Here is a 51,191-nt window from a genome sequence, read left to right on the forward strand (position 1 = left end):
TTTAATATTGCAATTTAAGGCCTATAATCACATAATATCTGGTATATTTTAATGTTGCCATTCTAATACTATGGTATAGAGAAAATTGCTTAAAGAGGTGATTTAAGTGTTTAATATAGGTACATCTGAGCTGTTAATAATTTTAGCTTTGTCTTTAATAATACTGGGTCCTGGCAAGCTGCCTGAGGTGGGACAAGCTTTAGGCAAGGCATTAGGAGAATTTAAACGGGCAGTTCGAGAAGTAAGAGATGATGAAGGGAAAAAATGAAGGATAAGAAACTCCCCCTTTCAATGCATTTGAAAGAACTAAGACTTAGACTGTTAATGTCTTTAATATCCGTATTAATATTTGCATTTATCAGTTTTATATATTGGCAAAAGATTATCAGCATTATTTGGTCAAAAGATATAAACTTAATCTATATCAGTCCTCAAGAAGCTTTTTTAACGAGAATAAAAGTTTCTTTTATATGTGGAATATTGCTTTCCGTGCCTGTTACTTTGTATCAAGCCTGGGAATTTATAAAACCTGCTTTGACCGAAAGTGAGCAAAAAATTACCCTGGTTTTAGGGACTGTGTCTACAATTTTATTTTTTCTGGCAGTATACTTTAACGTATTTATAGTTACACCTAAAATTACAAATTTCTTCTTAAAATCTGCTCAGCCCGTTTTGACACCTCTCATTTCTATCTCAAGTTACACCTCGTTTTTGCTGAACATGACTATAGCATTTGCGTTTATATCACAATTTCCGCTCTTGATGGTGCTTGGCTCAACCCTTGGCATAGTAGACAGTAAAGTTTTTATAAGGAATCGAAGGTTAATAATTATTTTTATCTTTACTTTAGCTGCAATTATAACACCACCGGATGCTTTATCCCAATTGGTATTGGCCGTGCCCATGTGGGGGTTATACGAATTTGGTTTGGTGCTGATAAAGCTCCTAGGCAAAATAGATAAAAAAAAACAGGTTAAACCTGTTGAGGGGGGGCTTTAGATAAATTGTAAAGGGGGATTAAAGATACTTTCTATATATAAAACTAACATACAAATTTGGCAAAAGTTTGTGCAAAATGTGATGTTTTTGTGATGGGGCAAGCAATGGAAACATTTTGGTTAATTTGATATAATTTTAATGTGATAGGAGGGAGGAGAAGATGGAGGGTAAATTACATGAAGAAAAGGATATATGCGATGTTTTCTGTATTGAAAAAGACAAAGTAGAAAAGCTAAAAAGTGCCATTCCCAACATGTCAGCCCTAGCGGAGCTTTTTAAGGTTTTAGCTGATGAAACCAGAGTCAAAGTCGTGTATCTTTTATCAAAGGAAGAGCTTTGTGTATGTGATATAGCGGCTCTTTTAAACACTACTGTTTCCAATATATCTCACCATTTGAGAGTTCTCAGGACAGCCCACCTCGTAAAATTTCGCCGAGAAGGCAAACAGGTGTACTATTCTCTTGATGATGATCACGTCGTGCATATAATAAAAGAAGGTTTTGAACATGTAAACCATATACATGAAAACCTTTGATATCCCTCCTGCTGTGATATAATAAAAGGCAGGAGGGAATTTTTATGTTTAATCCTGATAGGCTAGCAGATATTCCGGAAAAACCCGGTGTATATATAATGAAAGACAAGCGAAACAAAATTATCTATGTAGGTAAGGCCACATCTCTTAAAAATAGGGTAAAGTCCTACTTTCAGTCTCCCAAAAACCTTCCGGTAAAAGTTGCTTCAATGGTTTCAAAGATAGAAGATATCGAGTATATAGTTACGGATTCTGAAGTTGAAGCACTGATTTTAGAATGTAACCTGATTAAGTTTCACAGACCAAAATACAATATTTTACTTCGGGATGATAAGCAGTACCCATATATTAGGATTACTTTAAATCAGCCCTTTCCACGAATAGAAGTGGTTCGCAGGGTAAAAAAGGACGGAGCACGTTACTTTGGCCCTTATGCAAATGCAGGAGCCATGAGAGAGGCTATTGACGTAATCAACAAGATTTTTCCCATTAGGAGTTGCAAAAAGGACTTAAGCAATATTCCACTTGATGAGAGGCCATGCCTGAACTATCATATAAACCGCTGCCTTGCCCCCTGTCAGGGATATATCAAAGAAGAAGAATATAATGAAATTATAAAGAACGTAATAATGTTTCTTGAGGGAAAGCAATCCACACTAGTGAAACAGCTAAAGACAAAAATGCAAGAAGCGGCAGAAAACTTGGATTTTGAGAGAGCAGCTGCCCTAAGGGATCAGATCATGGCATTAGAAAAGATATTAGAAAAGCAGAAAATAGTATCAACTGACATGATAGATCAAGATATTATTGCTTTGGCGAGAGGCAGCGGTAGCGTATGTATTCAAGTGTTCTTTGTTAGAGAGGGAAAGCTCATAAGCCGTGAACCCTTTATTTTGCATAACACTGATGATGTTGAACGGAAAGAAATTCTCACTTCCTTTGTGAAACAGTTTTATAACAATGCACATTTTATACCAAAAGAAATCATTTTAGATGAAGATATTGATGATAAAGGCACCATTGAAGAATGGTTAACCGGCAAAAAAGGCTCTAAGGTTTCTATAATCATACCAAAGCGAGGTAAAAAGAAGGAACTTGCCCAAATGGTTGCGGAAAATGCGCTAGCTTATTTGGAACAGGTAGAAAGCAAAGAAGAGCAGGAAAAATTAAGAAATCGACAAGCTTTAGAAGAATTAAGGGAACACCTGGGCTTGGAAACCATTCCTTATCGCATTGAGGGCTTTGATATTTCAAATACGCAAGGTACAGAATCAGTGGCGTCTATGGTGGTTTTTGAAGGTGCGCAGCCTAAAAAAGACGATTACCGCAAGTTCAAAATAAAGACCGTTGAAGGGCCCAATGATTTTGAAAGCATGAAAGAAGTTATTTTGAGACGCTTTAAGCGGACTCTTTCCGGAGATGGTAAATTTCAAAAGCTGCCTGACCTTCTTTTAATTGATGGAGGAAAAGGCCAGCTGAAATATGCCAGAGAGGCTTTAAAGGAATTGGGTCTTTCCCACATACCGACAATTGCCCTGGCTGAAGAGTTTGAGCATATATTTGTAGAAGGAAAAGATGATCCGATTATCCTTCCGGAAAATTCAGAGGCCCTTTACCTGGTTCAGAGAGTAAGGGATGAAGCCCATCGATTTGCACTGACTTTTCATAGAAGCCTCAGAAGCAAGAAAAATTTTCGCTCTGTCCTTGATGACATTCCGGGCATAGGAAAGACCCGCCGATTGGCATTGCTTAAGACCTTAGGCGGTCTTGAAGGTATCAAGAGAGCTTCTATTGAAGAACTGGCAGCTGTGCCGGGTATGAATAGGAAAGCTGCCCAGACAGTGTATGAACACTTTCACAAAAACGATTAACTCTAAGTGTGAAGATCTTTAATAGTAAATAAAAAATATAGGCGTTTAAATAAAGCTGGTTTGCATTTTCCAAATACAGATAATAAAGCCAGCAACCTACTATAGCCCTTTTATCACAACCCCTTTATAATTATGTAGGCCAATCTTTCATAAGGGAGGGTTAAGGATGAAAGGGCTATTACGTATCTAAAATTTTATATAATATCACTGTTAACATTGCTTTTAGTTTTTTCGGCAATATGTGTCTGGGCTAACTCTTCAGCGGATGTTTCAGTTTCAGATAGCAAATCACCGTCTAATGAAAATAGTAAAAACGATTTGCCAAACTATGATGTTTTGAGAGCTCAATTAGAGGATTATATAAGAAATAGGCCGGGAAAGGTCAGTGTCTATGTTAAAGATTTGGCTACTGGCCAAACTTTAAATATCAAATCTGATCAGGTTTATGTGGCGGCAAGCACCATAAAGTTGCCGTTAGTTTTGTACGTATACGAATTGGCAGCCCAAGGCGAAATTGATCTTGATACAAAACTAACTTATACGCAGGAATATTATGCGCAAGGCACCGGTATCCTTCAGGCGGAGCCAATTGGAGGGCAGTATACAATAAGGGAACTTTCGCGGCTCGCTATAGAGTACAGTGACAATGTAGCCTGGAAAATGCTGCTTGGGTTTATAGGTCAGGATAAACTTACGGCTTATGAGAAGTCTTTAGGTGCAGAGGCCACCGGCGGCCATAACGGACTTTATATAACAACACCTGAAGACATGGGCATATACCTTGAAAGGCTGCTTGCTTTTAGTAAAGAAAAGCCCCAATACGGCAATGAAGTTCTTCATTATATGGCAAATTCCATTTTCAGTGAAGGAATTCCTCAAAATCTACCTGATGATATAATAGTTGCTCACAAGATGGGTGCATTGAATGATAAATTCCATGATGTGGGGATCGTCTTTGGCAAGCGGCCTTATATAATTGCCATTTTTACCGATGAGGCATGGGAAGCGGTATCCTTACAGACCCTTGCCGATGTATCGCGCATGGTTTACGATTTTCAGGAATCAATATAAAAGAAGCAGGAAAAGCAATAGAGCCCTTTATCTTAAATTAATAAGATAAGGGCTCTATTTTATTCATGACATAATTTCCCCTTCAAGGCTGACTTCGATTGTTTTTAAGGGAATATTTTTTCCTGAGCGGCGCAGAGCTTCTTCTGCTATTTTGACCATGCCGTAACAGCAGGGAACTTCCATGTGGGCTACAGTGATGCTCTTTATATTGTTATTTTTTAATATGGCAGAGAGCTTCTCTACATAGTAATTTCCGTCATCCAGTTTTGGGCATCCAATTACTACAGTTTTGCCTTTTAGCATTACCAAGTGGTAATTGGGGTAGGCAACAGATATACAGTCCGCAGAAATTAACAGATCAGCATTTTCAAAATATGGGGCCTGCACAGGAACCAGCATCAACTGAACCGGCCACTGTCTCAGCTGAGATTTGATGGAAATTGAGACGTCTCCTGCTTCACAAGCAGAAGTTGATTTTTCAGTTTCCCTTAAGTCAATAGGCCTTGACCCAGGACAGCTAAAAGTATGGCTGTGGCCTGTATAAGGGCTGTCTTCAGCTGAATTTTCACTAGCATGAAGATACTCTTTTACCGCCTCTTCATCAAAATCTTCGGCTTCTCGCTCTATAATGGTAATGGCACCCTGAGGGCATGTGCCTAAACAGGCTCCAAGGCCGTCGCAATACTTATCTGAAATGAGGCGAGCCTTACCATCTATTATCTTAATAGCTCCTTCTGCACAGGATGGCACGCAAAGGCCACAGCCGTTGCATTTATCTTCATCAATATGAACTATGCTCCTTATTGCCATAGTGTCTCTCCTTTCTAATTATATATCTAAAACAATTATAAACAGGAAAGAAAAAATTTAATGTGACAAAGCTCACAGCACTTGATTTATTAAAACAGGAAAGTTCCTGTTTTTTTTTCATAAATATCTATAGGGAGGGAAATTAATGAAGGGCAGAAAGTATATAATTGTATTTTTTCTAGTCGCTATTGGTGCTATGTGGTTTTTGTTTTCACGGGCAAGCAGCGTTACCATAAGACAGTTGGATGATTTAGGCACTGTAAGGGTCACAATAAATTTTTATGTTCCGGTTGAGCAGACGGGTATAGAAGATAAAGTCAAATTAATTTCCGAAAGGCCAGGCACCGAAATCATAAAAAGCCTGAGGTGGATTGATGATAAAACTTTGGAGATATTTGCCATGGAAAAAAACCTACCTAGAGGCTTTAACACAACATTGCAAGTAGGTCCACTAAAGACAGCCATACCTGGGCTTTATAAGGTGGTTAAAACAAATTTTCGAGCAAGCATCTCTCCTTTTCTCTACAGGATTTCTCCAATAGTTTCTAGTACAGGTCCCATTAGACTTTACTTTTCTACGCCAGTAAAAATTGAAGCCTTAAAAAAAGGCCTTATTGTTAATTTTGATTATGTCTTAAGGCATAATTACATGATTAGCGAAAGCGGCAGAGTTTTTAAAGACGAAAGCAGCTTTGAGCTGGTGCCAAAACAGCCTCTTGTTCCGGGGGAGCAGTATGAAGTAAAATTTGACGGTCTTTTATCAAATTACACAAATGATATAAGGAAAACTGGTTTTCATCAGATATTTAAAGTTGCCGATGTGCCTAAAATAGTCAAAACGGAACCGGCAGATGGTGAAAAGGATGTGAAGCTTTACAATCTGATTTCGGTAGATTTTAGTGAAGACATGAAGGAAGTTGATATAAAGGTAGAAGGAATGATGGGCGATATCAAACTTGAAGGAAAGACCGCTACATTTAAACCTTATACTGTATTTAAGCCGAATGCAACTTACGAGGTAAAAGTGACAGGTAAATCAATTTTTGATGAGGAAATGAGTCCCTACGCTTTTGAATTTACAACAGTTGATATGGAGGATAAATGGTGGGTTGAAGTAAACTTAAGGCCAATTCAAAAAGTGACTGTTTATCGAGGAGATAAAGTCATCAAATCCATGGTGGCCTCTGGCGGCATCCCCGATGACGAAAACCGTACGCCACTGGGTTTTTTTACGCTGCAGGACAGGGGAGAATACTTTTGGACTGAAAGGATACAGGAAGGCGGGCTTTACTGGGTGAGGATTACCGGCAACTATTTAATTCATTCAGTGCCGCGAAATAAAGACAATGAGATCATTGAAGAAGAATTGAAAAAGCTGGGTATTCCTGCCAGCCACGGATGTGTTAGGCTCAAAGATGAAGATGCAAAATGGTTTTACGATACAGTTCCAACCGGAGCACTGGTGATTATTCACGATTAAAGGAGGCTCTGGCTATGAATTTTATTTTTTCTTTCTTTATTTTATCAGGGATAATTGTCGCTGCTGCAAATGGAAGAATAGATGTTATAACAAATGCTGCTATGACCGCAGCGGGTAATGCTGTACAAAGGGCTATAACCCTAATCGGCATTGTCAGCTTATGGCTGGGCATAGCAAGAGTAGCGGAGGAATCGGGGCTTATAGATATACTGAGCCGACTAATAGCTCCTCTCTTTCGCTGGCTTTTCCCTTCAATACCAAAAGGGCATCCCGCATTGGGATGTATCTTAATGAACTTGAGTGCCAATATGCTGGGCTTTGGAAATGCTGCTACTCCCTTTGGGTTAAAAGCCATGCAAGAATTACAGCGGCTAAATGACAAACCGGATACTGCCACTGAAGCTATGTGTACTTTTTTAGCAATAAATACATCTAGTGTCACAATAGTTCCTGCTACACTAATAGCATTAAGGGCTTCGGCAGGTTCCAAAAATCCTTCTGAAATCGTGGGTTCAGTTTTGTTTGCTACCACCTGCTCTACTTTAGCAGCAATTGTAGGGGATATAGTCATTAGAAGTTTTTGCCGAAGGAGGCGAAAATTTTGACGGCAGAGACGCTAGGCCAAGGCTTTTCCTGGTTTATACCCGGATTAATTTTCGTAGTGTTTTTATACGGCCATATGAGAGGTGTTAGGATATTTGAGGTCTTTGTTGAGGGCGCCCAGGAAGGATTTATGATGGCCGTAAAACTCATTCCGTATCTTATCGGCATATATGTTGCAATTGGAATTTTCAGAGAGTCAGGGGCTATAGACATACTTGTAGCGCTATTGTCCCCAATCCTCAAGGTTATTAAAGCACCCACTGATGCCTTGCTTCTATTTATTGTGCGGAGCCTTTCCGGACCTGCGGCACTTAGCATGACAATGGAAATATTTGATCAACACGGCCCGGATTCTTTTATAGGAAGGTTGGCGTCTACCATGCTGGGCTCAAGTGACACCACATTTTACATCATAGCAGTGTATTTTAGTTCTGTAGGCATACGGAAAACCCGTTACGCTATCCCCCTTGGAATACTTGCAGACTTTGCAAGCTTTGCAGCTTCGGTATATATAGTGAGAAAAATCTTTTTATAAAAATAGCCCCCTTGCAGGATACAAGGGAGCCATTAAATTATTTAAGGCTTATTCCAGCACTGATTGCACCCAAAAATTCCTTGTCCTTAAAAATAGGCGTTGCCACTGTTACAGTTGGGACTCCGGTTAGGGCGGAAATATACATATTAGATGTAAAATCTTTTCCGTTTTTGGCGGCTTTAAACCAATCTCTAAATGAAAAGTCAGTTACATCAGAAGGATTTGAATTTGCAATGCTCTTACCGCTGTTGTCGACGGTGATAATTCCGGTAAAATTGGGAAACTCATTTTTAAGTTTTCGAAAAACTTCCATGTGTTGCTCTTTGTCCAATGATAGAATCTCTTTGGAATTGGCCCACTTTTTAAGTAGCGTTAAAACCTTTGTTTTTATTTCTGATGAGACATCATATTGGGTATTTTGCAATACTTTTTCCACGTAGCTGTATATTTCTTCTGATACTTTCATGAGACTTTCGGTTGTAGAGTTTATGTTGTGCATTACAGCAGCCTGCTCTTCGGAAACGGCGGCAGTTTCTTGAAAAGCTGTAGATATGTCCTGAGTAAGTGAGGAAAAGTCCTCAATTAGCTCCTTGATATTTCTGGCAGCTTCGGCCTCATCGGTTGTAAGGTTGTTGATCTGATTCATGGATTCAAGGGTGTCTTCAATTACTTGTGAAGTAGTTTCTAAGGATTTTTTTGTAATTTTTGCTTGTTCTGCTTCATTTTGAACTTTGGAAAAACCTGCAGCTATTTCATCGGATAATTTAACAATTTTATTGCTTATATTTTTTATGGTTTCTTTTATTTCACTGGCTGCAATTTGAGCATTCATTGAAAGTTTTCGTATTTCATCGGCTACTACTGCGAATTGTCTTCCCATGTCGCCGGCCCGGGCAGCTTCAATTGCAGCATTTAATGAGAGAAGGTTTGTCTGCTGAGCAATAGTTTCCACTGATGTGATAATTCCGCTCACCTTATCAGCTTCCGTTATCAATGCTTCAACTTCCGTAGCAGTAACGTGGTTTTGACGAGAGGTAAGTTCGATAGAACTTACCAAATTTTCTATCATTTCCAAGGTTTCCTGCAATGCTTTTTGAACTTCTATGTTGCCCGAAACAACCTTTTGGGTTTCAGAGGCAACAAGATTTGATAGCTCCGTCAACTTTACAATCTCCGTAACAGCATTATCACATGCCTTTACTTGATTTTCTGTCCTTTGAGCTATATGGTTTATAGTTTCTGCAATCTCTTGAGAAGACTTAGCTGATGTTTCTGTTTCTGCATAAAATTTTTGACACAAGCCTTTTAGCTGTTCTGAGGCGATTGATAGTTCACCAACCAGATGCCTGGTATTTTGTGTTACTTTATGTATTTCCTGACAAAGGTTGCCCACAGTGCTGCCTTTAATGTCATCGAATTTTTCGCCTAAAAGGCCTTCATTAAACCTTTTAAGGCGTTTGACTATCTCGCGAAGTTTACCCTTTTCTTTTTTTCCTTCAATTAGATAGAGTGCATTGTGAGATATAGTGAGTAATGCAGCAAAAAGAACGTAATATAGGTTTAGCATATTAAGTTGCCAGAGCACCGCTAAAAAAATAGCAAAAAATATAAGGCTGCATGCTATAATAAACATTTACCTCCACAAGATACAAACAGTATTAAAAACACCTGTTTGTATCTTGTGGTGCCTCCTTTCGTTTAAGATTTTTGCAATGCAAGCCCCCACTTCGCGGAAAAACAAATAAGTTTTTACCTAAGAGACTTTACAGCCTCTATAGTAGCCTCTATATCTTCCTTTTTAATCCAATAATGTGTTACAAATCTTACCGTTGTAGAATTGCCGCCATTTACACGAATTCCTTTTTCATAAAGTTTTGCAGCAAATTCTCTTCCGGTCATTTTAAGTCCGCTGATATCGCAAATAACAATGTTAGTTTGGACTGTATCCATATCTATCAAAATACCTGGGATTTCGCTTAACCCCTTAGCTAAAAGTGCGGCATTTTCATGATCTTCATTAAGTCTTGAAGTCATCTGTTCTAATGCCACAATTCCTGCGGCAGCTAAAAATCCTGCCTGTCGCATTCCGCCGCCCAACATTTTTCTAAACTTTCTAGCCTTGGAAATAAATTCTTTGCTTCCTACAACCACCGAGCCAACTGGGGCACATAATCCCTTTGAAAGGCAAAACATAACAGAATCCGCATATTTTGCAATTTCTTTTACAGGTTGTTTTAGGTATGTAGCTGCGTTAAAAATTCGTGCTCCATCCATATGAACGGGAATATTGTGTTTTTTTGCAACCTCATATGTGCTTTTAAGTATATCCATAGGAATAACGGTACCACCGGCGCGATTGTGGGTATTTTCCAGACAGATGAGTTTTGTTTTAGGGAAATGAATATTATCTTCCCGTATAGCAGCTTCAATATCCGATGGATCCATTATGCCATTTTTACCAGAGATAAGCCTTGCCTGTACTCCTGCTAGCCTGCCTATACCTCCAACTTCGTAGGTTATAATATGACATTTTTCTTCTAGGATGATCTCATCACCCGGTTGGGTATGTGTCATTACGCAAATTTGGTTGCCCTGTGTGCCGCTGGTTACAAACATGGCCGCTTCCTTGCCCAGCATTTCAGCCGCCATTTTTTCTAGGCGATTAATGGAGGGATCTTCGCCGTATACGTCATCACCAACCTCTGCATTATAAATGGCGTCACGCATTTGCTTTGTAGGTAAAGTTACCGTGTCGCTTCTGAGATCTATGTATTTCACTGACCATGCATCTCCTTATATTAATATTGATTTATTATTAATTCTCTATATTTACAGAAAATCCTTTTATAAAAGTATACTTGAAATAAAAAATGGAAGGTTATTCCGTTTGGATATAGAATATATAAATATATAATTGAGCAAATATATATTTGAGGAGGGTCTTTAATGAGCGGAAAAACTTTTATTAATGAATCAGTTTTTGTTGATATAGCCAAAGAAGCCATGCGTAAAGTAGAAGAGGTCTATAAGCAGGATCGAAAGGGTGGTCTTGCTGGTTTTACCAGAATGTTCGTAGATAGATTTGCGCCTCAAATATCAGTAAAGAAAACTGACCCTGCAGAATTTGAAGAATCACCTGGAAGCGTGGCCTTTGAGGTGAAAATTGCCGTTGTATATGGCGTAAGAATTCCTGAGGTTGCTGAAAAAGCCAGGGAAAAAATTATCAGCGAAGTAGAGACCCTTACAGGATATACAGTGGAAAAAGTGGACCTAGTTATAGAAAGGGTAATAAAACCTGAAGAGCTACGGGAAGAAAAGGTTGAACAAAGTCCTGAAGCCTAAAAATTAGCGAATTTTATTTTTTAACTAGGGCATTTTATAACTTAGGCTATAATTTTCACCCGAAAAGGAGGCACATCATGTCAACTGGTTGTTGTGAACCCATTTCCTCTAGATCAGATATTGTTTTAAAAGTTTCCGGCATGTCCTGCGGGCACTGTAAAGGTGCTGTGGAAAAAGCAGTCGGAGCTCTGCCGGGTGTGTCGAAAGTTGAAGCAGATGTAGAAAACGGCAAAGTGGAGGTATCCTATAACCCGTCAAAAGTAAAGCTTAATGATATAAAGCAGGCAATTGAAGATGCTGGATATGATGTACAAGAATGAAAACAAAGGAAAAGAAAAATGAAATCCCAAAGCACTAACAAAAAGGCTGAAAATAGGCGTGTATCTAAAAAAACAGTAGCTTTAAAGGGCTTTTTCAAGAGCGGAGAAAATTATGTTCCACATTTGAGTAATAAAGAGAAAATATTGGCAAGAGTATTGGAAGAGGTAAATAAAAACAAAAAAGATTAGCTTTAGGTAAAGGGCCGTTGAATTTTGCACAAAAGCAAAGTTGTAGCACGGCCCTTTACCTATTTTTATAGCCAATTTTTTCACTTGTGTTGTATGGAATAAAATGTTACACTAATTGTGTGGATTCAAGCTAAGTAGGGATTTTTATGATTACAAAGGGTGACAAAATTCTATTTTTTTCAATAATACTTATATCTTTTATAATCTTTGTGAGTTTTCAGGTTTACGGTTTTGCAGATGGCAAAAGCTACGTTTTAATAGAAGTTAATGGGAAGCTATATCAAAAAGTTTCGCTAGGAGAAACAGGGCCGAATCTAAAAATATCCGTACCTGTGGCTAATGGTGAAAACATTGTGGAAATTGAAAGGGATAGGGTTCGGATGTTGTCTGCCCAGTGCCCTGACCAAGACTGCATAAGACAGGGCTGGATTAACCGTCCCGGGCAAATGATTGTGTGCCTTCCTAATAAAATGGTCATCAAAATACAAAGTGATAAATCTATAAAAGAGGATGTGGATATAATAACTTTTTAAGATTTTGGCTAAAGGATGAAAAAACTTGTTGCAAAAGCATCGTAAAAAAATATTTCTTTCACTGCTTGTGTCTTTTGGATCAGTACTGCATTTTATTGAAAATATGATACCGGTACCTTTTCCAGTGCCGGGAGCAAAATTGGGCCTTGCCAATATCATGTCCTTGATTGCTGTTGTCTTCTATGGCTTAAAAGAAGGACTTATGGTAAGTGTTATACGGTGCTTTATAGGAGCGCTGCTATCTGGATCCTTTTCAAGTCTGCTTTACAGTCTCACCGGAGGCATTTTAAGCACGATAGTTATGGCTTTCGCCTATAAGCATTTCAATAACGTTTTTAGCTTAGTAGGAATTAGCCTTTTAGGCGGAGTGACCCATAATTTTGTACAAGTTACCGTAGCAAGTCTCGTCCTTTCTACTTTTGGCCTTTATGTTTACCTGCCTTTTTTAATGGTAATTGGACTTTTTACTGGTCTATTCACTGGTCTTGCTGCCTACTTCGTAAAACAAAATCTGGATACGACCTTTGTGCAAATTGATTTTTTTGAGGAGGAAGAACCCCATGAAACGAAATAATCGTAGTCCTTTATTATTGGTTATACTATTAATAGTAGGTTTAGTAATTGGAGGTGTATTAGGCCAGATTTTAGGTACTTTTGCACCAATTTTAAACCAGGGTAAGAGTATAGGCTTGTCTACAACCAATCTGGATTTAGGAATTGTGAATATAACCTTTGGTTTTAATGTAAGTTTAAATTTGGCAGGAGCCATAGGACTTATTATTGCAATTCTCTTATACCAGCGACTTTAATGAGGTGCTAAAAAATGTGTAAAAGCCTTATTTTGGCCTCAGCTTCTCCGAGAAGACAGCAGCTGTTATCGCAACTGGGTCTAAAATTTTCTGTGGAACCCAGCAATCTTGATGAGGATTTAAATCTTAAGATGGAATTTGGACCATATGCAGCAAGCCTTGCCTTAAAAAAAGCAATGGCAGTTGCCAAAAAACATCAAAAGGGTCTAGTCCTTGGAGCTGACACCATTGTAGTATTAGATGATAAGATTCTAGGTAAACCTCATACTTTTGAAGAAGCCCAAGAGATGTTGACTAGCTTAAGTGGGCGTTGGCATAGGGTTTTTACGGGACTTTCCCTTGTAGATGCCAGCACAAAGCGTTATGTAAGCGATTTTGAAGAGAGCCGGGTTAAATTTAAGGAGCTAAGCAGCTTGGAGATACAAAACTACATAAAAACTGGAGAACCAATGGACAAGGCTGGTGCTTATGGAATCCAAGGAAAAGGTGCTTTATTTGTTGAGAAAATCGAAGGTGATTATTATAATATAGTTGGATTGCCGCTTTTTACATTAAGTAAGATGTTGGCTCAATTTGACATAAAAGTACTTTAATTCCAGGAGGTTACTCTGTTGGGAAATAATATCTTGATGAAAGATATACCGCAGGAGGAACGTCCTCGGGAACGCCTGCTTAGATTTGGAGCTCAAGTTTTAAGTGATGCTGAGCTTTTAGCTGTATTATTGAGAACTGGAACGCGTTCTGAGTCAGCCTTAGTGCTTGCTCAACGGATACTAAAGGGTGACGGAGGCATAAGTGGGCTTGCTTACGTAGTCAATTCTACAGTAGAGGAGCTTTCGAAGATAAAAGGTATTGGCTTAGCAAAAGCTGTTCAAATAAAAGCTGCAGTAGAATTAGGGCGAAGAATTTCACGCTATAGTGGAGGCCAGCAAGTAACCATAACGAGCCCCCTAGATGTAAAGGACCTTCTTATGGAGGAAATGAGATTTTTGGAAAAAGAGCATTTTAAAGCCATATTGTTAAATACAAAGAATCATGTAATATCAATCGAAGACATTTCGGTTGGCAGTCTCAATTCTTCCATAGTCCATCCGCGAGAAGTTTTCAAACCAGCTATCAAAAGAAGCAGCGCATCAATTATATTAGTTCACAATCACCCCAGCGGAGATCCGGTACCCAGCAAAGAGGACATAGAAGTTACTTCTAGATTAGTTGATGCTGGCAATATTCTTGGGATTAATGTACTAGATCATATAATTATCGGCAATAATTCTATTTTGAGTCTAAGGGAACAAGGTCTTATGTAAACAAAGCATTTGATGAAATACCGAGGCAGCAGAAAGGGGAAAAATGATGAGATTTTTAAATATATTTTCAAAGGACATGGGCATTGATTTGGGTTCAGCTAATACATTAGTACATGTAAAAGGGAAGGGCATTGTTCTTAAGGAACCATCCGTTGTTGCTATTTCACGAGACACCGGGGTGATTTTAGCTGTTGGCGATGAAGCCAAGCAAATGATAGGTCGCACCCCGGGCAATATAATTGCTATAAGGCCTATGAGAGATGGAGTAATTGCAGACTTTGATGTTACCGAAAGTATGCTGAAATATTTTATATCAAGATCCCTAAATGGAAAGCCATTTATCAAGCCAAGGGTTGTTGTTGGAGTTCCTTCTGGCGTAACTGAAGTTGAAAAAAGAGCAGTAATCGATGCTACCCTGCAAGCAGGTGCAAGGGAAGCTTACTTAATAGAAGAACCGATGGCAGCAGCCATTGGTGCAGGTCTTGAAGTCCACGAACCTGCAGGAAACATGGTAGTGGATATTGGTGGAGGAACAACCGAAGTTGCCATTATTTCTTTGGGCGGTATTGTCACCAGCAAATCAATCCGAGTTGGCGGAGATGAAATGGACGACGCAATTGTGTACTATATTAAAAAAGAATACAATCTAATGATCGGTGAACGGACGGCAGAACAAATAAAAATAACAATAGGGTCTGCCATACCAGATGCAAATAATCAGTCCATGGACATCAGAGGTCGAGATTTGGTAACAGGTCTGCCCAAAACTGTTACAATTACTTCCAGTGAAATCTATAATGCCTTGGCAGAGCCCGTAAATAGTATTGTAGATGCCATAAAAGTGACTTTAGAAAAGACGCCGCCGGAACTGGCAGCAGACATTATGGACAGAGGTATTGTAATGACCGGAGGAGGTTCTCTGTTAACAGGACTAGATAAAAGGGTAAACAGCGAAACGGGTATGCCGGTCCATATTGCGGAAGAGCCCATGAATTGTGTAGCTATGGGCACAGGAAAGGTATTGGAAGAACTGGACCTTTTAAGGCGCGTTTTGATTTCCCCTAAAAAAGTAGGTTAAGGGCGTGGTGCTTTTGCGGCGTCTTTTAAAAAACCGGAAATGGCTAATTCCAGTGGTGTTTTTGATTATTTCAATAGCTGTCGTTAATATAACTTCTAAACGAGAACATATTTTTAAAAGTTTAGAGATGCCTTTTGTAACTGCACTCAGCCCTATTCAAAAAGCACTGTCTGGTATAGGATTTAGTGTAAAGGAAACCTTAAATGCTATTCCACAATTTTTCTACCTGAAGCAGGAAAATGAAACCTTAAAAAATCAGGTAGCTGAGCTTTTGCAGTATAAACAAAATTTAATTGAATATCAGAAAGAAAACCAGGAATTGCGCAATCTATTGGGATTTAGGGAAAGAAGCTTTCAGTATGATTTAGAGGCGGCAGAGGTTATAGCAAGGGACCCGAGTAACTGGTTCAATGTTATATCCATTGACAAAGGAGAAAGACATGGGATAAAAAAAGATATGGCCGTAATTACCGATAAAGGTTTAGTCGGATATATTTTGAGCACTACTTCTAACACTTCAAAAGTAATGCTTATAACCGATGAGCGCAGCTCAGTCAGTGCTATGATTCAAAGAACCCGAGATAATGGAGTGGTTAAAGGTACTATTGACCCGGCACCCAACGGATATTTAAAAATGGTCTTCTTGCCGCATGATGCCAATCTGGTAAAAGGCGATATAGTTATTTCCTCAGGCCTAGGCGGTTTGATACCCAAAGGGATTATTATCGGGGAAGTTGAAGAATCAACTAAAGAGTCTTATGAGTTGATGCAGTATGCTATAATAAAGCCTTCAGTTGACTTTCTCAAACTAGAGCGTGTCTTTGTAATCAAGGGAGAGAAGGAGGCTAATTGATGAAGTCAGTGTGTTATATTATTGTGTTGGGTGCTTTTTTTTTGCTGCAGACTACATTATCGAATTTTATTTGGATTTTTGGAATAAAACCAGACCTGCCGCTGGTTTTTGCTTTATGTATAGCCGTCGTCAATGGTGAAAAAGCCGGTGCAGCAATAGGTTTATTAAATGGTTTTTTAGAAGATATTTTTTTTGGCAGGTTTATAGGTCCAAATACCATTGCAAAAACTGTTGCAGCCTACCTAATAGGGTACAGTTGCCATAACCTTTATAAAGGGCGGGTTATAACCATGGCCCTCACCTTTATGGGCACATTTATATTTAATCTATTTTTTGTGATAATTGCTTATTTAACCGGTGAATTAGTCTATCCATGGCATCAATTCTTTTCAATTACAATCCCTTCTTCCTTGCTTAATATGTTTATATCTCCGTTAGTTTACCGAGTAGTAATAAAAATGGTGCGATTTCTTGATTATTATTTTGACATTAAGTACTAAGTAAAATACTGACTTCGTTGAGGGGTTTTCCATGGAAGTAAAGAAGCTTCAAAAAAGGCTTAATATTTTTTTGGGAATTATAATTATTGTATTTGTAGTGCTTATCGTAAGTCTATCTGTGCTGCAAATAGTTAAAGGCGATGAATATGAAAAATTAGCCGAGGAAAACAGGATTAGAATTATTCCAATTACCGCACCTCGGGGTGTTTTTAAGGACAGAAACGGTCGCGAATTGGTAAATAGCAGGCCGAGTTTTACCGTATCTTACATGAGTGTAAAGACTGAAGAGTCTACTCAGGAGGAAGTTTTTGCGACCTTGCGAGAAATTCTCGAAATCCCCCTCTACACTGAAGTGTTAAATGAAAAACATACTGTAAACAAATATAATAAGATAACCTTAAGCAAATTGCCAATTGTAGACAAAAACGGCGACGGAAAAGTTGATGATTCTGATATATCAATTGTGGAAGAAACTACAGGAAAGATTGTTTCTCCCATAACGATAGATTTTTCCACAGGAACTGTAACTATCGACAGCGAGCCTGACACAGTAGTCTTGGTATCGTATAATTTCGACACTTTAAAGAATAAATTGCGAGGTCAAGGCTATAGGCCTGTCAGATTAAAAACCGACGTAGATTTTCAGACTGTTGCCGAAATAGAGGAACGGCGGCTTCCAGGAGTTGTTATTGAAGTTGAGCCTATGCGGAATTATCTTTACGGTACTTCAGCTTCCCATATTTTTGGATATGTGGGAGAGATAAACCAAGAGGAACTTGAAGCATCAAAAGACAAAGGCTACCGTCCGGGTGACCTTATTGGTAAAATGGGGCTTGAAAAAGTCCTGGAATCATATTTAAAAGGTGTTGACGGCGGTCAACAGGTGGAGGTCACAGCTTCAGGCAAACCTATTAAAGTATTAGGCCAAAGAGATCCTATTCCTGGCCATTCAGTTAATTTAACCATTGATATTAAGCTTCAGCAAATAGCTGAAAACAAGTTAAAAGAGCAATTGTTAAAACTGCAAAACGATAAATACAAACCTTATCCCAATGCAAAAAGAGGTGCCGTTGTAGTCCTTAATGTAAAGACAGGTGAAGTTTTGGCTTTGGCCAGCATTCCTGACTTTGATCCAAACATGTTTGCCCGTGGAATAACTCAAAAGGAATGGGAAGAGATTTCTAATAATCCTCTCAATCCCATGGTAAATCTTGCAATTGCCGGGACGTATCCGCCGGGGTCTGTTTTTAAGATGGTTACGGCTACAGCAGCCTTAGAGGAAAAGGTAACAAATGAAAAAGAGGTTGTCCGCGATACAGGAGTTTACTGGACCATCCTGCCTAAAAGGTGTTGGAAAGCGGGCGGGCATGGCATGGTTAACATGGTGAGAGCCTTAGCTGAATCTTGCAATATTTACTTTTATGAAATGGGGCGTAGGTTGGGCATAGACAATATTGAAAAATATGCAAAGATGTACGGCCTTGGAAGTTTAACAGGTATAGAATTGCCAGGAGAGAAGACAGGTCAAGTAGCGAGCCGTGAATATAAGAAAAATACTTTTACAAGGCCCGATGATAAAATCTGGTATCCTGCTGAAACATTGGATGCATCCATCGGTCAGGGATACAACAGTTTTACGCCAATTCAGATAGCAAATTATATAGCTGCCATAGCAAATGAAGGTGTTTGGATGAAACCTCATTTAATTAAATCTATAACCGATCCCCACGGCAATGTAGTTCTTGAGAAAAATCCAGAAATCGGTGGTCATGCAGATTTTTCTAAAAACACTTTTAATATTATAAAGCAAGGCATGCGAGCCGTTACGTTACCAGGAGGTACGGCTTATAGCGTGTTTGCAGACTTTCCCATTACTGTAGCGGGCAAAACCGGAACTGCCGAATGGAATGTTTCAAAGGATCCTCACGGATGGTTCGTAGCTTTTGCTCCTTACGAAGACCCTGAAATTGCAGTAGTAGTTTTCATTGAACAGGCCGGGTCCGGAGGTACCACGGGAGGCCCCGTAGCCAGGGCCATATTTGAAGAGTATTTTCACATATCGGAAGATGAAACTACAGAAGATTATCTTATTCAACCTTAACCAGAATCTTACAGATTCTGGTTTTTTTAACACTTAAAGAAGGAATTGGCTGATTTGTGCAGAATAAGATACTGTAGTGGTGCCGTTTGGAGGGAATTAGCATGACAAATGAACCAGTAATCATAAAGGGAACAAAAGAAGGTGTAACTATTGTAGTTGAAGAAAATTCAAATTTTGAGGATGTAAAGAAAATTATTTACGAAAAGCTTCAAAACAGTCGCAACTTTTTTACCGGTGCTAAAGTCAGCTTAAAAGCAAAAAATGGCTTCCTAAAAAAGGAAGATTATACAAAATTACAAGAAATCCTTAGCGATTTTGGAATGAGCTTGCAAGAAGCAAAATCTCCAAAGACTTTAATATTTCCTAAACCAAACCGAAGCCGAGTCTTGCTTTTAAAGAGGACTGTGCGTTCTGGACAAAAAATTTCATACAAAGGTACTGTAGTAATTTTAGGTGATGCTAATCCGGGCAGTGAAATTGTGGCGACTGGGGACATTTTAGTTATGGGAACCCTTAGAGGTATGGCTCACGCAGGCGCAGCAGGAGATACTTCGGCGATTGTTGCGGCATTTAGGTTACAGCCAACACAACTGAGAATTGCTGATGTTATTTCAAGGCCTCCGGAAGACAAGGAACAATCACCACTCTTTCCGGAGATAGCGCGCTTAAAGGATAATATGATAGTGATAGAACCATATAATTCTTTAAAATAATGGAATGAGAAAAAGGAGGGATATCTCATGGGTGAGGCAATAGTTATTACATCCGGAAAAGGCGGAGTGGGAAAGACTACTACTACCGCAAATCTGGGAACTGGTCTTGCCTTGTACGGTCAAAAGAAAGTCGTAATGGTGGATGCAGATATTGGGTTAAGAAACTTAGACGTGGTCATGGGACTTGAAAATCGAATAGTCTATGATTTGGTGGATGTGGCAAACGGCGTATGCCGTTTAAAACAAGCTCTTATAAAGGACAAGCGTTTTGAAAACTTATATCTAATGCCTGCGGCACAAACCAAAGATAAAACTGCAATTACTCCTGAACAAATGAAAAAATTATGTGATGATTTAAAGAAGGATTTCGATTACATATTAATCGATTGTCCTGCCGGGATCGAGAGAGGCTTCAAAAATGCCATAGCCGGTGCTGATATGGCCATTATAGTTACAACACCTGAAGTTTCTGCTGTAAGGGATGCAGATAGAATTGTTGGGCTTTTAGAAGCTTCGGGTTTTGAAGAACCAAAATTGGTCATTAATCGTATAAGACCCGATATGGTAAAGCGCGGAGATATGATGGATATTGATGATATGATAGATATCTTAGCTATAGAGCTATTGGGTGTAGTGCCAGAAGATGAAAAAATAGTCGTATCTACTAACCGCGGTGAGCCGGCAGTGGCTGATGAAACTTCAAAAGCAGGCAAGGCTTACAGAAATATGGTTGCCAGGTTGCAAGGCCAGGATGTGCCTTTGATGCCCATGGAAAATATAGAGCCCAGCTTTATGGATAAATTGCGTATGTTTTTTGGGTTGAAAGCCCGAACCAGATAAGCAAAGGAGGAGAAGCAGGTGGATTTTTTAAAACTTTTCAGCAGAGAAGATGTATCCAGCAAAGATATAGCCAAAGAGCGTTTAAGATTAATTCTTGTCCATGACAGAGCAAATGTCTCCCCCAAATTTTTAGAGATGATAAAAAGCCGTCTCATAGATATAATATCTGACTATATGGAAATCGATGAGGAGGGCCTTGAAGTAAAGCTAACGAGGATGGACAAGGAAAAAGATGTAACAGTTCCAGCCTTAGTAGCAAATATTCCCATCAAAAAGGTAAAGCATTTGGCTAGAATTTAAAGGAGGCAGTATTTTTGAAAGGCGGACAGCAGGTTTTTGCCTTGGACATCGGCACAAGAACAATAGCAGGGCTTATTGTTCAAAAAGAAAATAATATATATAAAATCCTCGCTCATGAAATATTGGAACACGAAAGTCGCGTTATGTATGATGGGCAGATCCATGACGTTGAAGCAGTTGCAAAAAGCGTAAGAATAGTAAAAGAAAAACTGGAAGAAAAACTTGACATAAAACTGGAAAGAGCAGCAGTAGCTGCGGCTGGTAGGGCCCTTTATACCGTAAAGGCCAAGGCTCAAAAAAAAACGTCTCCATTTGTCGAAATAACGAATGAGGATATTCGCAATTTAGAAGCTGATGCACTGTCAAATGCCATAAAAGTTTTATCAGATAAAAGTAGACAAGATGGTTTAAATAATTATTATTGCGTGGGTTTTAGTCCAATAAAATGGTTTTTGCAAGATGAGGTTTTAGATAATCTGGTAGGTCAGAAGGGCGACAGCATTTCAGTTGAGATCGTTGCTACTTTTCTTCCGCGGACTGTTGTAGAAAGCTTATTGACCGTTCTTGCAAGATGCGATTTGGGCCTTGAAAGTTTAACTTTGGAACCTATTGCTGCAGGTGACGTGGTAGTTATCCCCAGTATGCGCAGACTAAATATTGCATTGGTTGATATAGGTGCCGGCACATCAGATATAGCAATTTCGAGGGATGGAAGTATTTTTGCTTACGGCATGGTGCCAATGGCTGGTGATGAAATAACCGAAAAAATCTGCGAAGAACACCTGCTAACTTTTGAGGAAGGTGAACGGGTAAAGCGTGAACTTAGCATCTCAGAAACTGTAAAATTTACAGACATACTGGGAAGTCAAAGGGAACTATCCGCAGCTGAATTATTAAAATCTATCGATTCTGTCATAAAGGAACTTTCGGCAAATATTGCCCGCAAAATTCTTGAACTTAATGGCAAACCGCCAGCTGCAGTACTTTTAATCGGTGGAGGCAGCCTGATGCCTGGCTTACCAGAGTGTATTGCCGGGAATCTAGAACTTCCCAAAGAACGGGTTGGCGTTAAAGGTCGAGAAGGTCTAAAGAATATATGTGGCTGTGAAGAATTTTGCGGCCCCTTTTCAGTGACTCCTATTGGCATAGCGGTAAATTCACTAAATGGCACTCATCTGTCTTCATACAAGGTATATATTAACGAAAAACCCATTAATATTTTAGCCCAGAGCAAGCCAACAGTTTTAGATGCACTGCTTTATGCGGGCAAATCATCAGCAGAAATTTTCGGTCGACCTGGCCTTGCTAAAACTTTTAGCATAAACGGAAGACCCATAATAGTAAAAGGCGAAATGCCAAAGCCATCAATTGTCTTAATGGACGGAAAGAGCGTGGACTTAAATGTACCTGTCCACGATGGTGCAGTTATAAACTTTAGTCCTGCACAGGATGGTAAAGATGCTGTAGCTAGGCTTAAGGATTTTATTGATGACAGTGATAAAATGCGCATAAAAATAAATGGGCGTGAATTTCTCATTGATCCAGTTGTAAAAATATCCGGACAGACAGTTTCTCCCGAAGAAGAAATTCCCGATAATGCTGTTGTAACCATCCAGCCAAGAGAAATGATTTTAAGCGATATCTTTAATTTAATATCCTTTAAACCCGAAAGCATGACAGGAAAATTAACTATGAAAATAAATGGCGTCGAGGCAGGTTTTGCATCACCCGTAACCTATAATGACGAGATAGATATTTTTTGGGAAAACATACCGAAATGATTTTTTTAAAGGCTTAACTGGAGCCTTTAATTTTATGATATAATGTTTTTACGGGTTTAGGGGGTATGGCTATGAATCGGAAATTAATAAAAAATATAGAATATCCTATTTTAATAGCAATTGTTTTACTTACAATTTTTAGTGTAATAATAATTAGCAGCGCTACCCATGCTACAAGCCCTGAAGGCAGTTTTCGAACGGCGCGAATGCAGGCTCTTTGGTTTATTGCGGGGCTGGTAGCAATGCTGGTTATGATATCAATTGATTACCATACCTTCGCCCAATGGTCTAATGTTATCTATGCATTAAATATTATAGCTCTGTTGTTGGTAATGATTACCGGTGAAGAAGGCGGCGGAGCCCAGCGATGGATTAGTTTAGGGCCTTTTAGATTCCAGCCTTCGGAATTTGCAAAGTTGGCTGTTGTTATTACTTTAGCCAAATATTTGGAAAAAAAGAAGTCTTTAGATACTTTGCAGGATTTAATAGCTGTTTTTGCATATATGGCAATTCCCATTTTGCTTATTGCCAAACAGCCCGACCTAGGTACGTCTTTAGTATTGGTAGCAATGACCTTTGGTGTGATGTTTATTGCAGGTTTAAGTTATAAATTACTTGCGAGTGTTATTGCCGCAGGCCTTCTCTCCTTACCACTTTTTTGGCAGCTTTTAAAGCCATATCAAAAGGATAGAATTCTGGTGTTTTTAAACCCTTACCTTGATCCATTAGGGAAGGGTTACCACGTGATTCAATCTAAAATTGCCATTGGTTCAGGAAAAATATTTGGAAAGGGCCTCTACCAGGGCACCCAAAGTCAGCTGGATTTTCTTCCTGTAAAACATACGGATTTTATTTTTGCAGTGTTAGGCGAAGAATTAGGATTTATTGGTGGTATTGTCCTATTAGGCCTTTATTTCATGCTATTGTACTATTGTTTAAGAGTGGCATTTAAGGCCAGAGATTTGTTGGGAACTTATATGGTTATAGGTGTTGTTTCCATGTGGACCTTTCAAATTTTAGTCAACATAGGAATGAATGTGGGGATAATGCCGGTGACGGGCATACCGCTTCCGTTTATGAGTTATGGAGGAAGTTCTCTTATTATGAATATGATGGCAACAGGTCTAGTGCTTAACGTGGGAATGCGCCGCCAAAAAATACTATTTTAATACTATAAAGCATCTTACGGGTTCATTTTTTGAGCCCGTTTTTTTTTGTAATAAACGAGCTTTGGAAAAATATATATATAAAAAAGGGGGTGACGTTAATGTATTATTACGATTATTACGAACAACCTTCAGAGAAGAGCTGGTTTAGGCCTGACAACTTAAAAAAAGTTATAATATGTATTACTATCATAATCATCGTTTTATTGCTAAAAAGAGTAAACATCCCCATATTTAACGAAGCCCTTATAAAAATTGAGTATTTTGTTTGCGACTACTCCTATGAGTTTAACGATATAGTTGAGGCAGTAAAGGGAATTTCAAAAGCCCCAGAAAGTATACCTGTTTTAAGTCAGGGAAATAGAAAGTTATTGCCGATGCCTGCCCATGGAACTATATCATCAGAATACGGCATAAGATATCATCCCATTTTAAAAGAACAGCGTATGCACAATGGCATCGACATAGTCCAGAAAGAGGGGACGCCGGTCAAAACAGTGTTAGATGGTGTTGTGGATTATGTGGGGCAAGATGAGGAGTTCGGAAATGTTGTTAAAATACGCCACCGAAATGGAATAGTAACCATTTATGCCCATTTGCGAGACATCTATGTAAAAGAAGAAGAGGTAGTAAAGCAGGGCTTTATCATCGGCACGATAGGCAAAACAGGTCTCGCTGAAACAGCACATCTTCATTTTGAATTATGGCAAAATGGGAAACCTGAGGATCCGAAAAAATGGCTCAACATATCGGATAATTCCGGGAGGACTTAGATGATTTTAAAAGCCGCTAATTATAAAATAAATATTAGCTTTGTCTTTGCCATAGTGGTGGCATTAGCCTTTGCTGCTGGAATGCATGTAGAAGTAATTGCCGCAATATTTGCTTTAGGAATCCATGAATTTGCCCATGTATTTGTTGGCAATAAACTGGGTATTGCTATTTATGAAATAGAAATACTGCCTTTTGGGGGTCGAATTAAATCCAGCTTAGGCGACGCATCTGATGAGAGTGAAATGCTAATGGTGTTAGCAGGCCCTTTGGCAAACTTTGCAGTAGTAGGTTTAATTCTTTTCCTTTCTGCCATAAAAGTTTTACCGTCAAATATAGCTTCAAAATATACCCACTATCAGCTCATGCTGGGTATTTTTAATATGCTGCCGGCCCTTCCTCTGGACGGGGGAAGGCTTTTTGCATTGTGGCTCAGACAACGGATGAGTTACACTTCATCAGTTCGCATTGCATCATATACCGGCAAAATACTTGCCTATTTCATGCTATGTGCAGCATTGCTGGGTTTAGCTTTTAAAAAGGTATACATAAGCTTGGTAGTTGCAGGCTTTTTTTTATTACATCAGGCATCAAAAGAGGAAAAAGATGCTCATCTCGTCTTTATGAACTATTTGGCTAAGAAAAAGGAGAAACTATTAAAAAATCAGTATTTTCCGGGGGAAATTTTAGTAGTTAACCAAGAAACCGCAGCAAAAAAATTATTGTATTCGTTTTTACCACAAAAGTATTTTATTGTTTGCGTTTTAAATGAAAACATGAAGCTAAAAAAAGTTTTAACCGAAACGGAAATATTTGACAAAATAATAGAAAAAGGATTGGACTTTAAGATAAAGGACTTGATATAATAAAACAAATACAAGTCAAGTATAGGAGGCACAGTATTGACTATAGAAAAACAACTGGAAAAACTTTTACCGTTAGTATCAAAACCTGCTCGATATATGGGCAATGAGTATAATAGTATAAACAAAGATCTAAACGGCATAAAAGTTCACATAGCACTTGCCTTTCCGGATGTCTACGAGGTAGGCATGTCTCATTTAGGCATAAAAATACTATATCATCTTTTAAATGAATATCCTGATATTTACGCTGAGAGAGTTTATGCTCCTTGGATAGATTTCGAAGAACTTATGAGAAAAGATGGCCTACCTCTTTTTAGTTTGGAAAGCAAGACCCCCATTTCCAAATTTGACATGGTAGGATTTACTCTCCAATATGAAATGAGCTATACCAACATAATAAACATGTTAGAGCTTTCCGGAATACCAATTTTGTCAAGTGAGAGAAATGAGAGCCATCCTTTCGTAATAGCCGGTGGCCCTTGTGCATATAATCCGGAGCCTTTGGCTGATATTATAGACTTTTTTATAATAGGCGAAGCTGAAGAGGCCATATTAGATGTCATTGATTTATATAAAAGTTTTAAAGAGAGGGGTGAAAGCCGACAGGAGTTTTTAGAAAATGTGGCTCAAATTCCCGGTGTTTATGTGCCAATGCTGTATAATGTATCATATAATAATGACGGGACAATAAGCGGCATACTGCCTAAAAAAGATCATATTCCCAGCGTTATACAAAAAAGAGTTATAGAAGATTTAGACAGTGTATATTACCCTACGAAATTTATAGTACCATATATTGATATTGTTCACGACCGGGCCGTCCTGGAAATCTTTCGGGGCTGTACACGCGGTTGCCGTTTTTGCCAGGCAGGCATGATTTACAGGCCGGTAAGGGAAAAAACCGTAGACCGCCTGGAAAAATTGGCAAAAGATATTATATCCTCAACAGGCTATGGGGAAATCTCCTTATCTTCCCTCAGCACCAGTGATTATTCAGATTTAAAGCGACTTACTCAGGTTCTGACAGAAGATTTCAGACAGTGCCAGGTGGGGTTGTCACTGCCGTCCCTTAGGATTGATGCTTTTTCACTGGAACTTGCCAAAAAGATTCAAGAAATCAAAAAATCCGGTCTTACCTTTGCGCCGGAAGCCGGAACACAGCGGTTAAGGGACGTTATCAACAAAGGCGTTACTGAAGAAGACCTTTTGTCATCAGTTAGGGATGCCTTTGCTTTAGGTTGGAACAGAGTTAAGCTTTACTTTATGATCGGACTTCCCACCGAAACATATGAAGACCTAAAAGGCATTGCAGACCTTGCTTATGCCGTTGTCGATGTATACAGACAAGTCAACGGCCACACGAAAGGGCTTCAGGTCCATGTTAGCACTTCCACCTTTGTTCCGAAACCCTTTACGCCTTTTCAATGGGAAAGTCAGATAACACTTGCGGAAATCGATGAGCGCCAACAGCATCTGAAAAAATTGCTGAAGAAAAACAAAAACATATACTATAGCTGGCATAACGGCAAAATTAGCTTTTTAGAGGCTGTTTTTTCAAGAGGCGACCGAAAGCTCGGCAGAGTTTTAAAAATCGCCCATGAAAAGGGCTGTAAATTCGATGGCTGGGATGAGTTTCTCGATTTTGACAAGTGGATGTCAGCCTTTAAAGAAGCTAAAGTGGACCCTGAATTTTACGCTTACCGCAAGAGGCCGGAAACCGAAAAGTTTCCCTGGGAAATAATAGATGCGGGCATCGATAAGAGGTTCTTGCTTTTAGAATTAGAAAAGGCAAAAAAAGGACAAACAACACCTGACTGCAGGATAAGATGTCACGGCTGTGGGATAAGAAGACTAGGAGATGGTTTGTGTGAAATTAAGAATGAAGTTTAAAAAAGAGGGGCTCACCAGATTTATTTCTCATCTTGACATGATGAGGACCTTTGAACGGGCTTTCAGAAGAGCTAATTTACCCATAGCTTTCACCCAGGGGTTCAATCCCAGGCCGAAGATAACTTTTACTCCCGCATTGTCTCTTGGTGTTACAAGTAGTAGTGAATATATGGATGTGGAATTTTATGAAGATATTTCAAAACAAGATGTAGTTCTAAAGCTAAACGGTGCTTTGCCTGAAGGCATTCAGGTAACCGATGTAGAGGAAGCAGATGAAAAACTTCCCCTTTCCATGCTAAATTGTGCCAAATATGTGGTCACCGTAATTTTAAGTGAGGTAGGCCCGGAGGAACTTATAAAAAGTATTAAAATCCTTTTGCAACAAAAGGAGATAATCGTAGAAAAAAACACCAAATCCGGCAAAAAGCTTGTGGATATTGCTCCTTTAATCTATAGCATAGATCTTGCTGATCATAATAGTGATACCGCAAATATTGTCATGTCAATTTCAATTGGCCAACAGGGCAGTGTAGCACCCATTACTGTAATTAGAGAACTAGAAAGAATACTTTTAAAAAAGCTTGAAGTAGTCGGCATACACAGGGAGGAAATATTTTATATAAGTGGGGATAAAAAAATTTCACCATTTAATGTGGAGGAAAATATAAGTCCCAAAGAATCTAAATAAAGACTGTTTTAAATTGTGGGACTTGAGGAGCTGAAAATTTCATGTCAAAGGAGATTTTAGCAGATGTTGATCGTGACCAAATACGCATAGGAGTTCTGGAGGATCGGCAATTAGTTGAATATTATGTAGAGAGGACGAATGACCAAAGAGTTGTAGGCAACATTTACAAAGGCAAGGTGACAAATGTACTTCCAGGGATCCAGGCTGCATTTGTTGATATTGGTTTGGGGAAAAATGCTTTTTTGTTTGCAGGTGATTTAAACTCCGGGAATCAGAATCTTGATGACGCAAATGGCTTTGAGGATTTGACAAAGATTTCAATAAAGGATTTTTTGCATGTTGGCCAAGAGGTATTGGTACAAGTTGTGAAAGAGCCCATGGGCACTAAAGGGGCCCGGGTTTCTATGAATATTACCCTGCCTGGAAGGTATTTGGTGCTAATGCCTATGGTTGATTATATAGGCATTTCAAGGAGAATAGAGAGCGAAGTTGAAAGGCAGCGTTTAAAGGCCCTTGCTCAAGAAATATGTCCACCCCATATGGGTGTAATTGTTAGGACCGTAGCAGAGGGAAAAGGTTTTGAGGAATTAAAGGCCGATATGGAGTATTTAAAACGCCTTTGGGATAGTATACTCAAAAAACAAAAAAAATGCAAAGCACCACGTTTAATATATAAAGACATGGATCTCCTGTCGCGGATCGTAAGAGATGTTTTTACACCTGAAGTTAGCAAATTTTATGTAAATACTTCATACGGATATGAAAAGGTCAGAGAACTGGCGTCATGTATATCGCCATCATTGCAAGATAGAGTAAACCTTTATATGGGAGAGGAAGACATTTTTGAGTATTTTAATATTGAATCTGAGGCTCAAAGAGCTCTTGAAAGGAAAGTATGGCTCAAATCCGGTGGGTATATAGTCATAGATAACACAGAAGCTTTGACTGCAATTGATGTCAATACCGGCAAGTTTGTAGGCAGTATAGATCTAGAAGATACAGTAGTAAAGACAAATTTAGAAGCAGCCAGAGAGATTGCAAAGCAGCTTAGGCTGCGAGACATAGGCGGAATCATAATTATTGATTTTATCGATATGAATTCCCAGGAACACCAAAAAATGATAATCGAGACTCTTGAAGCAGAATTAAAGAAAGACCGGACTAAAGCCCATGTCCTGGGAATCACTAATTTAGGTCTTGTAGAAATGACGAGAAAAAAAGTTCGACAGAGCCTATATGAGGTCTTAGAAAAAGTTTGTCCCTACTGCGAAGGAAGGGGCAGGATTTTATCAGAAGATATTATGGCAAAAAGAGTAGAGAGGGAGATTTCACGCATATTTAGAACTCGAAACGGTGAGGCTGTTTTAATAGAAGTAAATCCATCAGTGGCAGCAGTGGTCATAGGCGCCGGTGGAAGTAAGTTAAGCCAGTTAGAACAGCGATACGGCAAATATATTTTTATTAAAGGCAAAGACGATTTGCATCCGGAAGAAATCCGTGTAAAAGCTGTAGGTAGCAAAGCAAAACTGGAACACTTTGCTATGCCGGTTAGGGAAGGTCAAATACTAGATATAATTATTGAAGAAGCACATGTAGCTAATCCCCGAAATGGCATAGCGCGAGTTGACGGCTATGTTATAGATGTTGAGGAAGGAGCAGATTACTTAGGTTTAAAAGTAAAAGTTCAGATAAGCAAGACTTATAGAACTTATGCGAAAGCACGACTCATTTAACATAGGGGCGCTCAAAATTTCGGGCGCTCCTAATTTATTGTAAAAACAAGTTTTCAGGGGCGGGCAGCAATCTTAGATTGATTGCGTTATCGAGTGGCTTTAAATTTGTCTTTGTAACCCTATAAAGTATTTTTTCATATATTGTAACAGGGCAATGAAAAAAGTTACGGTTGTAAAATCACCGTAACCCCAAAGTCTATCATTGCATATACTATATCAGGTCACAAAGAAGGAGGGAAAACGAGATGGCAGATGTACAGGGTGGTGGCTTCTTTGGTAGCCGTTGGGCTTTTGCCCTGTTTCTCATATTGATTCTTCTGTTCTTTGCTGATGATTAAGCTGAAAAGCCGTGCTCAATGCACGGCTCTTTTGCGAAAAAGTATCGAGTAGTAAGCTGTTAAAAAATATAGCAAAGTAGTTCTCAAAAACTTTTGTGTAACCTCAGTATTTCCCATTGCATATATTTATACTAAAACATCAAAGGAGGGTAGTTTTATATGGCAGACCTTCAGAGTGGTGGCTTTGGATTTAGCAGCCGTTGGGCTTTTGCTCTGTTTTTGATACTGATCCTCCTGTTCTTTGCCGATGACTAAGGCTACCTGCAGAGAGGAGGTATATAATGGGTGGAGGACCAACTGGTGGATTCTCTGGAAACAGATGGGCTTTTGCTCTGTTCTTAATATTGATTCTTCTGTTTTTCGCAGATAATTAATTTAAAAGGCCGTGTCTTAATTGGCACGGCCTAGTCTTTTTTCTTCTCATCGGCTTTATTATCGGAGTTTCTTGCAGTGTTCCCACTACTTTCTGCAGCCGATAGAGTTTTCATTAAATTTATCAAAGTTGCTGGATTGATTTTTTTGTCGCCAGCAGCTCCCATGGAACTCAAAAGCGTCGCAGCCATTTCTTTAAGCTCAGATGTGCTGCTTTTTGATTGAGAGTTTCTGGACTCAAATTTAATGTCCTGTGTATTTAAGAAACTGATTATTCCCAATAAATTACTGAGAGCGAGCAAACTTACTAATTCATTGATATTTTGACCTCGTTGGCCGTGTATAACGTCTAACACCGTTTCCAACAAATCAGCCTTGAAACGGGAATTTTCACCTTCTGCCAAAACTACCCCTCCCCTATTGTAGTTGATTTTTGCAATATACAAATGCATGCTATTTTAATATATGCTACATTATAAAAAAAAGAACAGCATTTATTTATAAACAAAGAGGGCGATTGCCCTCAAACCTAATGGTTAGTCATCATTATTTTTGCTCTCCGCTAGAACGTTAAGTAAATTCTCCACATTTTCTGCCTGCTCATTTTGTACATGTTCGTATTCATCGATTTCTATAACATCTTCTTTGCTTTTTTTGGCCTGAATAGAATCATGTACCATAGTAAGCAGTGTATTTAAAGCCTCATAATTTATCTTCTGGTCTGGCTGATTCGGCTGAAATACGTTTATAGTAACTAGCAATAGGTCAAGTAATTCCTGGCTTTTACCACTCATGAAAGGCCGTATGGCTTTTAAAAGCTGAATATCGTTTTCTGATAATAATATTCTCACTTTCTTCCCTCCCCTTCCTTACTAAAGGTGTTCTTTATATTGCTCATTATTCGATTGATACCGCCAAAGGAATTTATAAGTAAAATAAGGATTAGAAAAAGAGTGTATGGATTTGGCAGGGGTCGAGAATGGTTGCTAGGATTATTTGTATCGGCAGTTTGGCTTCGATTCTTCGACTTCATTATTTCCCCTCCTAATGATTTTTCTCTAGACTATTATATGAACAAAAGATACAAAAGGTACTGGAATAAGCTTTATAAAAATAAGCAAACTAAGAATAGTACTACAAAAAAGGGTGATTTAGGGTGAAAAACAAGAAAATAGTTATCTTTTTAATGATTATTTTAATTGCGATTGCAACAGGGGTTACTGCTATACACTTTGAGCCTAAAGCAAAAGCCGAGCGTTATGCGGTTTCGTCTTGGCAAGGCGATCATATGTTGTTGGCACGCCTTGTAGCCGGTGAGGCAGAAGGCGAACCCTATGCTGGTCAGGTTGGCGTGGCAGCTGTGATTCTTAATCGAGCAAAAAATCCTAGATTTCCCTCTACAATTGCTGATGTAGTTTTTCAGCCGGGGGCCTTTGAATCTGTTAGCAATGGTTTAATCTGGTCGAGGTATCCATCTAGAACCCACTTTGAAGCTGCAAGGCAGGCATTAGACGGGTGGGATCCCACTTATGGGTGCATTTTTTTCTGGAATCCGTATAAACCCGTACGTGGCTGGATTTGGACGCGAACTATAGTAACACAAATAGGGAACCATGTATTTGCAAAATAAATGCGGAGGGAAAAATGTTGAAAAGATCATTTGTATGGATAGCAAGTCTTCTAGTTTTAGGTGCCTTAGTGTTCGGATACTGGTCTGTATATGCTAGGGCTTCTTCAGCAGAAAATGCATTGGAAGCAGCTTATCAGCGTGGATTTTACAATTTATTGGAACATGTCAACAACTTAAACTTGCTGATTTCTAAAAGTGAGGTTACTTCCTCAGATGAACAAAGAATTATGTTATTGACTACCATTTGGCATCAGTCAGAAGGTGCGAGAAATAGTATTGCGAGCATGCCTCTAGGAAGTCGAGACATGACAAATATGCAAAAGTTTTTTGCCCAGCTTGGGGACTTTTCGTATCGAATTGCTGAAAAACTGGTAAAAAAACAAGATGTGACAGCTGACGACTGGGCAAAAATGAGAGACTTCAGAAAAAATATTCAGAGCTTAAGTCAAGAGCTCAGGCGCTTGCAGGATGATGTAGCTGCAGGCAAGATAAAATGGCAGGAAAAACCTGACGGCCTATTTAGCACACGAAAAATTAAAGGCATGGCAGATAGTTTGGAAAGCCTTGACCAAAGACTGAAAGAACAAGCACCTACCATTACCTATGACGGGCCTTTTTCTGACCATGTAGAAAGTCCCACCGTAAAAGGTCTTACTGGAAAGCGCGTAAGCGAAAGTGAGGCCCTAGATAGCGCTCGGAGGGTTGCAAATAAGATAGTAAAAGACGACTTAAAGGCAGAAATAGCAGGCAAGACAAAGGGCAATATTACAGCTTATACCGTTGAATTTAAACGAGAAGGAAATGCGGTGCCGGATATCATTATGGATGTAAGTGAGATTGGCGGTCATGTTATATGGTTTTTGAATACCAGAGAAATAGAAAGTTCCAGAGTTGCCATAAAGCAGGCTGTAGACAATGCTAAAGCTTTTTTAGAAGATATGGATTATAAGGGCTTTGAGGCTACAGGGTCTTTAAGAGAAAACAATACAATAACAGTGTCATTTGTTCCAAAGCAGGGAGATGTACTTTTGTATCCGGATTTTATTAAGGTTGAAGTAGCTTTGGATACAGGTGAGATAGTAGGATTTAATGCATCAGCGTACTTGACATTTCACACTGAGCGGAATTTGCCTGAGCCAAAGATAACTGAAGAAGAAGTAAGAGAGAAATTACGCGAAAACTTAAGCGTGGAAAGAATTCGAATGGCCCTTATACCAGATGAAGCGCTAAATGAAAAGTTGTGTTATGAAGTGGATGTGAAACTGGACTCTGATAGATACCTCATTTATATAAATGCAGAAAACGGTAACGAAGAGCGAATCTTAAAAGTCGTGGAAACTGATAAAGGTACAATGACCATGTAGATATACGAAATTGCTATAATATTTGTGACGAATAAAGCCCCACCGGCATAACATATATATAAGTATATAAGGTGAAAATAGCTTTGCTGGGGGGGTTTTTGTATGGCCGATATAAGGGACTTTTTTTCTCGGATGGGGAATGAATCTACGGCGTCAGTGGCATACTTGCTGCTCATGGCAAATATTTTGGGTCTTGTTGTGTGCTTGGAATCCAGAAAGACAGAAAATGTGATTCAAAAAGAATCTTTAACCTCAAATGATAAGGCCACAACTCAAGCTGTTAAGCCGCAAGATTTGTCAAAGGCAGAAACATTTTTAAAGGTTATGGATAAAAACAAACATAAATTAGAAGATACTAATGTTGCTGAAGAGGCGAAAACCGTGAATAAATCTATAGAAACGCCACGAGTTGATACAATTGAGTCAAAAAACAAAACAGAACCAACAAAAAGCACAGATAAAATAATCGATTTTAAAGAAGCAGTGGCAACTCGAATTCAAGAAGCAAAAGAACCCCTTAAGCCTTTAGTTTGGAAATTTCCTAAAAGTTTATTCTAATATTCAAATCTCGTTGACAGTTAAGGCTTTATTGTGCTAAAATAGCCTAGGTGGTTGTATGCGCCGGCCACCGCCCGGGACGGGTTTAAAATTTTTACCTAGATTCCGGCGAGGTAAAGGAGGAGATAAAAATGTATGCAATTATCGAGACCGGCGGTAAACAGTATCGAGTATCCGAAGGTGACGTCATTCGGGAAGAAAAACTACCTGAAGCAGTGGGAGAGTCAGTAGAATTTACCAAAGTGCTGGCTATATCCAAGGACGGTAAACTGAACGTAGGCAAGCCATGGCTTGAAGGCTCAAAAGTTACGGCCAAAGTGCTACAACACGGCAAAGCCGACAAGATTATCGTATTTAAGTACAAGCCCAAGAAAAATTACCGCAGGAAACAAGGTCATCGCCAACCATTTACTGAAGTACAAATTGAGAAAATAGAAGGATAATATGATACATGTTAAAGCGAAACGCCATCCTATAGGCGGCTATATGTCCTTAGAAATATCTGGCCATGCAAAATACGCTGAATATGGCAAAGATATTGTATGTGCAGGGGTTTCCGCGCTGGCCGAAACAGCAATATTGGGCCTTAAACATGTGGCATGTGTAAAACCCCTGGTAATAAAAAGACAGGGCTATTTAGCACTAAAACTTCCGGACAATTTGCCGCAAGAAGAGCTAAAAAAAGCGACGATTATATTAGAGACTATTTTTTTAGGTCTAAAAGATATTTCGAAATCTTATCCTTCTAATGTACGAATAGAGCTGGTAGAGGAGGTGGAGTAATGAATTTACAGCTTTTTGCACAGAAAAAAGGCGGAGGTAGTTCCAAAAACGGTCGCGATAGTCAGGCCAAGCGTTTAGGGGTTAAAAGGTTTGATGGCCAGTTTGTCAGTGCTGGCAGCATAATAGTTCGCCAGAGAGGCACTAAAGTTTATCCCGGAAAAAATGTTGGTATGGGCGTTGACCATACACTCTTTGCTAAGATAGATGGTTATGTAAAATTTGAACAGAAGGGTAAAGATAAAAAACTCGTAAGTGTTGTTGCAAACTAAGCTCCTTTTACAGGAGCTTTTATTTTTATTGGTATATGGTAAATATTACCTAACTATCTCCGCCTGAGAAGGAATTCATTTGAGGATATAGAACTATATACACGACAATAAATAACAAAATTGTTATTATATTGTTATATTTCTCGCATAAAAGGAGAGGTAATGTTGAGGATAAAACTTTTGCCGTATATTATTTTAACTGGTCAGGCAATTTTGACTATAGCTGCTGTTACACTCCTCAATAACAGGAGTGATGTAAAAATACAGGTTATTTTAGCTGGGGTTGTTTTATACATAATAGGTATTGTGACTGTTAACTCAAATTTCAATCAAAATGAAAATCTAAGTTTGGGACACAGATTTTTATATATTCTTCGATTGACGAAACATGAATTTCAAAACCATTTACAGATACTGTTTAGCATGATTCAGTTGAAAAAATACCAAGATGCTTTAAAATATATAGAAGATGTGGTGAATAGTTCAAGAACTATCAATCACATTTATAGCAGTTCTACCGATCCGATGGTGATTTGCGGCTTATTGGAACTAATATATACTTTTAGGCAAAAAGATATAAACGTAAAAGTCGAAGTATTAGATAAAAATCTTCGTTGGCCTTTGTTACCGGATTTTGCCAGAGAAATGGAAAAATACATATCTCAATTTGATAAAATTCCGGGCAATAATAAAGATATAAAAATCATTTTAAGAAATACTAAAATAGAGGTATTATCTGATGCACTAGACAAAAAAGATACATTCAAGATCCGTCAATTTAATGGTTAAGTATTTTTATACAAGATCCATTACTGTTTTAAAATTGCCAAATGGAATCAGTAGGCAGCTGAGAAACTTTAAGATAGGTGATTAAAAATGTTTATAGATAGAGCAAAAATTTATGTAAAAGCCGGAGATGGAGGCAATGGAGTAGTTGCCTTTCGGAGGGAAAAATATGTACCTCGCGGAGGTCCCAGCGGCGGTGACGGCGGCAGGGGAGCTGATGTGGTCCTTAAGGTGGATTCTAACTTATCTACCCTTATGGATTTTAGATATAAAGTTCACTACAAAGGCAAAAGAGGAGAACATGGCCAAGGTTCCAATAAAGCTGGCCGCAGCGCAGAAGACCTGGTTATTAAAGTCCCGCCGGGCACTATAGTAAAGGATGCCGAAACCGGCGAGGTGTTAGCTGATCTTGTAGAAGATGGCCAAAGCTTTGTTGTTGCAAAGGGTGGAAGGGGTGGACGAGGCAATGCTCGATTTGTTTCTTCAGTCCACAGATCCCCGGATTTTGCCGAAAAGGGTGAACCAGGAGAAGAACGCTGGGTTGTTCTTGAATTAAAACTTCTGGCAGATGTGGGGTTAATCGGATTCCCAAACGCTGGTAAATCTACCCTGCTTTCGCGGATGACCGCAGCAAGACCTAAAATTGCTGATTATCCCTTTACTACATTATCGCCGGTGCTTGGCGTCGTAGAAACGGGTCTTGGTGATGGCAGCAGCTTCGTTTTAGCCGACATACCCGGTCTTATTGAAGGTGCCCACAAGGGCCAGGGATTAGGCCATGAATTTTTAAGACATGTGGAGAGGACGCGACTGCTTGTACATGTGCTGGATTTATCGGGCATGGAACGGGATCCTGTAAAAGCCTTTTATGCAATAAATCAGGAGCTTGGGCAGTACAGCGAAAAGCTTTTGGAAAAACCCCAAATAATTGCTGCCAACAAAATGGATTTGCCTGAAGCCAGAGAAAACTTGGACAAAGTTAGACAAATGCTTGAAAAGGAAGGGTATGACATAATCCCAATTTCAGGGGCTACTGGTGAGGGAATAAAACAGCTTATCAAGCTTATCAGTGAAAAGCTTGCCAAAATTCCAAAACCCAAAACAGTAGAACCAGTAAAACAATACAGTTTTGAAGAGGAAGAGCCCTTTAAGATAGAAAAAAGTGGCGATATTTATTATATTTCTGGCAAAGCTGTCGAGCGATTAGTGGCCATGACCGACCTTGATAATGAGTCGGCAGTATACCGCCTCCAGCGAGCCTTTAAGAGAATGGGAATTGATGATGCACTAAGAGAACATGGCATAAAACCTGGTGATACAGTAAAAATAGGAGATTTTGAATTTTATCACGTAGAATAAATAAATTCAAATCCAAAATCTTATATTTGAAAGACTATAGTCAAGTATGATATAATTTTTTGTAATTTAAGGCATGTAGAGGGAGGACTTGTCTTGTCGAAAATTAAAAGGGTGGGTATAATGGGAGGTACTTTTGACCCCATCCACTACGGCCATCTTGTTACTGCCGAAGCGGCTCGAACCGAATTTCAACTAGATAAAGTTATATTTACACCTACTGGAAATCCGCCTCATAAGAGGTATCCCGTTACCCCAGCTGAACAAAGATACCTGATGACTGTACTTGCTATCAATGACAATCCTTATTTCGAAGTGTCGAGAATGGAAATTGACAGACCTGGCTTAACTTATACAGTGGATACATTGGAGAGTTTTTATAAAGAATTAGGAAACGACGTGAGGCTTTTTTTTATCAGCGGAGCTGATGCAGTTTTGGATATATTGACTTGGAAAGATGTAGATAGAGTGCTAAGTTACTGTACATTTATAGCTGCAACCAGACCCGGTTATCCTATGGATAAATTAAACCAAAAAATATCCCAGTTAAAAGAACTTTACGGCAGGGAAGTTTACCCTATGAAGGTTACGGGCCTTGACATATCTTCTACGGATATACGCAGGAGAGTCAAAGAAGGCCTGTCTATCAAATACTTGCTTCCGCCCAGTGTAGAAGTATTTATTCAGAAGAATAATTTATATCGGTGAAAGGGATGTTGGAAGATTTAATTGAGAAACTTAAGCAAAATCTAGATGAAAAGCGATTTAATCATTCTTTGGGTGTTATGGAAACTGCAGCTAAATTGGCTAAGCACTACGGTGCAGATATCAAAAAGGCAGAAATAGCAGGCTTGTTGCATGATTGTGCAAGATGTATGGATACTTTCAGTCAGTTGAAAATGGCAGAAAATTTTGGTATACTTTTAGATGATATTTCAAAGCGTGAAAAGGCTTTGATTCATGGACCTCTAGGTGCTGTACTGGCAAAGCTGGATTATGGTATTACGGATGATGAAATACTCAATGCAATTAAAATCCATACTACCGGTGATACAAACATGAGCCTGCTGGAAAAAATAATTTTTCTCTCTGATTTTATTGAACCCGGGAGATGTTTTCCGGGGGTGGAGAAGTTGAGAGCAAAGGCCTTTAAAGATCTGGATGAAGCGCTTCTTGATGCTTTTGACTCGACAATTAAATATGTTTTAGACAAAGGGAGTTTATTACATCCAAAGACCATTACAGCTAGAAATTTTATTCTCATGCAGAGGGAGAGCGAGGAACATGAAAAGGCCTTTTAAAATAGCTTTATTTATTTTAGTCTTTATTGTGTTTTCACTAGGAAGTGGATTTTATTACGTTTATTGGAGCTTAAAGAATCCTATAGAACCGGGGTTAGATCAAGATACTCCTACCAGTACCGATGAATTTGTAAAGGGTGGCCGACAGAATATATTGCTTTTAGGCATGGATGCAGGTACTATAGGGGCTAAAGAAGAATATAACCGGCACCGGACTGACACTATTATAGTAGTTAGTATAGATCAAAAGAACAAAGATGTAAAAATTTTATCTGTACCTCGGGACACTAGAGTTCGGATAGACGGATATGGCATTCAGAAGATAAATGCTGCAATGGCCTTTGGCGGTGCTGATTTGGCAGTAAAAACTGTGAAAGATTTTTTAGGCGTTCCCATTCACAATTATGTAGCAATTAAACTTTCTAGCTTTAGAAATATTGTAGATGCCTTAGGCGGTATAGAGATGGATGTAAAAGAGGAAATGAAATACACAGATCCTTCCGTCGGTGGCATTAGTATAAATATACAGCCAGGAAAGCAAATTTTAGATGGAGAAAAAGCAGAACAGTTTGTAAGATTTAGGGGATATCCGGAAGGCGATATAGGCCGTATAAAAGCTCAGCAGCAGTTTATGGAAGCACTGGTTAAAACAGTTCTCAGACCTTCTACCATTTTGAAATTGCCTAAGCTGATAGATATTGTTCTGGATAATGTGGAAACTGACCTTCAACCTTTGGAATTGGCTAATCTCGCAAATTTTGCCAGACAAATAAAACAGGAAAACATAAAGATGTACATTATACCGGGTGAAGGTAAGTATATTTCTGGGATAAGTTATTTTATTCCTTATCAAAATCAGATGAATGAAATGATCGACGAGATTTTCTTTGATGATGGCAGCATTAAAGTTGCCGTATTAAACGGCAATGGTGAACAAGGTATTGCCTCTAAAGTAGCCAGTAAGTTACAATCACAGGGCTTTAAAGTGGTTACTGTTGCTAATGCAGATAGTTTCGACTATGAAACCACAACTATAATATATCCGAGTGGCAAAAAGAATGATGCAGAGAAAATTGCACAGGTGATTTCAGAAGCTCGCATAGAGGAAGAAGCTGACGATAGCATTACTCTTCCTACCATAATCATTGGAAAAGATATAAATTAATTCATGGAGGGAAATGAATGACAAAAGACCCTAAAACTTGTGCCCTTAGAGCGGCGAGTATTTTAGAGGATAAAAAGGGTCAGGACGTATTAGTGCTGGATATTAGTTCTGTAGCAGTTTTTTCGGATTACTTCGTGATAGCGACAGGTATATCACCAATTCATGTTCAAGCTCTATCTGACGAAGTGGAAAAAAAGCTTATTGAAGAAGGTTATAGCCTTAGGAGTAAGGAAGGGTACGGAGAAGGTAAATGGGTTTTGCTTGATTTTTATGATGTGATAGTGCATATATTTCACAAGCCCGAAAGGGAATATTATATGCTGGAAAGGCTATGGGCTGATGCAAACCCTATAGAGTTTTCAGAGAGCAGTATTGACGCTCAAAAGAGTTTAGAATATAATTAGAAAACTTTAAAATGCTATGAAGGAGTAGTACGGGTTGGTTTGCTCTTTACAGAGAACCGGGGCAATGGTGAGAACCGGAAGAGTAACTCCCTGAACTCGCCTTCAAATAATGCCGACAGGCGTTAAAATGTCAAAGCTGGGCCTTACATAATCTTTTATGGGCCAATTAGGGTGGTACCGCGAGAAAAGTTTCTCGTCCCTAACAGGGATTAGAAACTTTTTTTTAATATTTGAAACCTGCACATGAAGGAGGAAACAGGAATTGAAATACGATTTTAATCAGATTGAAAGCAAATGGCAGAAAAAATGGGAAGAAGACGGAATTTATAAGACATCAGAAGACTATGGAAAACCTAAATTTTATTGTCTTGAAATGTTTCCATATCCCTCTGGAAATCTCCACATGGGTCATATGCGCAACTATTCAATAGGTGATGTAATTGCGCGTTTTAAGAGAATGAACGGCTACAATGTTCTTTATACCATGGGGTGGGATTCTTTTGGACTTCCTGCAGAAAATGCAGCGATAAAACACAATATTCATCCCCATAAGTGGACCTGGAGCAATATTGAGAACATGAAATCTCAGCTAAAACAACTTGGCTTTAGTTATGATTGGGACCGAGAAGTAGCTACATGCCATCCAGGCTACTATAAATGGACTCAATGGTTTTTCCTGCTGCTATATAAAAGAGGCCTTGCTTATAAAAAGAAAGCTGCTGTCAACTGGTGTCCCTCTTGTGCAACGGTTTTGGCCAATGAGCAGGTAGTCGATGGCAAATGCGAGCGCTGTAAATCTGAGGTCGTTGGAAAAGAACTTGAACAGTGGTTTTTCAAGATTACAGACTACGCTGATGAGCTTTTAAAGGATTTGGAGAAGCTTACAGGGTGGCCGGATAAGGTTAAAATTATGCAGCACAATTGGATCGGGCGGAGCGAAGGCGTGCAGTTTGCCTTTACTGAAGAGAAAACCGGTGAAAAAATAGAGGTTTTTACCACACGGCCAGATACAGTCTACGGGGTTTCATATATAGTTTTAGCCCCCGAGCATCCATTAGTCGACACTTTTTGTGCGGGAACCAAATATGAAATCCCAGTAAAAAGGTTTAAAGAGAAAATGACCCAATACAATGAGGTAGACAGGACTTCCACTGAGACAGAAAAGGAAGGTATGTTTATCGGATCATATGCCGTAAATCCCATGAATGGCGACAAAGTTCCCATTTGGATAGCCAACTATGTATTGATGGGATACGGCACTGGTGCTGTAATGGGTGTTCCGGCCCATGACCAGCGTGATTTTGAGTTTGCCAAAAAATATAATTTGCCCATAAAAGTTGTCATATCTCCCAAAGACAAAGTATTAAAGCCGGAAGAAATGACTGAAGCTTATGCAGATGAGGGGATTTTGGTAAACTCCGACAGATTTAATGGCATGAATAGTCAGGAGGCTATCAAAGCAATAGGCCAATATATGAGTGAAAATGGCATAGGAGATTTTAAAGTAAACTTTAAATTAAGGGACTGGCTTATTTCAAGACAAAGATATTGGGGTGCTCCAATTCCCATAATCTACTGCGATAAATGCGGCATTGTTCCGGTGCCTGAGGAGGATTTGCCGGTACTGCTCCCTGAAGATGTTGAATTTAAACCTCAGGGGACTTCTCCTCTTGAGACCTGTGAAGAGTTTTTACACACCACATGCCCTAACTGTCACGGTCCAGCCCGAAGGGAGACAGATACCATGGATACTTTCATGTGTTCCTCCTGGTATTTCTACAGATATACGGATCCCAAAAATCAGACAGCACCATTTGATAAGAAAAAGGTAAGTTACTGGATGCCTGTAGACCAATATATAGGCGGCGTAGAACATGCAATACTGCATCTGATGTATTCAAGGTTTTTCAACAAAGTCCTAAGGGATGCCGGTTTAGTAGACATCGATGAACCTTTCCAAAATCTGCTTACTCAGGGAATGGTTTTAAAAGACGGCGCAAAGATGTCCAAATCTCTAGGAAACACAGTAAGTCCTGAAGAAATCGTAGCAAAGTATGGGGCAGATACTGCAAGGCTCTTTATACTCTTCGCCGCTCCGCCAGACAGAGATTTGGAATGGAGTGACCAAGGTGTAGAAGGGTGCTTTAGATTTATTCAAAGAGTTATACGATTAGTAGAAGACTTGTCCAACAAATTAGAAACTGCTGAGGACGCAGGTGACAAGGATAGGGAAGTGCGTTTTATAACACATAAAACCATAAAGAAAGTAACGGAAGATATCAGCGAAAGATTTAACTTCAATACCGCCATAAGTGCTATTATGGAAATGGTAAACAGCTTAAATGATTATAAAAACTGCAAAGTTTCCAAAGAAGTGTTAAAAGAAGCATTAGAAAACCTCCTTTTGCTCCTTGCTCCTTTTGCTCCACATATAACCGAGGAATTATGGCACCAAATCGGCCACGAAAACAGTATTCACTTAATGGCTTGGCCTAAATACGATGAGGCAGCCCTTGTAGAAGATGAAATAGAAATAGTTGTTCAAATAAACGGAAAGCTAAGAGATAAAATGACTATTTCTGCCCAAGCTACCGAAGAAGAAATGCGTGAGGCGGCACTGAAGCGGGAAAAACTTGTGCCATTTTTAGAAGGCAAGCAAATTGTAAAAGTCATAGCAGTGCCTAAGAAGTTGGTAAACATAGTGGTAAAATAGTTTTTACTTTAGAGCATGGCTGTAAACTGCAGCTATGCTCTTTTTGCTTCAATTTGATTTTAAGGTTTTCAATTTGTAATTTGTGAAAAATGACAACATATGCAAATTATCAGGTATATTTGATATTATTGTTTTGACTTGTAAAGTAATGTAAAATGTTAATAGATATATGATTTTGATTATGTGCGAAATGAGGTTGATAAATTATGTTAAAAGGGGAACATCTTTTAAAACTGATGATATTTGGCCTCACAGAAAAAGCTGAAGATTTCATATTGGGAGGTTTCCAACCATGACTGCCAGATGTATTATGGTGCAAGGCACTGGATCCTCTGTAGGAAAAAGTCGTCTAGTTACAGGCCTTTGCAGGGTTCTTAAGCAAGATGGTTTTAAAGTGGCCCCCTTTAAAGCCCAAAACATGGCTTTAAATTCGTATATAACACATGAAGGCCTTGAAATGGGCAGAGCCCAAGCCGTTCAAGCTGAGGCATGTGGTATTGAACCTTCCGTATTAATGAATCCTGTTCTACTAAAACCCCACACAGACAAAAACAGTCAGGTGATAGTCAAGGGCAGGCCCTTTGGCAGTCTTTCGGCGATGGATTACCATGAATACAAGATAAAGCTATTGAAAGTAGTAAAAGAGTGCTATGATGAACTAGCTAAAGATAATGATATTATCGTTATAGAAGGTGCCGGAAGTCCAGCCGAGATAAACTTGAGGGAAAGAGATATAGTGAACATGGGTATGGCCCAATTGGTAGATGCACCTGTTGTCCTTGTAGGGGATATTGATAGGGGAGGAGTTTTTGCAGCTTTAGCGGGCACGTTGCTTTTGTTAACTGAGGAAGAAAAAGCACGGGTGAAGGCAGTTATCATCAATAAGTTTAGAGGAGATTTAAAGCTTTTAGAGCCGGGCCTTAAAATGCTTGAAGACATAATAAACCGACCTGTGCTTGGAGTTATTCCTTATACTGATATTTATGTAGATGAGGAAGATTCACCGGAAACTGAAAGACATAGGCTTTTACAAAAGTATAAAATCCACGAAAAGGATATACATCAACAAAGGCCCTTACATATAAAAATACTGTCCCTGCCGCGAATTACCAATTTTACAGATTTTGTACCTTTAGGTGAATTTGACGATATCAAAATTACATATGTATCAGGAGGCCCAATTGAAGATGCTGATGTGGTGATAATTCCCGGTTCTGAAAATCCCATTGAAAGTATAGAGTTTATCAAAGCAAGAGGCTGGGATAAAGAGATCAGTACCCTTTGCCAAAAGGGTGCGGTGATTTTAGGTATAGGAAGCAGCTTCTCGCTACTTGGCAAGACTTTTACAACTAATTTTGCAGATGCTCCTATCAAAGGTTTAGGTCTGTTAGATGTACATATAAAATTACTGCAAAAGGAACCTTCGCGAGTAACGGGAGAGGTTGAATCTGGTTTGCCTTATGAGGCAAATATCTTGAGCGGGACACAGGTGGAAGGTTATAGAATATACTCTGGTGAGATAACCATGAAAGACAATGCAGAAAAAGAGTTTATAAAAATAAATGGCAATACCAATGGCGATTTTGATGGCCTTATTTCTCAAACAGGACAGGTTATAGGAACATTTGTGCATGGTATTTTTGACAATGCCAATTTCGCTCAAAAATTTGTAAATTATTTAAAAAGCTTAAGGTTTAATGAGAGTGTTATGGACAAGACCTATTCTTCTTTTAATTTTAAAGAGTACAGAGAAGGTGAATATGACCGCTGGGCTGATGTGATAAGAAATAGTCTTGATATGGATATGCTGTATAGTATTATAGGGATAACAAATAGGTAACCGGAGCGTGAAGGAAATGTTTGATTTCAGTAAAAGAGAAAAAATACTTCTAGGTCTTTTACTGGTATTGATCATTTCTGTTATATCAATTTCATATTATGCCTTTTTTAGAAAAGAACCGGAGATAGCCTTTAAGCTTCAAGATGAACCGGCAATTCCGGTAGCAGCATCAAAAGTGGAGGCAGAGAAAATCGTTGTTCATGTGGCCGGTGCAGTAAAAAATCCTGGGGTATACACCCTAGACGAGGGGAAAAGGGTAAAAGATGCTATAGAAATAGCAGGGGGAGCCCTCCCAGAGGCAGATCTTTTAAGGCTTAATCTTGCTCAGAAAATACACGATGAAGATAAATTGTATGTTCCCAAAATAGGAGAAACGCCTGAACAATTAGAGCAGGCGAATGAGTCCTATGGTGCTACTGTAGGTATTAGTTCAAAAAGCGATGGTAAAGTGAACATAAATACTGCAGACGAGACTGAACTTATACAATTGCCAGGAATAGGCCCGGCAACTGCACAAAAAATAATTGATTATAGGACTACTAACGGCTTTTTTAAATCAATTGAAGACATCAAAAAGGTTTCGGGAATAGGTGACAAAAAATTTGAACAGCTAAAAGATAAAATCAGAGTAAAGTGAGATGACAGCGGAACGTTTTGTTTGCCATAATGACAATGGGGACACTTTAACCGTCATATTGCATTTTTTATAACGGGAGAATGATTTACTTGCTCATGTTTAAACTTCTTGACATGTAGACGCAATGGGCGTCATTTTTTGTGACAAGAAAATGTCGCCGGAGCATTATATCTTGCCGTTCGGTTTTGCGTTTTCCTCCTGTTCCTTTCTTCTTTTGTCACCGATGGTACATAGAGTATATAACACAACTGAGAACATAATAAGCGATGTAGCTAGAACGTTGGGGAGTTCAAAAATAAAATTACGAGTTATTATTGTTGCAAGCAGCACGACCACGGCAATTGATTTGCCTAATATTACTTCTTTTTTCTTCATACAATCACCTCTATTATGACTTTCGGCGAAGGTTTTGGCCCGACATCAGCATTGGCGTTTATAGGGAGCATGAAAATATTGCATGCTACAATAAATATAACTAGGGAGTATTTTCTCATGCTAAACACTCCTGCAATAATAATCAATTCAATAATATCATAAAAAGGCTCAGGGTAAGTATCACAAAGTTTAAAAACAATGGTATTTGGGGCAAATTTGACAAGCTGTGTATACTTTTGATATAACAATAATATACTACTAATAGACAGAGAAAAAATGGAAAAAGGACTTTTTTTAAAAATGTAGAAGTCCATAAGAGACCTTTTAAAAAGGGGGAGTTTTGTGTTTTCGTTTAAAGCCTATTGGTGGGCTGTTGTCTCCGCAGTGGTAGTACTATTCATTGTCGGAGCAACTATTTACGCTATTTTAGAAAAAGAGGTGGTTATTAGAGACGAAGACCAGGAAGTTAAAGTTTCAACTTTTGCCAAAACCGTAGATGAACTGCTGGAACAGGAGAATATAACTTTAGAACCTGAAGATGTAATTACACCAAGTGGCGATACAGACCTCAAGGAAGGTATGCAAATAACCATAAAGCGAGCTTTTCCAGTAAAGATAGCCGTCGACGGGCAAGAAATAACGGTGAAAACTCAGCCTGATAAGGTAGAAAATATATTGGCTAAGGCCAATATCAAGTTAAATGAAAAAGATAAAATTCAGCCGGCACTTAGTGAGTACATATCAGCAGATGCTGAAATAAATATAATCAGAGTCGAAGAACGAATTACAACGGAAGTTAAGAGCATACCCTTTGAAACTGTATCCAGAAAGGACTATAATCTTCCACTGGGTGAAAAGAAAGTAATCCAAAAGGGAGAGGAAGGTCAGGAAGAAGTAACTACAATAGAAGTACTTGAGAATGGCAAAGTTGTATCGGCAACTACCGAGTCTAAAGTCATAAAAGCCCCAAAGCCTCAGATTGTGCTGACGGGGACGGTTCAAGTTGCATCACGTGGTGGCGTAAATTTTTCATATACAGATAAAAAACGCATGTTAGCAACAGCTTACACTCATACAGGCAATCGCACTGCTACAGGAACGATGCCTAGAGTAGGTGTAGTGGCTGTAGATCCAAATGTTATTCCTCTGGGTACAAGGCTCTATGTAGAAGGTTATGGCTTTGCACGAGCTGAGGATACCGGTGGTGCTATAAAAGGCGATAAAATAGATTTGTTTTTGGAAACCGCTGAGGAAACCAAGCGTTTTGGAAGACGATGGGTCACTGTGTATATATTAAAATAAGATCTATCGAAAATAGATTTTATGGTTTGGAAAACCTATTTCTTCAAATAAAATTAGCACTGCAAATTGATATGCAGTGCTAATTTTATTTGAAGAAATAATTATCTATATCTATAAGTAACATAGCGGATTTTTCTTTTGTGCCTTTGATACCGTCTAATTCCTACCATTATCCTAAAGGGAGTATAGACGGCCAAAGTGATTGTAAGGAGCCAAAACCACCAGAAAGTATATATTTTTCTTTTTACATCATTAGCTGCGATTAAATCTATACTACCTAGCTCATCTTCTCCTTGATAAAATACCAGTTTACCGAGCACATCGCCTTTAGCGATGGGAGCTTTTATACCTTTATTTAAAGTCATTTTTGTGGTAATTGGCAGACTATTTTTTTCAACTACAGTAGTAAATCCATATTTTGTTACTATCTTAACCGGATCGCCGTATTTGACATTTTCTTCTGTAATATTTGCATTCTCACTTATTACATTTTTTATTTCAAAATTTTCAAAGCAGTAGTCTAATAAAGCTGCACTGTCAGACCAAATATCGGCATTGGACTTTAACATAACTGAAATTAGCTGCCAACCGTTTCGAGTGGCCGATGCTACCAAAGTATTCCCGGCGGTGCTTGTGTAACCAGTCTTTACGCCATCTGCCCCTTCATAGTTCCAAAGGAGTTTATTTAAATTTATCAGCTGCCTGTCCCATTCCTGACCCTGCCAAGGTATTTCCATAGTTTTCGTAGAAACTATTTTTCTGAATTCAGGAAGGTTTAAAAGCGCATAGCGTGAAATGAGAGCTAAATCGTATGCAGTAGTTAAATGGCCTTCGTCCGGTAAACCACTTGGATTTACAAAGGTAGTATTGTAAGCTCCGATTTCTTTAGCTTTATCGTTCATCATTTGCACGAAGGCTTCAACACTTCCGCCAATATGTTCTGCTATTGCAATAGCAGCGTCATTTCCAGAATTAAGCATCATGCCGTAGAGCATTTGTTCTAAAGTCAGTTGTTCCCCTTCTTCCAGGTAGATTCTTGTTCCATCAGCAAGGGGAGGCTCTTTGCTTGTAACTACCATATCCGAAAGATTGCCTTTTTCAAGAGCTAAAATTGCTGTCATTATTTTTGTGGTACTTGCAGGTTCCAACGGAACATGGGAATTTTTTTCATACAAAACCTTTCCGGTTAACACATCCATTACTATACCTGCTTCCCCAGTAATTGCCGGAGGAACAGGCTTGCTGGTATCAGCAAATGCTACAGATGCAGAAAAAATAAAAAAACAAAGGAACGCAGCAATATATGTATTAAAGTATATATACTTTTTCATAATTTCACCTCAAAGTATGAACTCAACTTTTTAGCTCTCCATAAGCTTTTTTTTACTAAAAATAAGTATATCAAAACCAGGAATTCGTGCCAACTGTAATTTGTTGAAAAACCTGGTGCATAAAAACCATCGTAATCCTTAAAATAAATATAAGAATGGAGGGAAAGAAAATTATGCATATACCGCCCAAGTTAGAGTATGCGCGACACATGCTTACATATAAAGAGAGTCTAAAAGAGTTAACGCAGTCTTTAAAAGATTTGGAAGGTCAGCTGGATGATAATCTTCAACAGATGCTTGTAAAATCTTCTAGCTTTGTAAAATTAAATAAGGGCATAAAGGAAATAGAACTTTTATGCCAAGCTTTAGCTGATATTAATGATGATAAAAGCACTAAGGCCAAGGAACTTCTAATTACTTTGCGACGAAAGCTATTTGAAAATGAGAGTTTACTTATGGAAGAAATTCAAAAATCCATGTTAAAAGCAGCAGAGGCTATGATAGATGCAAGTAATGGAATTACAATAATGGCAAGTTTTATCAGTATGAGCAAGATTCTAGATAAATTTGAAAAAGGGTGAAGAACACATGAGTTTTTTGGAAGATTTATTTCTGCATACTTACAAATCAATTATCCTTTTTACTGTAAGCCTTGTAGTAGTAAGACTCATGGGCAAGCGCACGGTTGCCCAACTTTCTCCTTTCGACCTTATATTTATAATTATAATGGGTTCTGCTATTGCAATACCGCTGGAAGATCACGATATCAGGCTTACTCACGGTATCGTTCCAGTTATCATTACATCATTGTTAAACTACATGCTGGCTATTATAATTACTAAAAATCGGGCCATTGAAAATTTCATTCAGGGCACATCCCGAGTGTTGGTTAGAAAAGGAGAAGTTCTGTTAGGTAATCTGAAAAAAGAGCGAATTACTATGGCAGATCTGCTTATTTTATTGAGAGAAAAGGATGTAACGAATATTAATGAAGTGGAAGAAGCCACAATAGAACCCAACGGAAAATTGAGCGTAATAAAGAAAAAATATATGCAGACAGTAACACCCAGAGATTTAGGCCTATGGTCAAATCAAGGAATTTTCCCAACTGTAATGATAGCTCAAGGTGAAGTAATTTATGATAATTTAGACAAAGTTGGCATTAGCATCGATGAGATGCTCAAACAACTAAATCAAAAGGGGATAACGAGACTTAAAGATATCAGTGCCGCTTGGATTGATGAAGAGGGAAATGTAAGTGTTAAGTGTATCAATGAGGGAATCAGACAGTAAAAGAAGTTGGTGGTCATATGACAAGTGATAAAAAAAGCGTTTTTAATAAAATAGATGTAAGTGCAGATGAAATAAAAAAACAATACGGTGTAGATTTATATTTGTTTTTAGACGCAGTGTCATTGGGACTTAACGATGCTGAAATAGCTGATCTTACAGGTTACGACCTGGATAAAGTAATACAGGTAAGAAAGCGACTCGGAAATGTTACCAGTGAAATAGGAATAAACTACAAGAAAAATCTTCCTAAACCAGATCGTTCTTAAATTTAAAATCAATTCCCAAATAGGAAAAGTATTATAAGAGGAATTGTGAAATATTTGACAATACCCTTTTTTATTTATATAATGTTTTTAGAGCAAAATCCAAACTATCGAAAAATGTTATTATTTTGTCGAGCTGAGGGGAGAGCTTATGAGAACAATTAGTGTCTGTGTGGGCAGCTCATGCCATTTAAAAGGATCTTACGATATCATAAAAAAGTTAAAAGACCTCATAAAAGAACATGATCTTGAAGGCAAATGGGAGTTAAAGGCAGAGTTTTGCTGCAACAATTGCCGCAATCCTGTTTCTGTGAGAATAGATGACAGCGAGCTGTATTCCATTGATGTAGAAAGAGCCGAGGCCTTTTTCAAGGAGAAGATACTGGGGGCTTAATCTAATGGAGGTCATTAACTTTGCTAGTGCAAATTGTAAAAATTGCTACAAATGTTTAAGAACATGTCCCGTAAAAGCAATACGTATGGAAAACGACCAGGCCCAGATAGTTGATGAAAGATGTATTACCTGCGGAACGTGTCTTACTATTTGTCCTCAAAATGCCAAAACTATAAAAAGCGATGTACAGCGTGTAAAAGAGCTTTTAAAAAGAGACAAGGATATCGCAGTAAGTCTAGCGCCATCTTTTGCGGGGGTTTTTCCCTTTAAACATTATAGTCAAATCGTATCAGCGTTAAAGAGATTAGGCTTTTCAAATGTTTATCAAACATCGGTTGGTGCGAGACTTATTGCCTCAGACTATTTAAAGCACTATAACGATAAATCAAAACCGAACCTGATCACAACAGCATGTCCTGCAATCAATTATCTTGTTCAAAAATACTATCCGGAACTTGTGGACTGTTTAGTTCCGGTAGTATCTCCTATGGAAGCCCATGGCAGATACCTAAAAAAAATTAAGGGGCACAAGGAAGTTGCTTTTATCGGGCCTTGTCTTGCAAAAAAAGTAGAGATTCATGACAGCGGCAATTACGGCATTGATGCAGCTTTGACTTTTGAGGAACTTCTAGCATGGTGGAAGGAAGAGGGGATAGATCCAATACTTGAACCCGTTAATGAGGATGAGAACGGCTTTTGTGATGATGCCAATTTTTATCCCATACCCGGGGGCAGTTACAAAACTATAGAGCCGCTTATAGAAGATCCCTGGCGGGAGTTTATTGAAGTTAGCGGCAAAGAAAATTGCATGCTGATGCTAGATGAATTAAGAAAAGGCGAGTTTCATCGCACATGGATAGAAATGAACGCCTGCGAAGGTGGCTGCGTAAATGGGCCGGCTATTGGCGGCATAGAACGAGGACTTTTTAAAAGGATTAAATGTGTAAAAATACAAATTAGCTTGATGAATTATTCGAACTACGCCGATAAGGCTAAAAAAGCGAAAAGAATACGGTGACACATATAATCCAAA

The 51,191-nt window shown here is 38.7% G+C and carries 59 protein-coding genes; 51 read left to right on the forward strand and 8 right to left on the reverse strand.

Going from position 1 to position 51,191, the window contains the following annotated elements:
- Window positions 1-106 precede the first annotated feature (106 nt).
- The 5 genes from JT739_RS09035 to JT739_RS09055 all read left to right on the forward strand — a co-directional run bounded on the left by JT739_RS09035 (window position 107) and on the right by JT739_RS09055 (window position 4,476).
- Entirely contained in the window at window positions 107-268 is a 162-nt protein-coding gene (locus tag JT739_RS09035; protein ID WP_237660795.1) for a twin-arginine translocase TatA/TatE family subunit, read from the forward strand.
- The gene (gene tatC / locus JT739_RS09040; RefSeq protein WP_237660796.1) at window positions 265-999 is read left to right on the forward strand and encodes a twin-arginine translocase subunit TatC; all 735 of its coding nucleotides are present in this window, start codon (window positions 265-267) and stop codon (window positions 997-999) included. Before JT739_RS09035 ends, tatC begins: the two co-directional genes overlap by 4 nt.
- A 160-nt stretch (window positions 1,000-1,159) precedes the next feature.
- Window positions 1,160-1,534, forward strand: a complete 375-nt coding sequence (locus tag JT739_RS09045; protein WP_237660797.1) for a metalloregulator ArsR/SmtB family transcription factor — start codon at window positions 1,160-1,162, stop codon at window positions 1,532-1,534.
- Window positions 1,535-1,578: 44 nt separating this feature from the next.
- Complete coding sequence (uvrC, locus tag JT739_RS09050) at window positions 1,579-3,405, forward strand: excinuclease ABC subunit UvrC (RefSeq protein WP_237660798.1); 1,827 nt, start codon at window positions 1,579-1,581, stop codon at window positions 3,403-3,405.
- A 216-nt stretch (window positions 3,406-3,621) separates the two neighbouring features.
- A complete protein-coding gene (locus tag JT739_RS09055; protein WP_237660799.1) occupies window positions 3,622-4,476 on the forward strand; it encodes a serine hydrolase in 855 nt (284 codons plus the stop codon).
- A 63-nt stretch (window positions 4,477-4,539) separates the two neighbouring features.
- Here JT739_RS09055 and JT739_RS09060 read toward each other — a convergent pair whose 3' ends face one another.
- Entirely contained in the window at window positions 4,540-5,286 is a 747-nt protein-coding gene (locus tag JT739_RS09060; RefSeq protein ID WP_237660800.1) for an ATP-binding protein, read from the reverse strand.
- A gap of 145 nt (window positions 5,287-5,431) precedes the next feature.
- Here JT739_RS09060 and JT739_RS09065 point away from each other — a divergent pair, with 145 nt between their 5' ends.
- The 3 genes from JT739_RS09065 to JT739_RS09075 are packed head-to-tail and all read left to right on the forward strand — an operon-like array spanning window position 5,432 to window position 7,904.
- Window positions 5,432-6,766 (forward strand): L,D-transpeptidase family protein, encoded by a 1,335-nt coding sequence (locus JT739_RS09065; RefSeq protein ID WP_237660801.1) that lies wholly within the window; start codon window positions 5,432-5,434, stop codon window positions 6,764-6,766.
- A gap of 14 nt (window positions 6,767-6,780) precedes the next feature.
- Complete coding sequence (locus tag JT739_RS09070) at window positions 6,781-7,371, forward strand: nucleoside recognition domain-containing protein (protein ID WP_237660802.1); 591 nt, start codon at window positions 6,781-6,783, stop codon at window positions 7,369-7,371.
- The gene (locus JT739_RS09075) at window positions 7,368-7,904 is read left to right on the forward strand and encodes a spore maturation protein (protein ID WP_237660803.1); all 537 of its coding nucleotides are present in this window, start codon (window positions 7,368-7,370) and stop codon (window positions 7,902-7,904) included. Before JT739_RS09070 ends, JT739_RS09075 begins: the two co-directional genes overlap by 4 nt.
- Before the next feature lie 37 nt (window positions 7,905-7,941).
- Here the strand turns inward: JT739_RS09075 and JT739_RS09080 are convergent, their stop codons facing one another.
- Together JT739_RS09080 and ltaE are read right to left on the reverse strand one after the other, a co-directional pair.
- Complete coding sequence (locus JT739_RS09080; RefSeq protein WP_237660804.1) at window positions 7,942-9,537, reverse strand: methyl-accepting chemotaxis protein; 1,596 nt, start codon at window positions 9,535-9,537, stop codon at window positions 7,942-7,944.
- Between the two features lie 116 nt (window positions 9,538-9,653).
- Window positions 9,654-10,682 (reverse strand): low-specificity L-threonine aldolase, encoded by a 1,029-nt coding sequence (ltaE, locus tag JT739_RS09085; protein WP_237660805.1) that lies wholly within the window; start codon window positions 10,680-10,682, stop codon window positions 9,654-9,656.
- A 168-nt stretch (window positions 10,683-10,850) separates the two neighbouring features.
- Here ltaE and JT739_RS09090 point away from each other — a divergent pair, with 168 nt between their 5' ends.
- The 22 genes from JT739_RS09090 to JT739_RS09195 all read left to right on the forward strand — a co-directional run bounded on the left by JT739_RS09090 (window position 10,851) and on the right by JT739_RS09195 (window position 29,684).
- Entirely contained in the window at window positions 10,851-11,246 is a 396-nt protein-coding gene (locus tag JT739_RS09090; RefSeq protein WP_237660806.1) for an Asp23/Gls24 family envelope stress response protein, read from the forward strand.
- Window positions 11,247-11,323: 77 nt separating this feature from the next.
- A complete protein-coding gene (gene copZ / locus JT739_RS09095; protein WP_237660807.1) occupies window positions 11,324-11,566 on the forward strand; it encodes a copper chaperone CopZ in 243 nt (80 codons plus the stop codon).
- An 18-nt stretch (window positions 11,567-11,584) separates the two neighbouring features.
- Complete coding sequence (locus JT739_RS09100) at window positions 11,585-11,755, forward strand: hypothetical protein (RefSeq protein ID WP_237660808.1); 171 nt, start codon at window positions 11,585-11,587, stop codon at window positions 11,753-11,755.
- Window positions 11,756-11,901: 146 nt separating this feature from the next.
- A complete protein-coding gene (locus tag JT739_RS09105; protein ID WP_237660809.1) occupies window positions 11,902-12,288 on the forward strand; it encodes a NusG domain II-containing protein in 387 nt (128 codons plus the stop codon).
- A 25-nt stretch (window positions 12,289-12,313) separates the two neighbouring features.
- Window positions 12,314-12,862, forward strand: a complete 549-nt coding sequence (locus JT739_RS09110) for a Gx transporter family protein (protein WP_237660810.1) — start codon at window positions 12,314-12,316, stop codon at window positions 12,860-12,862.
- The gene (locus JT739_RS09115) at window positions 12,849-13,097 is read left to right on the forward strand and encodes a DUF4321 domain-containing protein (protein WP_237660811.1); all 249 of its coding nucleotides are present in this window, start codon (window positions 12,849-12,851) and stop codon (window positions 13,095-13,097) included. The genes JT739_RS09110 and JT739_RS09115 overlap by 14 nt, the downstream gene beginning before the upstream one ends.
- Before the next feature lie 14 nt (window positions 13,098-13,111).
- Window positions 13,112-13,690 (forward strand): nucleoside triphosphate pyrophosphatase, encoded by a 579-nt coding sequence (locus JT739_RS09120; RefSeq protein WP_237660812.1) that lies wholly within the window; start codon window positions 13,112-13,114, stop codon window positions 13,688-13,690.
- 36 nt (window positions 13,691-13,726) lie between these two features.
- Window positions 13,727-14,404, forward strand: a complete 678-nt coding sequence (radC, locus tag JT739_RS09125; protein WP_237660853.1) for a DNA repair protein RadC — start codon at window positions 13,727-13,729, stop codon at window positions 14,402-14,404.
- 46 nt (window positions 14,405-14,450) lie between these two features.
- Window positions 14,451-15,482: a rod shape-determining protein gene (locus JT739_RS09130; RefSeq protein WP_370642633.1), complete on the forward strand. Its 1,032-nt coding sequence runs from the start codon at window positions 14,451-14,453 to the stop codon at window positions 15,480-15,482.
- A 4-nt stretch (window positions 15,483-15,486) separates the two neighbouring features.
- Window positions 15,487-16,335 (forward strand): rod shape-determining protein MreC, encoded by an 849-nt coding sequence (mreC, locus tag JT739_RS09135; RefSeq protein ID WP_237660814.1) that lies wholly within the window; start codon window positions 15,487-15,489, stop codon window positions 16,333-16,335.
- Entirely contained in the window at window positions 16,335-16,835 is a 501-nt protein-coding gene (gene mreD, locus JT739_RS09140) for a rod shape-determining protein MreD (RefSeq protein ID WP_237660815.1), read from the forward strand. Before mreC ends, mreD begins: the two co-directional genes overlap by 1 nt.
- A 31-nt stretch (window positions 16,836-16,866) precedes the next feature.
- Window positions 16,867-18,936: a penicillin-binding protein 2 gene (gene mrdA, locus JT739_RS09145; RefSeq protein ID WP_237660816.1), complete on the forward strand. Its 2,070-nt coding sequence runs from the start codon at window positions 16,867-16,869 to the stop codon at window positions 18,934-18,936.
- A gap of 101 nt (window positions 18,937-19,037) precedes the next feature.
- Complete coding sequence (gene minC / locus JT739_RS09150; RefSeq protein WP_237660817.1) at window positions 19,038-19,649, forward strand: septum site-determining protein MinC; 612 nt, start codon at window positions 19,038-19,040, stop codon at window positions 19,647-19,649.
- A gap of 27 nt (window positions 19,650-19,676) precedes the next feature.
- Entirely contained in the window at window positions 19,677-20,489 is an 813-nt protein-coding gene (gene minD, locus JT739_RS09155) for a septum site-determining protein MinD (RefSeq protein WP_237660818.1), read from the forward strand.
- Between the two features lie 18 nt (window positions 20,490-20,507).
- Window positions 20,508-20,789 (forward strand): cell division topological specificity factor MinE, encoded by a 282-nt coding sequence (gene minE, locus JT739_RS09160; RefSeq protein WP_237660819.1) that lies wholly within the window; start codon window positions 20,508-20,510, stop codon window positions 20,787-20,789.
- Window positions 20,790-20,803: 14 nt separating this feature from the next.
- Window positions 20,804-22,570, forward strand: a complete 1,767-nt coding sequence (locus JT739_RS09165) for a cell division protein FtsA (RefSeq protein WP_237660820.1) — start codon at window positions 20,804-20,806, stop codon at window positions 22,568-22,570.
- Window positions 22,571-22,641: 71 nt separating this feature from the next.
- Complete coding sequence (gene rodA / locus JT739_RS09170; RefSeq protein WP_237660821.1) at window positions 22,642-23,739, forward strand: rod shape-determining protein RodA; 1,098 nt, start codon at window positions 22,642-22,644, stop codon at window positions 23,737-23,739.
- A 98-nt stretch (window positions 23,740-23,837) separates the two neighbouring features.
- Window positions 23,838-24,509, forward strand: coding sequence for a M23 family metallopeptidase (locus tag JT739_RS09175; protein WP_237660822.1), 672 nt, complete (start codon window positions 23,838-23,840; stop codon window positions 24,507-24,509).
- Entirely contained in the window at window positions 24,510-25,373 is an 864-nt protein-coding gene (locus JT739_RS09180; RefSeq protein ID WP_237660823.1) for a site-2 protease family protein, read from the forward strand.
- 96 nt (window positions 25,374-25,469) lie between these two features.
- A complete protein-coding gene (locus JT739_RS09185) occupies window positions 25,470-27,263 on the forward strand; it encodes a TIGR03960 family B12-binding radical SAM protein (protein ID WP_370642635.1) in 1,794 nt (597 codons plus the stop codon).
- Window positions 27,241-27,951, forward strand: a complete 711-nt coding sequence (locus JT739_RS09190) for a TIGR03936 family radical SAM-associated protein (RefSeq protein WP_237660825.1) — start codon at window positions 27,241-27,243, stop codon at window positions 27,949-27,951. The genes JT739_RS09185 and JT739_RS09190 overlap by 23 nt, the downstream gene beginning before the upstream one ends.
- Before the next feature lie 41 nt (window positions 27,952-27,992).
- Window positions 27,993-29,684: an Rne/Rng family ribonuclease gene (locus JT739_RS09195; RefSeq protein ID WP_237660826.1), complete on the forward strand. Its 1,692-nt coding sequence runs from the start codon at window positions 27,993-27,995 to the stop codon at window positions 29,682-29,684.
- 742 nt (window positions 29,685-30,426) lie between these two features.
- Here the strand turns inward: JT739_RS09195 and JT739_RS09200 are convergent.
- The 3 genes from JT739_RS09200 to JT739_RS09210 all read right to left on the reverse strand — a co-directional run bounded on the left by JT739_RS09200 (window position 30,427) and on the right by JT739_RS09210 (window position 31,427).
- The gene (locus JT739_RS09200) at window positions 30,427-30,798 is read right to left on the reverse strand and encodes a hypothetical protein (RefSeq protein WP_237660827.1); all 372 of its coding nucleotides are present in this window, start codon (window positions 30,796-30,798) and stop codon (window positions 30,427-30,429) included.
- 132 nt (window positions 30,799-30,930) lie between these two features.
- Window positions 30,931-31,245 carry a hypothetical protein gene (locus JT739_RS09205; protein WP_237660828.1) on the reverse strand — a complete coding sequence of 105 codons (315 nt, stop codon included), beginning with the start codon at window positions 31,243-31,245 and terminating at the stop codon, window positions 30,931-30,933.
- The gene (locus JT739_RS09210) at window positions 31,242-31,427 is read right to left on the reverse strand and encodes a hypothetical protein (protein WP_237660829.1); all 186 of its coding nucleotides are present in this window, start codon (window positions 31,425-31,427) and stop codon (window positions 31,242-31,244) included. Before JT739_RS09210 ends, JT739_RS09205 begins: the two co-directional genes overlap by 4 nt.
- A gap of 123 nt (window positions 31,428-31,550) precedes the next feature.
- Between JT739_RS09210 and JT739_RS09215 the strand changes: the two genes are divergently transcribed.
- The 15 genes from JT739_RS09215 (at window position 31,551) to JT739_RS09285 (ending at window position 45,200) form a co-directional block, all read left to right on the forward strand.
- Complete coding sequence (locus tag JT739_RS09215) at window positions 31,551-32,024, forward strand: cell wall hydrolase (protein ID WP_237660830.1); 474 nt, start codon at window positions 31,551-31,553, stop codon at window positions 32,022-32,024.
- Window positions 32,025-32,038: 14 nt separating this feature from the next.
- On the forward strand, window positions 32,039-33,388 hold the full coding sequence (gene ypeB, locus JT739_RS09220; protein WP_237660831.1) for a germination protein YpeB: 1,350 nt from the start codon (window positions 32,039-32,041) through the stop codon (window positions 33,386-33,388).
- Window positions 33,389-33,490: 102 nt separating this feature from the next.
- A complete protein-coding gene (locus JT739_RS09225; protein ID WP_237660832.1) occupies window positions 33,491-33,946 on the forward strand; it encodes a hypothetical protein in 456 nt (151 codons plus the stop codon).
- A 131-nt stretch (window positions 33,947-34,077) separates the two neighbouring features.
- Window positions 34,078-34,389, forward strand: coding sequence for a 50S ribosomal protein L21 (gene rplU, locus JT739_RS09230; protein ID WP_237660833.1), 312 nt, complete (start codon window positions 34,078-34,080; stop codon window positions 34,387-34,389).
- Between the two features lies 1 nt (window position 34,390).
- Window positions 34,391-34,729: a ribosomal-processing cysteine protease Prp gene (locus tag JT739_RS09235; RefSeq protein WP_237660834.1), complete on the forward strand. Its 339-nt coding sequence runs from the start codon at window positions 34,391-34,393 to the stop codon at window positions 34,727-34,729.
- Window positions 34,729-34,998 carry a 50S ribosomal protein L27 gene (gene rpmA, locus JT739_RS09240; protein WP_237660835.1) on the forward strand — a complete coding sequence of 90 codons (270 nt, stop codon included), beginning with the start codon at window positions 34,729-34,731 and terminating at the stop codon, window positions 34,996-34,998. The genes JT739_RS09235 and rpmA overlap by 1 nt, the downstream gene beginning before the upstream one ends.
- 162 nt (window positions 34,999-35,160) lie before the next feature.
- A complete protein-coding gene (locus JT739_RS09245; protein ID WP_237660836.1) occupies window positions 35,161-35,787 on the forward strand; it encodes a Spo0B domain-containing protein in 627 nt (208 codons plus the stop codon).
- Window positions 35,788-35,874: 87 nt separating this feature from the next.
- On the forward strand, window positions 35,875-37,143 hold the full coding sequence (gene obgE / locus JT739_RS09250) for a GTPase ObgE (protein WP_237660837.1): 1,269 nt from the start codon (window positions 35,875-35,877) through the stop codon (window positions 37,141-37,143).
- Between the two features lie 93 nt (window positions 37,144-37,236).
- Window positions 37,237-37,848 carry a nicotinate-nucleotide adenylyltransferase gene (gene nadD / locus JT739_RS09255; protein WP_237660838.1) on the forward strand — a complete coding sequence of 204 codons (612 nt, stop codon included), beginning with the start codon at window positions 37,237-37,239 and terminating at the stop codon, window positions 37,846-37,848.
- Window positions 37,849-37,853: 5 nt separating this feature from the next.
- A complete protein-coding gene (gene yqeK, locus JT739_RS09260; protein WP_237660839.1) occupies window positions 37,854-38,441 on the forward strand; it encodes a bis(5'-nucleosyl)-tetraphosphatase (symmetrical) YqeK in 588 nt (195 codons plus the stop codon).
- The gene (locus tag JT739_RS09265) at window positions 38,425-39,606 is read left to right on the forward strand and encodes an LCP family protein (RefSeq protein WP_237660840.1); all 1,182 of its coding nucleotides are present in this window, start codon (window positions 38,425-38,427) and stop codon (window positions 39,604-39,606) included. Before yqeK ends, JT739_RS09265 begins: the two co-directional genes overlap by 17 nt.
- A 17-nt stretch (window positions 39,607-39,623) precedes the next feature.
- On the forward strand, window positions 39,624-40,010 hold the full coding sequence (rsfS, locus tag JT739_RS09270) for a ribosome silencing factor (protein WP_237660841.1): 387 nt from the start codon (window positions 39,624-39,626) through the stop codon (window positions 40,008-40,010).
- Window positions 40,011-40,272: 262 nt separating this feature from the next.
- Complete coding sequence (gene leuS, locus JT739_RS09275; RefSeq protein WP_237660842.1) at window positions 40,273-42,723, forward strand: leucine--tRNA ligase; 2,451 nt, start codon at window positions 40,273-40,275, stop codon at window positions 42,721-42,723.
- Between the two features lie 292 nt (window positions 42,724-43,015).
- Window positions 43,016-44,563: a cobyric acid synthase gene (locus JT739_RS09280; RefSeq protein ID WP_237660843.1), complete on the forward strand. Its 1,548-nt coding sequence runs from the start codon at window positions 43,016-43,018 to the stop codon at window positions 44,561-44,563.
- A gap of 16 nt (window positions 44,564-44,579) precedes the next feature.
- Window positions 44,580-45,200: a helix-hairpin-helix domain-containing protein gene (locus tag JT739_RS09285; RefSeq protein WP_237660844.1), complete on the forward strand. Its 621-nt coding sequence runs from the start codon at window positions 44,580-44,582 to the stop codon at window positions 45,198-45,200.
- 165 nt (window positions 45,201-45,365) lie between these two features.
- On the opposite strand, the gene JT739_RS09290 is transcribed toward JT739_RS09285, so the two are convergent.
- A complete protein-coding gene (locus JT739_RS09290) occupies window positions 45,366-45,575 on the reverse strand; it encodes a hypothetical protein (protein ID WP_237660845.1) in 210 nt (69 codons plus the stop codon).
- 342 nt (window positions 45,576-45,917) lie between these two features.
- Here JT739_RS09290 and JT739_RS12955 point away from each other — a divergent pair, with 342 nt between their 5' ends.
- Window positions 45,918-46,877, forward strand: coding sequence for a ubiquitin-like domain-containing protein (locus tag JT739_RS12955; RefSeq protein ID WP_237660846.1), 960 nt, complete (start codon window positions 45,918-45,920; stop codon window positions 46,875-46,877).
- A 101-nt stretch (window positions 46,878-46,978) separates the two neighbouring features.
- Here the strand turns inward: JT739_RS12955 and JT739_RS09300 are convergent, their stop codons facing one another.
- Entirely contained in the window at window positions 46,979-48,208 is a 1,230-nt protein-coding gene (locus JT739_RS09300) for a D-alanyl-D-alanine carboxypeptidase family protein (RefSeq protein ID WP_237660847.1), read from the reverse strand.
- A gap of 173 nt (window positions 48,209-48,381) precedes the next feature.
- Here JT739_RS09300 and JT739_RS09305 point away from each other — a divergent pair, with 173 nt between their 5' ends.
- From JT739_RS09305 to JT739_RS09325, 5 genes are all read left to right on the forward strand, one after another.
- Entirely contained in the window at window positions 48,382-48,789 is a 408-nt protein-coding gene (locus JT739_RS09305) for a hypothetical protein (protein WP_237660848.1), read from the forward strand.
- A gap of 7 nt (window positions 48,790-48,796) precedes the next feature.
- Window positions 48,797-49,501, forward strand: a complete 705-nt coding sequence (locus JT739_RS09310) for a DUF421 domain-containing protein (RefSeq protein ID WP_237660849.1) — start codon at window positions 48,797-48,799, stop codon at window positions 49,499-49,501.
- A 17-nt stretch (window positions 49,502-49,518) separates the two neighbouring features.
- Entirely contained in the window at window positions 49,519-49,767 is a 249-nt protein-coding gene (locus JT739_RS09315; RefSeq protein ID WP_237660850.1) for a hypothetical protein, read from the forward strand.
- A 106-nt stretch (window positions 49,768-49,873) separates the two neighbouring features.
- On the forward strand, window positions 49,874-50,158 hold the full coding sequence (locus tag JT739_RS09320; protein WP_370642636.1) for a (2Fe-2S) ferredoxin domain-containing protein: 285 nt from the start codon (window positions 49,874-49,876) through the stop codon (window positions 50,156-50,158).
- 4 nt (window positions 50,159-50,162) lie between these two features.
- Complete coding sequence (locus JT739_RS09325) at window positions 50,163-51,176, forward strand: [Fe-Fe] hydrogenase large subunit C-terminal domain-containing protein (RefSeq protein WP_237660852.1); 1,014 nt, start codon at window positions 50,163-50,165, stop codon at window positions 51,174-51,176.
- Window positions 51,177-51,191: the final 15 nt, after the last annotated feature.

Origin of the sequence: Tepidanaerobacter sp. GT38 (assembly GCF_021991635.1) — a bacterium.
GTDB lineage: Bacteria > Bacillota > Thermosediminibacteria > Thermosediminibacterales > Tepidanaerobacteraceae > DTU063.

What these genes read in the sequence shown, in the direction of transcription:
- JT739_RS09045 (WP_237660797.1), top strand. Translation starts at nt 1,160, where the DNA reads ATGGAGGGTAAATTACATGAAGAAAAGGATATATGCGATGTTTTCTGT.
- JT739_RS09245 (WP_237660836.1), top strand. Translation starts at nt 35,161, where the DNA reads ATGTTGAGGATAAAACTTTTGCCGTATATTATTTTAACTGGTCAGGCA.
- JT739_RS09065 (WP_237660801.1), top strand. Translation starts at nt 5,432, where the DNA reads ATGAAGGGCAGAAAGTATATAATTGTATTTTTTCTAGTCGCTATTGGT.
- JT739_RS09115 (WP_237660811.1), top strand. Translation starts at nt 12,849, where the DNA reads ATGAAACGAAATAATCGTAGTCCTTTATTATTGGTTATACTATTAATA.
- JT739_RS09100 (WP_237660808.1), top strand. Translation starts at nt 11,585, where the DNA reads ATGAAATCCCAAAGCACTAACAAAAAGGCTGAAAATAGGCGTGTATCT.
- JT739_RS09175 (WP_237660822.1), top strand. Translation starts at nt 23,838, where the DNA reads ATGTATTATTACGATTATTACGAACAACCTTCAGAGAAGAGCTGGTTT.
- uvrC (WP_237660798.1), top strand. Translation starts at nt 1,579, where the DNA reads ATGTTTAATCCTGATAGGCTAGCAGATATTCCGGAAAAACCCGGTGTA.
- JT739_RS09305 (WP_237660848.1), top strand. Translation starts at nt 48,382, where the DNA reads ATGCATATACCGCCCAAGTTAGAGTATGCGCGACACATGCTTACATAT.
- JT739_RS09285 (WP_237660844.1), top strand. Translation starts at nt 44,580, where the DNA reads ATGTTTGATTTCAGTAAAAGAGAAAAAATACTTCTAGGTCTTTTACTG.
- JT739_RS09130 (WP_370642633.1), top strand. Translation starts at nt 14,451, where the DNA reads ATGAGATTTTTAAATATATTTTCAAAGGACATGGGCATTGATTTGGGT.
- JT739_RS09090 (WP_237660806.1), top strand. Translation starts at nt 10,851, where the DNA reads ATGAGCGGAAAAACTTTTATTAATGAATCAGTTTTTGTTGATATAGCC.
- JT739_RS09280 (WP_237660843.1), top strand. Translation starts at nt 43,016, where the DNA reads ATGACTGCCAGATGTATTATGGTGCAAGGCACTGGATCCTCTGTAGGA.
- mrdA (WP_237660816.1), top strand. Translation starts at nt 16,867, where the DNA reads ATGGAAGTAAAGAAGCTTCAAAAAAGGCTTAATATTTTTTTGGGAATT.
- JT739_RS09105 (WP_237660809.1), top strand. Translation starts at nt 11,902, where the DNA reads ATGATTACAAAGGGTGACAAAATTCTATTTTTTTCAATAATACTTATA.
- JT739_RS09210 (WP_237660829.1), bottom strand. Translation starts at nt 31,427, where the DNA reads ATGAAGTCGAAGAATCGAAGCCAAACTGCCGATACAAATAATCCTAGC.
- JT739_RS09290 (WP_237660845.1), bottom strand. Translation starts at nt 45,575, where the DNA reads ATGAAGAAAAAAGAAGTAATATTAGGCAAATCAATTGCCGTGGTCGTG.
- JT739_RS09195 (WP_237660826.1), top strand. Translation starts at nt 27,993, where the DNA reads ATGTCAAAGGAGATTTTAGCAGATGTTGATCGTGACCAAATACGCATA.
- JT739_RS09225 (WP_237660832.1), top strand. Translation starts at nt 33,491, where the DNA reads ATGGCCGATATAAGGGACTTTTTTTCTCGGATGGGGAATGAATCTACG.
- JT739_RS09180 (WP_237660823.1), top strand. Translation starts at nt 24,510, where the DNA reads ATGATTTTAAAAGCCGCTAATTATAAAATAAATATTAGCTTTGTCTTT.
- JT739_RS09325 (WP_237660852.1), top strand. Translation starts at nt 50,163, where the DNA reads ATGGAGGTCATTAACTTTGCTAGTGCAAATTGTAAAAATTGCTACAAA.
- rpmA (WP_237660835.1), top strand. Translation starts at nt 34,729, where the DNA reads ATGAATTTACAGCTTTTTGCACAGAAAAAAGGCGGAGGTAGTTCCAAA.
- JT739_RS09235 (WP_237660834.1), top strand. Translation starts at nt 34,391, where the DNA reads ATGATACATGTTAAAGCGAAACGCCATCCTATAGGCGGCTATATGTCC.
- rodA (WP_237660821.1), top strand. Translation starts at nt 22,642, where the DNA reads ATGAATCGGAAATTAATAAAAAATATAGAATATCCTATTTTAATAGCA.
- JT739_RS09080 (WP_237660804.1), bottom strand. Translation starts at nt 9,537, where the DNA reads ATGTTTATTATAGCATGCAGCCTTATATTTTTTGCTATTTTTTTAGCG.
- mreD (WP_237660815.1), top strand. Translation starts at nt 16,335, where the DNA reads ATGAAGTCAGTGTGTTATATTATTGTGTTGGGTGCTTTTTTTTTGCTG.
- yqeK (WP_237660839.1), top strand. Translation starts at nt 37,854, where the DNA reads ATGTTGGAAGATTTAATTGAGAAACTTAAGCAAAATCTAGATGAAAAG.
- obgE (WP_237660837.1), top strand. Translation starts at nt 35,875, where the DNA reads ATGTTTATAGATAGAGCAAAAATTTATGTAAAAGCCGGAGATGGAGGC.
- JT739_RS09315 (WP_237660850.1), top strand. Translation starts at nt 49,519, where the DNA reads ATGACAAGTGATAAAAAAAGCGTTTTTAATAAAATAGATGTAAGTGCA.
- JT739_RS09300 (WP_237660847.1), bottom strand. Translation starts at nt 48,208, where the DNA reads ATGAAAAAGTATATATACTTTAATACATATATTGCTGCGTTCCTTTGT.
- JT739_RS09120 (WP_237660812.1), top strand. Translation starts at nt 13,112, where the DNA reads ATGTGTAAAAGCCTTATTTTGGCCTCAGCTTCTCCGAGAAGACAGCAG.
- minD (WP_237660818.1), top strand. Translation starts at nt 19,677, where the DNA reads ATGGGTGAGGCAATAGTTATTACATCCGGAAAAGGCGGAGTGGGAAAG.
- JT739_RS09070 (WP_237660802.1), top strand. Translation starts at nt 6,781, where the DNA reads ATGAATTTTATTTTTTCTTTCTTTATTTTATCAGGGATAATTGTCGCT.
- tatC (WP_237660796.1), top strand. Translation starts at nt 265, where the DNA reads ATGAAGGATAAGAAACTCCCCCTTTCAATGCATTTGAAAGAACTAAGA.
- radC (WP_237660853.1), top strand. Translation starts at nt 13,727, where the DNA reads ATGAAAGATATACCGCAGGAGGAACGTCCTCGGGAACGCCTGCTTAGA.
- JT739_RS09185 (WP_370642635.1), top strand. Translation starts at nt 25,470, where the DNA reads ATGGGCAATGAGTATAATAGTATAAACAAAGATCTAAACGGCATAAAA.
- JT739_RS09310 (WP_237660849.1), top strand. Translation starts at nt 48,797, where the DNA reads ATGAGTTTTTTGGAAGATTTATTTCTGCATACTTACAAATCAATTATC.
- minC (WP_237660817.1), top strand. Translation starts at nt 19,038, where the DNA reads ATGACAAATGAACCAGTAATCATAAAGGGAACAAAAGAAGGTGTAACT.
- copZ (WP_237660807.1), top strand. Translation starts at nt 11,324, where the DNA reads ATGTCAACTGGTTGTTGTGAACCCATTTCCTCTAGATCAGATATTGTT.
- rsfS (WP_237660841.1), top strand. Translation starts at nt 39,624, where the DNA reads ATGACAAAAGACCCTAAAACTTGTGCCCTTAGAGCGGCGAGTATTTTA.
- rplU (WP_237660833.1), top strand. Translation starts at nt 34,078, where the DNA reads ATGTATGCAATTATCGAGACCGGCGGTAAACAGTATCGAGTATCCGAA.
- ypeB (WP_237660831.1), top strand. Translation starts at nt 32,039, where the DNA reads ATGTTGAAAAGATCATTTGTATGGATAGCAAGTCTTCTAGTTTTAGGT.
- JT739_RS09060 (WP_237660800.1), bottom strand. Translation starts at nt 5,286, where the DNA reads ATGGCAATAAGGAGCATAGTTCATATTGATGAAGATAAATGCAACGGC.
- JT739_RS09265 (WP_237660840.1), top strand. Translation starts at nt 38,425, where the DNA reads ATGAAAAGGCCTTTTAAAATAGCTTTATTTATTTTAGTCTTTATTGTG.